The 57,671-nt window shown below is 70.2% G+C and carries 46 protein-coding genes and 3 pseudogenes (1 of these 49 cut by a window edge); 26 read left to right on the top strand and 23 right to left on the bottom strand.

The genetic code is table 11. The features are described from left to right. The 9 genes and pseudogenes from OG485_RS12860 to OG485_RS12820 form a co-directional block, all read right to left on the bottom strand. A protein-coding gene (locus OG485_RS12860; protein WP_328668470.1) for an amino acid ABC transporter ATP-binding protein crosses the window boundary here: on the bottom strand, positions 1-561 show its 5' portion. 207 nt of this gene lie to the left of the window's left edge; 561 of the gene's 768 nt are visible here — the first part of the coding sequence; it begins with the start codon at positions 559-561; its stop codon lies off the left edge, out of view. Further along, on the bottom strand, positions 558-1,484 hold the full coding sequence (locus OG485_RS12855; protein ID WP_328668469.1) for an amino acid ABC transporter permease: 927 nt from the start codon (positions 1,482-1,484) through the stop codon (positions 558-560). The genes OG485_RS12860 and OG485_RS12855 overlap by 4 nt, the downstream gene beginning before the upstream one ends. Then, on the bottom strand, positions 1,481-2,365 hold the full coding sequence (locus OG485_RS12850) for an ABC transporter substrate-binding protein (RefSeq protein ID WP_328668468.1): 885 nt from the start codon (positions 2,363-2,365) through the stop codon (positions 1,481-1,483). The genes OG485_RS12855 and OG485_RS12850 overlap by 4 nt, the downstream gene beginning before the upstream one ends. A 280-nt stretch (positions 2,366-2,645) precedes the next feature. Then, positions 2,646-2,825: pseudogene (locus OG485_RS12845) on the bottom strand (hypothetical protein); the annotation flags it as partial. Positions 2,826-2,850: 25 nt separating this feature from the next. Next, a pseudogene (locus tag OG485_RS12840) lies at positions 2,851-2,979 on the bottom strand (IS630 family transposase); the annotation flags it as partial. A 309-nt stretch (positions 2,980-3,288) separates the two neighbouring features. Then, positions 3,289-3,447: a PAS domain-containing protein gene (locus OG485_RS12835; protein WP_328668467.1), complete on the bottom strand. Its 159-nt coding sequence runs from the start codon at positions 3,445-3,447 to the stop codon at positions 3,289-3,291. Next, entirely contained in the window at positions 3,444-4,742 is a 1,299-nt protein-coding gene (locus OG485_RS12830) for a cation:proton antiporter (protein WP_328668466.1), read from the bottom strand. The genes OG485_RS12835 and OG485_RS12830 overlap by 4 nt, the downstream gene beginning before the upstream one ends. Positions 4,743-5,069: 327 nt before the next feature. Continuing rightward, positions 5,070-5,720, bottom strand: coding sequence for an MBL fold metallo-hydrolase (locus OG485_RS12825; protein WP_328668465.1), 651 nt, complete (start codon positions 5,718-5,720; stop codon positions 5,070-5,072). Between the two features lie 9 nt (positions 5,721-5,729). Next, positions 5,730-6,419: a maleylpyruvate isomerase family mycothiol-dependent enzyme gene (locus OG485_RS12820; RefSeq protein ID WP_328668464.1), complete on the bottom strand. Its 690-nt coding sequence runs from the start codon at positions 6,417-6,419 to the stop codon at positions 5,730-5,732. A 223-nt stretch (positions 6,420-6,642) separates the two neighbouring features. Here OG485_RS12820 and uvrA point away from each other — a divergent pair, with 223 nt between their 5' ends. Further along, positions 6,643-9,693 (top strand): excinuclease ABC subunit UvrA, encoded by a 3,051-nt coding sequence (gene uvrA / locus OG485_RS12815; RefSeq protein WP_328668463.1) that lies wholly within the window; start codon positions 6,643-6,645, stop codon positions 9,691-9,693. A 136-nt stretch (positions 9,694-9,829) separates the two neighbouring features. Here the strand turns inward: uvrA and OG485_RS12810 are convergent, their stop codons facing one another. Together OG485_RS12810 and OG485_RS12805 are read right to left on the bottom strand one after the other, a co-directional pair. Next, on the bottom strand, positions 9,830-10,741 hold the full coding sequence (locus tag OG485_RS12810) for a carbohydrate kinase family protein (protein ID WP_328668462.1): 912 nt from the start codon (positions 10,739-10,741) through the stop codon (positions 9,830-9,832). Next, positions 10,738-11,811, bottom strand: coding sequence for a LacI family DNA-binding transcriptional regulator (locus OG485_RS12805; protein WP_328668461.1), 1,074 nt, complete (start codon positions 11,809-11,811; stop codon positions 10,738-10,740). Before OG485_RS12805 ends, OG485_RS12810 begins: the two co-directional genes overlap by 4 nt. A gap of 319 nt (positions 11,812-12,130) precedes the next feature. Between OG485_RS12805 and OG485_RS12800 the strand changes: the two genes are divergently transcribed. Next, a complete protein-coding gene (locus tag OG485_RS12800; protein WP_328668460.1) occupies positions 12,131-12,559 on the top strand; it encodes a Rieske (2Fe-2S) protein in 429 nt (142 codons plus the stop codon). Positions 12,560-12,607: 48 nt separating this feature from the next. On the opposite strand, the gene OG485_RS12795 is transcribed toward OG485_RS12800, so the two are convergent. Further along, a complete protein-coding gene (locus OG485_RS12795; protein ID WP_328668459.1) occupies positions 12,608-13,555 on the bottom strand; it encodes a hypothetical protein in 948 nt (315 codons plus the stop codon). Positions 13,556-13,994: 439 nt separating this feature from the next. Here OG485_RS12795 and uvrC point away from each other — a divergent pair, with 439 nt between their 5' ends. From uvrC to OG485_RS12735, 12 genes are all read left to right on the top strand, one after another. Further along, positions 13,995-16,094, top strand: a complete 2,100-nt coding sequence (gene uvrC / locus OG485_RS12790; protein WP_328668458.1) for an excinuclease ABC subunit UvrC — start codon at positions 13,995-13,997, stop codon at positions 16,092-16,094. Further along, positions 16,091-17,110: an RNase adapter RapZ gene (gene rapZ / locus OG485_RS12785; protein ID WP_328668457.1), complete on the top strand. Its 1,020-nt coding sequence runs from the start codon at positions 16,091-16,093 to the stop codon at positions 17,108-17,110. The genes uvrC and rapZ overlap by 4 nt, the downstream gene beginning before the upstream one ends. Then, positions 17,107-18,177, top strand: coding sequence for a gluconeogenesis factor YvcK family protein (locus OG485_RS12780; protein ID WP_328668456.1), 1,071 nt, complete (start codon positions 17,107-17,109; stop codon positions 18,175-18,177). The genes rapZ and OG485_RS12780 overlap by 4 nt, the downstream gene beginning before the upstream one ends. Then, complete coding sequence (gene whiA / locus OG485_RS12775; protein ID WP_328453718.1) at positions 18,168-19,157, top strand: DNA-binding protein WhiA; 990 nt, start codon at positions 18,168-18,170, stop codon at positions 19,155-19,157. Before OG485_RS12780 ends, whiA begins: the two co-directional genes overlap by 10 nt. 412 nt (positions 19,158-19,569) lie before the next feature. Next, the gene (locus OG485_RS12770; RefSeq protein ID WP_328668455.1) at positions 19,570-22,527 is read left to right on the top strand and encodes a M14 family metallopeptidase; all 2,958 of its coding nucleotides are present in this window, start codon (positions 19,570-19,572) and stop codon (positions 22,525-22,527) included. A gap of 190 nt (positions 22,528-22,717) precedes the next feature. After that, complete coding sequence (gap, locus tag OG485_RS12765; protein WP_328668454.1) at positions 22,718-23,728, top strand: type I glyceraldehyde-3-phosphate dehydrogenase; 1,011 nt, start codon at positions 22,718-22,720, stop codon at positions 23,726-23,728. Between the two features lie 142 nt (positions 23,729-23,870). Further along, positions 23,871-25,082 carry a phosphoglycerate kinase gene (locus OG485_RS12760; RefSeq protein WP_328668453.1) on the top strand — a complete coding sequence of 404 codons (1,212 nt, stop codon included), beginning with the start codon at positions 23,871-23,873 and terminating at the stop codon, positions 25,080-25,082. 5 nt (positions 25,083-25,087) lie between these two features. Then, positions 25,088-25,864, top strand: coding sequence for a triose-phosphate isomerase (gene tpiA / locus OG485_RS12755; RefSeq protein WP_328668452.1), 777 nt, complete (start codon positions 25,088-25,090; stop codon positions 25,862-25,864). Positions 25,865-25,962: 98 nt separating this feature from the next. After that, on the top strand, positions 25,963-26,199 hold the full coding sequence (gene secG / locus OG485_RS12750) for a preprotein translocase subunit SecG (protein ID WP_261703385.1): 237 nt from the start codon (positions 25,963-25,965) through the stop codon (positions 26,197-26,199). A 283-nt stretch (positions 26,200-26,482) separates the two neighbouring features. Continuing rightward, a complete protein-coding gene (locus OG485_RS12745) occupies positions 26,483-26,770 on the top strand; it encodes an RNA polymerase-binding protein RbpA (RefSeq protein ID WP_004002138.1) in 288 nt (95 codons plus the stop codon). A 535-nt stretch (positions 26,771-27,305) separates the two neighbouring features. Then, a complete protein-coding gene (gene pgi / locus OG485_RS12740) occupies positions 27,306-28,958 on the top strand; it encodes a glucose-6-phosphate isomerase (protein ID WP_328668451.1) in 1,653 nt (550 codons plus the stop codon). Between the two features lie 251 nt (positions 28,959-29,209). Beyond that, positions 29,210-34,267: a DUF3320 domain-containing protein gene (locus OG485_RS12735; protein WP_328668450.1), complete on the top strand. Its 5,058-nt coding sequence runs from the start codon at positions 29,210-29,212 to the stop codon at positions 34,265-34,267. A 149-nt stretch (positions 34,268-34,416) separates the two neighbouring features. Here the strand turns inward: OG485_RS12735 and pgl are convergent, their stop codons facing one another. From pgl to tkt, 5 genes are read right to left on the bottom strand one after another with little or no spacing between them, the layout of a single operon-like run. Then, on the bottom strand, positions 34,417-35,199 hold the full coding sequence (gene pgl, locus OG485_RS12730; protein ID WP_328668449.1) for a 6-phosphogluconolactonase: 783 nt from the start codon (positions 35,197-35,199) through the stop codon (positions 34,417-34,419). Further along, the gene (gene opcA, locus OG485_RS12725) at positions 35,196-36,248 is read right to left on the bottom strand and encodes a glucose-6-phosphate dehydrogenase assembly protein OpcA (RefSeq protein WP_326788460.1); all 1,053 of its coding nucleotides are present in this window, start codon (positions 36,246-36,248) and stop codon (positions 35,196-35,198) included. Before opcA ends, pgl begins: the two co-directional genes overlap by 4 nt. Beyond that, the gene (gene zwf / locus OG485_RS12720) at positions 36,245-37,771 is read right to left on the bottom strand and encodes a glucose-6-phosphate dehydrogenase (RefSeq protein WP_328674352.1); all 1,527 of its coding nucleotides are present in this window, start codon (positions 37,769-37,771) and stop codon (positions 36,245-36,247) included. Before zwf ends, opcA begins: the two co-directional genes overlap by 4 nt. Position 37,772: 1 nt before the next feature. After that, a complete protein-coding gene (tal, locus tag OG485_RS12715; protein WP_328668448.1) occupies positions 37,773-38,891 on the bottom strand; it encodes a transaldolase in 1,119 nt (372 codons plus the stop codon). A gap of 34 nt (positions 38,892-38,925) precedes the next feature. After that, entirely contained in the window at positions 38,926-41,013 is a 2,088-nt protein-coding gene (tkt, locus tag OG485_RS12710; protein WP_328668447.1) for a transketolase, read from the bottom strand. Between the two features lie 353 nt (positions 41,014-41,366). On the opposite strand from tkt, the gene OG485_RS12705 reads away from it, so the two are divergent. The 3 genes from OG485_RS12705 to OG485_RS12695 all read left to right on the top strand — a co-directional run bounded on the left by OG485_RS12705 (position 41,367) and on the right by OG485_RS12695 (position 44,013). Then, positions 41,367-42,320 (top strand): heme o synthase, encoded by a 954-nt coding sequence (locus tag OG485_RS12705; RefSeq protein ID WP_328674350.1) that lies wholly within the window; start codon positions 41,367-41,369, stop codon positions 42,318-42,320. 103 nt (positions 42,321-42,423) lie between these two features. After that, positions 42,424-42,780, top strand: coding sequence for a hypothetical protein (locus OG485_RS12700; RefSeq protein ID WP_328668446.1), 357 nt, complete (start codon positions 42,424-42,426; stop codon positions 42,778-42,780). 126 nt (positions 42,781-42,906) lie between these two features. Further along, a complete protein-coding gene (locus tag OG485_RS12695; RefSeq protein ID WP_328668445.1) occupies positions 42,907-44,013 on the top strand; it encodes an amidohydrolase family protein in 1,107 nt (368 codons plus the stop codon). A 159-nt stretch (positions 44,014-44,172) separates the two neighbouring features. Here OG485_RS12695 and OG485_RS12690 read toward each other — a convergent pair whose 3' ends face one another. The 4 genes and pseudogenes from OG485_RS12690 to OG485_RS12675 all read right to left on the bottom strand — a co-directional run bounded on the left by OG485_RS12690 (position 44,173) and on the right by OG485_RS12675 (position 47,918). Continuing rightward, positions 44,173-45,180, bottom strand: coding sequence for a COX15/CtaA family protein (locus OG485_RS12690; RefSeq protein WP_328668444.1), 1,008 nt, complete (start codon positions 45,178-45,180; stop codon positions 44,173-44,175). A 123-nt stretch (positions 45,181-45,303) separates the two neighbouring features. Next, the gene (locus OG485_RS12685; RefSeq protein ID WP_328668443.1) at positions 45,304-46,119 is read right to left on the bottom strand and encodes an ABC transporter permease; all 816 of its coding nucleotides are present in this window, start codon (positions 46,117-46,119) and stop codon (positions 45,304-45,306) included. Beyond that, the gene (locus OG485_RS12680; protein ID WP_328453745.1) at positions 46,116-47,039 is read right to left on the bottom strand and encodes an ABC transporter ATP-binding protein; all 924 of its coding nucleotides are present in this window, start codon (positions 47,037-47,039) and stop codon (positions 46,116-46,118) included. Before OG485_RS12680 ends, OG485_RS12685 begins: the two co-directional genes overlap by 4 nt. An 11-nt stretch (positions 47,040-47,050) precedes the next feature. Then, positions 47,051-47,918, bottom strand: a pseudogene (locus OG485_RS12675) (aminoglycoside N(3)-acetyltransferase). Positions 47,919-48,079: 161 nt separating this feature from the next. Here OG485_RS12675 and OG485_RS12670 point away from each other — a divergent pair. Genes OG485_RS12670 through OG485_RS12635 form a run of 8 tightly spaced genes read left to right on the top strand, consistent with a single transcriptional unit; the run spans position 48,080 to position 54,735 of the window. Continuing rightward, positions 48,080-48,823 carry a helix-turn-helix transcriptional regulator gene (locus OG485_RS12670; RefSeq protein WP_328668442.1) on the top strand — a complete coding sequence of 248 codons (744 nt, stop codon included), beginning with the start codon at positions 48,080-48,082 and terminating at the stop codon, positions 48,821-48,823. Continuing rightward, complete coding sequence (gene sufB, locus OG485_RS12665; protein ID WP_328668441.1) at positions 48,820-50,244, top strand: Fe-S cluster assembly protein SufB; 1,425 nt, start codon at positions 48,820-48,822, stop codon at positions 50,242-50,244. Before OG485_RS12670 ends, sufB begins: the two co-directional genes overlap by 4 nt. Before the next feature lie 58 nt (positions 50,245-50,302). Next, on the top strand, positions 50,303-51,484 hold the full coding sequence (gene sufD / locus OG485_RS12660; protein WP_328668440.1) for a Fe-S cluster assembly protein SufD: 1,182 nt from the start codon (positions 50,303-50,305) through the stop codon (positions 51,482-51,484). Then, the gene (locus tag OG485_RS12655; protein WP_261703358.1) at positions 51,484-51,807 is read left to right on the top strand and encodes a bifunctional 3-phenylpropionate/cinnamic acid dioxygenase ferredoxin subunit; all 324 of its coding nucleotides are present in this window, start codon (positions 51,484-51,486) and stop codon (positions 51,805-51,807) included. Before sufD ends, OG485_RS12655 begins: the two co-directional genes overlap by 1 nt. Positions 51,808-51,814: 7 nt before the next feature. Next, positions 51,815-52,588: a Fe-S cluster assembly ATPase SufC gene (gene sufC, locus OG485_RS12650; protein WP_328668439.1), complete on the top strand. Its 774-nt coding sequence runs from the start codon at positions 51,815-51,817 to the stop codon at positions 52,586-52,588. Further along, entirely contained in the window at positions 52,585-53,841 is a 1,257-nt protein-coding gene (locus OG485_RS12645) for a cysteine desulfurase (protein ID WP_328668438.1), read from the top strand. Before sufC ends, OG485_RS12645 begins: the two co-directional genes overlap by 4 nt. Before the next feature lie 16 nt (positions 53,842-53,857). Then, positions 53,858-54,322 (top strand): Fe-S cluster assembly sulfur transfer protein SufU, encoded by a 465-nt coding sequence (gene sufU, locus OG485_RS12640; protein WP_151470345.1) that lies wholly within the window; start codon positions 53,858-53,860, stop codon positions 54,320-54,322. Between the two features lie 50 nt (positions 54,323-54,372). After that, positions 54,373-54,735 carry a metal-sulfur cluster assembly factor gene (locus OG485_RS12635; protein WP_328674348.1) on the top strand — a complete coding sequence of 121 codons (363 nt, stop codon included), beginning with the start codon at positions 54,373-54,375 and terminating at the stop codon, positions 54,733-54,735. 94 nt (positions 54,736-54,829) lie between these two features. Here OG485_RS12635 and OG485_RS12630 read toward each other — a convergent pair whose 3' ends face one another. Continuing rightward, the gene (locus OG485_RS12630; protein ID WP_328668437.1) at positions 54,830-55,783 is read right to left on the bottom strand and encodes an AbfB domain-containing protein; all 954 of its coding nucleotides are present in this window, start codon (positions 55,781-55,783) and stop codon (positions 54,830-54,832) included. A 350-nt stretch (positions 55,784-56,133) separates the two neighbouring features. Between OG485_RS12630 and OG485_RS12625 the strand changes: the two genes are divergently transcribed. After that, complete coding sequence (locus OG485_RS12625) at positions 56,134-56,499, top strand: VOC family protein (RefSeq protein ID WP_328668436.1); 366 nt, start codon at positions 56,134-56,136, stop codon at positions 56,497-56,499. Here the strand turns inward: OG485_RS12625 and OG485_RS12620 are convergent. Further along, positions 56,488-57,537 carry a DUF7847 domain-containing protein gene (locus tag OG485_RS12620; RefSeq protein ID WP_328668435.1) on the bottom strand — a complete coding sequence of 350 codons (1,050 nt, stop codon included), beginning with the start codon at positions 57,535-57,537 and terminating at the stop codon, positions 56,488-56,490. The two genes, OG485_RS12625 and OG485_RS12620, sit on opposite strands and share 12 nt — an antisense overlap. Between the last annotated feature and the right edge of the window lie 134 nt (positions 57,538-57,671).

Raw genomic sequence — 57,671 nt, 5'->3', positions numbered from 1 at the left:
GTTCAGCACCTCGCCCACGAGTTCGGGGTCCAGGGCGGCGGTGATCTCGTCCAGAAGGAGCAGTTTGGGGCGCACCGCCAAGGCGCGGACGATCGCGGCCCGTTGCTGCTGGCCACCGCTCAGCCTGTCCGGGTATTCGGCCGCCTTGGCGCCGAGTCCGAGCCGTTCGAGCAGTTCACGCGCGTGTGCCTCGGCGTCCGCGCGGCTCGCGCCGTGCACCCGGCGCGGGGCGAGCGTGATGTTCTCCAGGACGGTCATGTGCGGGAAGAGGTTGTACGCCTGGAAGACGACGCCGATCCGCCGGCGCACCGCGTCCTGGTCGGCCCGCGGGTCGGTGATCTCCTCGCCGTCCAGCCAGATCGCGCCGTCGTCGATCTCCTCCAGGAGGTTGGCGCAGCGCAGCAGCGTGGACTTGCCGGATCCGGAGGCGCCGATCAGCGTGGTCACGGTGTGCGGGGCGACCTCCAGGTCGACGTCCCGCAGGACGACCGACTCGCCGAAGGTCTTGCGGACGGACTCCATCCGCAGCATCGGGCCGTCGGGGACGGGGGCCTTGCTCATACGGTGCCTCCCTGGCTGCGGCGCCGGTCCATACGGGCGGTGACCCAGTCGGTGAAGCGCGTCATGGGGATGGTCAGGGCCACGAAGAGCAGCGCCGCGACGATGTACGCCGTGTAGTTGAGGCTGCGGCCCACGATGATGTCCGCGGAGCGCATCGCCTCCACCGCGCCGCCGATCGAGACGAGGCTGGTGTCCTTCTGCAGGGACACCATGTCGTTGAGGAGCGGCGGGACCTGGCGGCGGACGGCCTGGGGCAGCACCACATGGCGCAGGGTCTGGCGCGTGGTGAGGCCCAGTGAACGTGCCGCGGCCCGTTGCGAGGGGTGCACGGACTCGATGCCGGCGCGGACGACCTCGGCGACGTACGCCGAGTACGTCAGCACCAGTCCCGCACCGCCGAGCAGGACGGGGTCGTTGGTGACGCCCTGCAACTGGAGCGCCGGGACGCCGAACACGACGATCGACAGACAGATGATCAGCGGCAGACCGCGGAAGAAGTCGGTGTACGCGGTGGCGAGGGCGCGCACCGGCCAGTACATCGGTCCCCGCAGCGTTCGCGCCACGGCTATCAGCGTGCCGAGCACCAGCACCACGACGCCGCACACCACGAAGAGCCGGAGGTTCAGCCACAGGCCTTCGAGGACCTTCGGGAACGCCTCACGCGCGAACGACGCGTCGAAGAACGTCTCCTTCGTGCGCGGCCAGCCCGGCGCGTCGACGACGACGAGGTACAGCACCACGGCCGTGACGAGCGTGGAGAGCGCGGCCACCGCCGTCGACCGGCGGGCCCGGCGGCGGCGGTGGCGCTCGCGCTCGATCCTGCGCGGCGAGGGGACGTACGCCTCGTGCCCGTCGGTGGTGTCGCCGCCGGGCATCTCTCCGTCGGCGGCGTCCTCTCCCGACTCCTCCTTCGTCGCCGTCACTTGAGCACCGGGGCGTCGACGGCCTCGGACAGCCACTGCTTCTCGATCCTCGCGAGCGTGCCGTCCGCGCGCAGGGCGTCCACGGCCTTCGTCACGCAGGAGGTCAGGGCACTGCCCTTGTCGAGGACGAGGCCGAACTGCTCGGGCGTACCGCCCTGGTTCTCGAACTGTCCGACGATCCTGGCGTCGGTCACCTCGGCGGCCGTGATGTAGAAGGCGGTCGGCAGGTCGGTGACGATGGCGTCGACCTGGCCGTTCTTCAGCGCGGACTTGGCCTGGTCGTTCTTCGCGTAGGCGGCCGCCTTCCGGTCCGGCTTCACCACGTCGTCGATGTAGTTCAGGCTGGTGGTGCCGACCTGCGCGCCCAGCTTCAGGTCCTTGAGGTCCGCGAGGCTCGTCGCCTTGGCCGCCTTGGAGCTCTTCAGCGCGATGACGGCCTGGCGCACGTCGTAGTAGCCGGACGAGAAGTCCACGGCCTTCTTGCGCTCGGCGCTGATCGACACCTGGTTGATGTCGAAGTCGAAGCTCTTCGCACCGGGCGCGAAGGCCTTGTTGAACGGGACGCTCTGCCAGACGACATCGCCGTCGGCGTAGCCGAGCTGCTTGGCCACGGCGTACGCAACCGCCGACTCGAAGCCCTTGCCGTTGGCGGGCTTGTCGTCCTTGAACCACGGCTCGTACGCGGGCTCGTCGGTCGCGATGGTGAGCTTGCCCGCGGTCTGGGTGCTCAACGAGCCCTTGGCGCAGGTCTCGGCGGTGCTCCCGGAAGCCTTGCTGGATGCCTTGTCCTCGGGCTGCGGGGCACAGCCCACGGCGAGGGCGAGCAGGGCGACGGTTCCGGCGGACGCGGCACGGCGCAGGGCGCGTTGGGGTCGATGCATGGCGGGAGAGTGGCAGCGAACCAGGTCGTTTGTCCAGGTCACAGCGGTAATTGTCCGCATGGTGGGAACGTGTGTTGCAGTCCCGTGAACACTTGCGTCACAACCGCCCGACGCACCCGACGCGGTCGTCTGTTTCGCGCGGGCGTGCGCGGCACTCTGGTCACGCGCGGTGTGGTGCTCCGTTCACGCGGGGCGCGGTGAGGTGCCCCGCGTGTGGGCTGACCGGTTCACTCGGGGCGTGGCCGAGGTGCCGCGCCCCGAGTGCCGGTCGCTCTCACGTTCACCAGCCTCGCGCGTGCCACTCCGGCAGATGCGGGCGCTCGGCGCCCAGCGTCGTGTCGTCGCCGTGGCCGGGGTACACCCACGTCTCGTCCGGCAGTACGTCGAAGATCCTCGTCTCGACGTCGTGGAGGAGACGGGCGAAGGCCTCCGGGTCCTTGCGCGTGTTGCCCACGCCCCCCCCGGGAACCTGTGCGGTCAGAGCATTACTGACGTTGTTGGCGTGGTGTCGTCAACGTGAGGCCGGTTTCGGCGAGGCATCCGTCGATGAGGTTGCTGCGGTACTGGATCTGGCGGAGACCGTGCCGGAGCGTGCGCATGAGATGGTCGGGGTCGGTAGCAGCACGGGTACGAATCTGGCGCGCTCGCAGGCAGAGATGGGATTCCGACATCATCCGCGGCCTTGGGACGCCCGTCCCTCGGGCAGCTCAGGATCGGGCCCGCAACCTCGTTGAGCAGCGAGGACGGAACGAAGCGATCACCGAGATTCGCGAGGCGACGGAATACAGCCGACGCGACGCGAGATGCATCGCACTGGCCCTGATGTACGGCTGGAAGATACCGACTCCAATGCCGGGGAGACACTGGCGCCGTCAATCACGCGGCCCCGTCAACCCTGCAGATTGACCATCACGGAACTCCGGTCAGAGCCGGTAGCGGCCCATCACCTCCTCACGAGTGCGGCCGGACAGCGACAGGTAGGCCTTGTTGGCGTCGGCGGACACCAGGTCCGGGCTGAGCAGGGCGACGGCGCTCGGCAGGGCGTGAAAGACCGACTCGAAGTCGATGTCGGAAGTGCTCATACTCCACCTTCCCGGCGTGGGGCCCCGTGGTCCGCGAGTGCGTTCTCCCGCAGGTTTGGCGTGACGCGGAGGGTCCTGGTGAACCATGCGCCGTAGCGGTCGCCCAGGAAGGGAGCCGAGGCTCCGTGGAGCATGATGCTCAGGCCCACGGTCACGGCGATGACCTCGCTCAGCAAGGTCCCCCCGGGCAGGTGTTCTTCCAGGGCGAGCAGGCCGAACACCAGGGAAGCCAGCCCCCGCGGGCCGAACCAGCCGATGTACGCGACGGAGGCGGGGCGCAGGCCGGTGCCGACCAGGGCGAGTGCGACGGGCAGCATCCGGATGACAGTCAGGCTGAGCAGCGCGTAGACGACCACGCGCCACGTCAGGTGCTCAAGTGTCGGTCCCAGGATGACCGCGCCGAAGACGAGGAAACTGAGCGAGGCGAGCAGGAGGCCGAGGCGTTCGGTGAAGCTGGTGCTCTGCGCGGGATCCGCGTCCTCGGGACGGACGCCCAGACCGGCGGGGGTGCGGCGCAGGTGGATGCCGAAGGCCAGACCGGCGACCCAGGCACCGATGAAGCCACTGCCCTCGCTCACGGCGCACAGGACGTACGCGATGACCGGGACGACGAGTACCAGGAACTGTCGCCAGTCGGAGCTGCTCCATCCCCTCGTGAGCGACCAGCGCAACAGGCTCGCCCCGCCCCAGCCGGCCGCGACTCCGATCACGCTGCTCAGCAGCAACGCGCGCAGGAACGTGTCGGCGACGCCCGGATGGCCGTGGCCCTCGCCCGCCGCGGCGAGTGCCAGGACGAAGAACGGCAGGGCCAGGCCGTCGTTCAGACCGGATTCGATGGTCAGGCCGCCGCGGATCAGCGGGGGCACCCGCTTGTTGGAGAAGGCCTGCTGCCCGAGCGCGGCGTCCGTCGGCGCGAGGATGACGGCGGCCAGGGCCAGCTCCCACACGCCCAGGCCGGGCAGCAGGGGCCAGGCCGCCAGCCATCCCAGAGCGATCGTGGCCGGCAGGCCGACCGCGAGCAGCCGCAGCGGCAGGAACTCCTCCCGGCGCAGGTCCCGGGACCTGATCCCCGCCGCGTCCGCGAACAGCAGGAGTACCAGTGCGCTTTCGAGCAGTGTCCGCGTGACCTCGGGATCCTTCGCCCGGTCCAGCAGGTCCAGGCCCAGCGGGCCGATCGCCAGCCCGCACAGCATGAACACCAGCGGTCCCGAGAGCACCGTGGTTGACAAGCGCCGGGAGAGCGTCCCGTATCCGACGACCACAGCCCCGGCGACCATGACGGCCCAGCCGTTCATCCGTACTCCTCACACGAGGCACCTGTCGTCGCCGGGGCGACCGCGCCAGGGGGCGGGCGGCAGCGTGCCGGGTCTCCCAGGGATGCCGTCCTGCCTCGCGCAGGGATGCGGAGTCTGACCCTATGGCGCTGTCGGCCGGGCCCAGGGGAACCCCGCTCCGAACCCGTTCAGCTCGGCCCGGTCGGCTCAACGAGCGGTGGTCACACCGGGCCGGGCGAGGGACGCCGACACGTGCCGCAGGAGGAGCGCGTCGAGGCGCTACCAGCCTTCGTCATCGCTGACGCACGGGTGCGGCCCGGCCGTACAGAACCGGTCGACGTTGGACGGTTACCAGCCTCGTGCGTGCCACTCCGCGAGGTGGGGCCGCTCCGTGCCGAGGGTGGTGTCGTTGCCGTGGCCCGGGTAGATCCAGGTTTCGTCCGGGAGTACGAAGACCTTCGCCTCCAGGCCCGACATCAACGACTTGAAGTCTTCGGGGCGTGTTGTCCGTCCAGGACCCCCCGGGAAGAGGCAGTCGCCCGTGAACACGTGAGGGTGACCGTGCGGGTCGTCGTAGACGAGGGCGATCGAGCCCGGCGTGTGCCCGACCAGGTGGCGCGCGGTGAGTTCCACGTTGCCCACCTTGACCGTGTCGCCGTCCTGGAGGGGGACGTCCGTCGGTACCGGGATGCCGTCCGCGTCGTCCCTGCCCGCGTAGGTGCGCGCGCCCGTGGCGGCCGCGACCTCGGCCAGCGCCTGCCAGTGGTCACCGTGCTGATGGGTGGTCACGACGGACGCGATGCCGTCGTCGCCGATCAGGGTGAGCAGTGTCGAGGCGTCGTTCGCCGCGTCGATCAGGAGCTGCTCGTCGGTGGCCCGGCAGCGCAGCAGATACGCGTTGTTGTCCATGGGGCCGACCGCGACCTTGGAGATCATCAGGTCCTGCAGCTCGTGCACGTCGGCCGGGCCGCCGACCGTCACCGCTCCGCTGTACGTCATGAGGGAAGCCTATAGCGGAGGCAGCGCCGGAAGCGGGCCGCCGCGTACCGTCAGCCCGGAGCCGTCGCGGCGGCCGCAGAGCCAGCCGAGCAGATCGGCCGCCGGTCCGTGGACCTCGACCGGTCCGCCCTCGGCGCCGCCGCCCGTGGTCCACTCCTGGCCGTCCGCGGAGGCCAGCGCCGTGGAGGGCACGTCCTTGTGGCCGGCGAACCGCTCCGCGAGGAAATCGATCTCCCGCGTCACGAACTCCTCCGGCAGATCCTCCAGCTCGTACCCGATGCCCAGATCCACGTGGTGCAGGTCGACCTCGACCCAGCGCCGGAACGGCACCCGGGCCGCGGAGTCGGTGACCCCGTTGCGCAGCGCCACCGTGCGGGACCAGTCCGCGGGAGCGGCTCCCGTCCGAAGGAAGCGGGCCCCGCTCTCCCGCAGGTCCGCCAGCTGTGATTCCAGGGGGCGCGGCGCGTCCCGTTCGATGTCGGCGTCCCGGGTGCTCGCGGAGGCGTACATGGGACGCCCCTCCAGGACGTTCACCAGGGCGTCGGCGTTGCGGGACAGGTGGGCGAGCACATGCCCGCGGCTCCAGCCGGGAAGCCGTGACGGCTCGGCCACGGCGGCGTTGTCCAGTTTGGTGACCGCGGTGAGCAGTCGTTCCGTCGCGTCACGTACAGACGCCAGGTCGCGCACATGATCCATCATGAGGTCGACCCTAGCCCCGCCACACGATCGGGTGAAGCTGGTCGGCCACCCCCGTAAATCGAATGCGCGTGCTATACGCTCATCGGTGGCGTCGGGCATGCTGGATGGCCCGGGATTGTTGTGAACCAGCGAAAGCAACCGGCGCTGTCAGTGGCTCGCCCTAGTCTGAGAAGACGGGGGCCTGCGGCCCCTGTCACTTCTCTCAAGAAAGGTACGGACCGGCGTGGCCGACCGTCTCATCGTCCGTGGAGCGCGCGAGCACAACCTGAAGAATGTCTCGCTCGACCTCCCGCGCGACTCGCTCATCGTCTTCACGGGCCTGTCGGGGTCGGGCAAGTCCTCCCTCGCCTTCGACACGATCTTCGCCGAGGGCCAGCGGCGCTACGTGGAGTCCCTGTCCTCGTACGCCCGGCAGTTCCTCGGCCAGATGGACAAGCCGGACGTGGACTTCATCGAGGGTCTCTCCCCGGCCGTCTCCATCGACCAGAAGTCGACCTCGCGCAACCCGCGCTCGACGGTCGGCACCATCACCGAGGTCTACGACTACCTGCGGCTGCTGTTCGCGCGCATCGGCAAGCCGCACTGCCCCGAGTGCCGCCGTCCCATCACGCGCCAGTCGCCGCAGGCCATCGTCGACAAGGTGCTGGAGCTCCCGGAGGGGAGCCGCTTCCAGGTCCTGTCGCCGCTGGTGCGCGAGCGCAAGGGAGAGTTCGTCGACCTCTTCGCCGACCTCCAGACCAAGGGGTACAGCCGTGCCCGGGTCGACGGCGAGACGATCCAGCTCAGCGAGCCGCCGACGCTGAAGAAGCAGGAGAAGCACACCATCGAGGTGGTCATCGACCGTCTCACGGTGAAGGACTCAGCCAAGCGCCGGCTCACCGACTCCGTGGAGACCGCCCTCGGCCTGTCCGGCGGCATGGTCGTGCTCGACTTCGTCGACCTCCCCGAGGACGACCCCGAGCGCGAGCGCATGTACTCGGAGCACCTGTACTGCCCGTACGACGATCTGTCCTTCGAAGAGCTGGAGCCCCGCTCCTTCTCCTTCAACTCGCCCTTCGGCGCCTGCCCCGAGTGCACCGGCATCGGTACGCGCATGGAGGTCGACCCCGAGCTGATCGTCCCGGACGAGGACAAGTCCCTCGACGAGGGCGCCATCCACGCCTGGTCGCACGGACACACCAAGGACTACTTCGGCCGGCTGATCGGCGCCCTCGCGGACGCGCTGGGCTTCCGGACCGACATCCCCTTCGCCGGGCTGCCGCAGCGCGCCAGGAAGGCCCTGCTCTACGGCCACAAGACGCAGATCGAGGTCCGTTACCGCAACCGGTACGGACGCGAGCGCGTGTACACGACGCCCTTCGAAGGGGCCGTCCCCTTCGTCAAGCGGCGCCACAGCGAGTCCGAGAGCGACGCCAGCCGCGAGCGCTTCGAGGGCTACATGCGCGAGGTGCCCTGTCCGACCTGTCAGGGCACGCGGCTGAAGCCGCTGGTCCTCGCGGTCACGGTCATGGAGAAGTCCATCGCCGAGGTCGCCGCCATGTCCATCAGCGACTGCGCGGACTTCCTCGGGAAGCTGAAGCTCAACGCGCGCGACAAGAAGATCGCCGAACGCGTCCTGAAGGAGGTCAACGAACGGCTGCGCTTCCTGGTCGACGTGGGCCTCGACTATCTGTCGCTGAACCGCGCGGCCGGCACCCTGTCCGGCGGCGAGGCCCAGCGCATCCGTCTGGCCACCCAGATCGGTTCCGGACTCGTCGGCGTCCTGTACGTCCTCGACGAGCCCTCCATCGGTCTGCACCAGCGTGACAACCACCGGCTGATCGAGACCCTCGTCCGCCTCCGCGACATGGGCAACACGCTCATCGTCGTCGAGCACGACGAGGACACCATCAAGGTCGCCGACTGGGTCGTCGACATCGGCCCCGGCGCGGGCGAGCACGGCGGCAAGGTCGTGCACAGCGGTCCCTTGAAGGAGCTGCTCGCCAACCCCGAGTCGCTGACCGGCCAGTACCTGTCGCGCAAGAAGGAGATCCCGACCCCGGACGTCCGCCGCCCCGCCGACCCGGGCCGCAGGCTCACGGTGCACGGCGCCCGCGAGAACAACCTCCAGGACATCGACGTGTCCTTCCCGCTGGGCGTCCTCACCGCCGTCACCGGCGTTTCGGGTTCCGGCAAGTCGACACTGGTCAACGACATCCTGTACACGCACCTGGCCCGTGAGCTGAACGGCGCGAGGAACGTGCCGGGGCGCCACACGCGCGTGGACGGCGACGACCTCGTCGACAAGGTCGTGCACGTGGACCAGTCGCCCATCGGCCGCACGCCCCGCTCCAACCCGGCGACGTACACCGGTGTCTTCGACCATGTCCGCAAGCTGTTCGCCGAGACCACCGAGGCGAAGGTGCGGGGTTATCTGCCCGGCCGCTTCTCCTTCAACGTCAAGGGCGGCCGCTGCGAGAACTGCTCCGGCGACGGCACCATCAAGATCGAGATGAACTTCCTGCCGGACGTGTACGTCCCCTGCGAGGTCTGCCACGGGGCGCGCTACAACCGGGAGACCCTGGAGGTCCACTACAAGGGCAAGTCCATCTCCGAGGTCCTGGACATGCCGATCGAGGAGGCGCTCGGCTTCTTCGAGGCCGTGCCGGCGATCGCCCGTCACCTCAGGACGCTCAACGACGTCGGCCTCGGCTACGTCAGGCTCGGCCAGTCCGCGCCGACGCTCTCCGGCGGTGAGGCGCAGCGCGTCAAGCTCGCCAGCGAGCTCCAGAAGCGTTCCACCGGCCGCACCGTGTACGTCCTCGACGAGCCGACCACCGGACTGCACTTCGAGGACATCAGCAAGCTCATCACGGTGCTGTCCGGTCTGGTGGACAAGGGCAACACGGTCATCGTCATCGAGCACAACCTCGATGTCATCAAGACCGCGGACTGGGTCATCGACATGGGACCCGAGGGCGGCAACGGCGGCGGTCTCGTGATCGCCGAGGGCACCCCCGAGGAGGTCGCCGGCGTTCCGGCCAGTCACACCGGCAAGTTCCTGCGCGAGATCCTCGGTGCCGACAGGATCAGCGACGCCGCTCCCGTGAAGGCCCCGCGCAAGACGGCCGCCAGGAAGACGGTCGCCGCCGGGACGACGGCGAGGAAGACGGCCACCAAGACCGTCAACAACGCGGCCACCAAGAAGGCGGCCACTGCCAAGAAGACCGTCACGAAGGCGACCGCCAAGAAGGTGACCCCCGCGAAGAAGACCACGCGGGCCCGAAAGGCCTGAACCGACCGGTCCGTTCCACCGGACCGGTCGGCCGTGTCGCGACGGACGGCGCCCCGCGGGAACTCCCCGCGGGGCGCCGTCCGTCGCGAACACGACCGCACGCGGTTCGAGGGCCGAGGGAGGGCGGTCCGGTGTCCTACAGGTCGCCGAGTTCGCGGGCGTACGGCGGTTCGGCTCCGGCGCGGGAGCAGGTGACGGCCGCCGCGCGGGCCGCGAAGCGCAGAAGCCCGGTCCAGCCCCGGGGGCCCAGCTCCGCCAGCGCGGTCGGGGACAGGGCGTCCCGGACGGAAAGGCCGTGCAGCAGTGCCGCGTTCACGGTGTCACCGGCGCCGATGGTGTCCACCACGTCCACCGGTTCGCCGGGCACGGAATGCACCGCGCCGTCCCGGGTGAACGCGGTCAGACCGTCACCGCCCTGGGTGATCACCACCGCCGAGGGACCGGCGGCCAGCCACTCGCGCGGGGTGCCGCCGAGCCACCGGGCGTCCTCCTCGGACAGCTTGAGCAGCGACACCGACGGCAGCCAGGTCTTGAACCGGGCCCGGTAGGCGTCCGGGTCGGGGATCAGACCGGCGCGGATGTTCGGGTCGAGGGCCGTGAAGACGCCCTGCGCGGTGGCGGTCCGCATCAGCTCCTCGTACGCGCTCGCGCCCGGTTCCAGGACGAGTGAACAGGTCCCGAAGGACACCGCCCGTGCCCCGACGGGGAGTCGGTCCGGGGCGGTGAAGAGACGGTCCGCCGTGCCCTCGACGTAGAAGGAGTAGGCGGCCGAGCCGTCCGCCCCGATCGTGGCGACGGCCAGCGTCGTCGGTTCACCCCCGCGCTGTACGGACGACACGTCGACGCCGGCGTCCACGAGTCCGTCGAGGAGTGCCTCGCCGAACGCGTCGCGGGAGACGCGGGAGCAGAAGGCCGTGGCCGAGCCGAGACGGCCGAGCGCCACCGCCGTGTTGTAAGGGCCGCCACCCAGGCGAGGCAGTAGTTCTGCCAGGGCGCCGGAGTCCCGCGGCACCAGATCGATCAGAGCCTCACCGGCGACGACGATCACGACTCGGGTCCTTTCCTCGGTATCCCGGTCCCGGGACTCTCGGTGTGTGCGACGCCTTCGGGGCAGCCGCACGAGGTGCGGTGGACGAAGGCGGAGGGAAGCCGGACGGTGCGGCACTCCAGGTGCGGGGACGCCAGCCGTTCCAGGAGCAGCCGGACGGCCGTGGCTCCGATCTCCTTGCTCGGCTGGGCGATCACGGTGAGCCGTGGTGTGAACAGATCCGCCCAGGAGAAGTCGTCGAAGCAGCACAGTGCCAGGTCCCCGGGCACGGACAGACCCCGGTCGCGCAGGGCCCGGAGCGCACCGACGGTCATGGCGTTGTCGGCGGTGACGAGCGCGCCCGGCGGCGCCCCGAGCGACAACAGCCGGTGGGTGGCCTCCTCGGCCGCCTCCGTCCGGGAGTCGCCGTGCGCCACGAGCCGTTCGTCGTAGGGGAGCCCGGCCCGCGCGAGGCCGTGCCGGTAGCCGGTGATCCGTTCCGCCGTGGTACTGAGTCCGGGCAGGCCCGCGACCAGCCCGATACGCCGGTGCCCCCGCTCGGCGAGGTGGGTCACCAGGCTCGCCATGGGCGCGGTGTTCTCGGAGCAGACCTGGTCGTAGGGGAAGCCGCTTCCGGCGGGGGCATCCACGAGGCGGTCCAGGAAGACGGTGGGTACGTCGTGCTGCTCGAGGTAGCGCAGGAGCGCGTCGGGAGTCGCCGACGGCGCGATGATCATTCCGTCCACGCGCCGTTCGTGCAGCAGCCGGACGACTTTGCGCTCGTGCCCGGGGTCGTCGTGCGGATCGGCGATCAGCAGGCCGTAGCCGTGCTCCAGGGCCCCGGCCTCGACGCCCTGGAGGATCTCCGTGAAGTAGGGGTTGCTGATCGCCGACACCGCGAGGCCGATGGACCGCGTACGGGAGGTGACGAGTGAACGGGCGAGGGTGTTGGGCGTGTAGCCCAGCTCGTCGATCGCGTCGAGAACGGCCTGGCGTGTCACGGGCAGCACCGGGCGGGTGCGGTTGAGGACGTGCGAGACGGTCGCGATGGACACGCCCGCCCGCCGGGCCACATCGGCCATCGTCGCCATACCGCTCCTTCCCGGGTCCCGGTCGCCGACCGTGAGGAAGCCCCGGTGCCGGCCGGCGGACGGAACCGGGGCGCCGACGCCGCCCCGCCGCTCGCCGGACGGACCCGGTCGCTCGCGGGTGAACGTATCTCATCCGGCTCCCTCGCGTAAACGCTTACGCATACGTTTGCGCAAGCGTTTACGTCCGGGGTCGCACGAACCCACCCCACGACGAGCGGGACGATCCGTGCCGGTACGGTCGGTGCGCGGTTCCCTTGCCGTGTTCAGCCCCGTCGCCGTCGGCGGAGTGTCCGCCGGCACCCTGACCAGTGGAGATGCCATGTCCGGCCGTCCGTCCGCGAGCCGTCGTACCGTCCTGCGGGGAGCGGCGCTCACCCCGGTCGCCGGGCTCGGCCTCGCCGCGTGCTCCGGCGGTGGCGGTGGTGGCGGGACCCCCGCCACGCCGACCGCTCCCGTCGTCCTCGGCTCGGGGAGAGAGGTCTCCAAGGGGGGTGCTCAGCTCTACGAGGACCACAACGTCGTGGTCAGCCGCGCCGAGGACGGTTCGCTCAAGGCGTTCAGCTCGATCTGCACCCATGCGGGGTGCGCCATCAACAAGCTGCAGGGCACGACCCTCGTGTGCCCGTGTCACGGCAGCGAGTTCGACGCCGGGACCGGCAAGGTGCTGCGGGCACCGGCCACCGTGCCGCTCCACGAACTGTCCGTCGAGGAGAAGAACGGGAACGTCGTCGCGGGGCCGGGCGCCTGAGCCCGGGTGCGGTCACCGGCCCGGCCGGGTCCGCACCCGGGCGGGCGGTCACTCCCAGTCCCAGCCGATCCCGACGATCCCGGACCGCACGCGCGGCTCGACCAGGTGCACCGAGCGGTGGTGACCGCTCAGCGGCAGTTCCTGCCGGCCGCTGCGGGGCGCGGCGGCCGAGTGCTGGGTGAAGCGGTGACAGCGCACCGGCAGCGCGTTCTCGGTGAAGTGCACCTGGAGCGCGTACTGTCCGCCCGCGAAGCCGAAGCCCCGGACGTACTCGCTGGACGTCCCGGCCGTGCCGTCCTCGAAGGCGTAGCGGAAGAGGAACGTCTCGCCTGCCCGCAGCCGGGTGTCGAAGAGCAGTTCGGCGACGAGCACGCCGGTGTCGCGGTGCCAGCGCACCCGGCCCGTGCGGCAGTTCTCCAGGGCCCGGACCGTCGTCCGCTCCGGTGCGCATCCGGGGTCGCCGTGATGGGTGGCCACATAGCGGTCCACGCCGTCCTTGTGTGCGCGCACTATGTGGTGCGACTCGCGGCCCAGCAGTTCGCGACGGGCGCCTATGCGCACCCGCTCGTGATGGCCGAGCGTGTGCAGACCGCCGTCGAGCGGGGACTCCAGTTCGGCCAGCAGCCGTTCCAGGACACCGGAGGCCTCCACGAGGGAACGGTAGGAACGCCCCGTGGGACGTTCCGGAACCGAGCGCTCCTCGGCCTCGGCCAGCAGCCTGATCAGGGACTCGTCGGGAAGCTGGAGTATCTCCTCCAGGGCGCGGACCGCCCGCAGCGACTCGGGGCGCTGGGGGCGGCGGGCGCCCTGCTGCCAGTAACTCAGGCTCGTCACCCCGACTCTGACGCCGTATCGCGACAGATGGTGCTGCACGCGCTGCAGCGGCAGCCCGCGGGCGGTGATCGCTGCGCGCAGTGCGACGTGGAAGGGGCCGCCCCGCAGGGCCGTATCCAGTTCCGTCGTGGCGACGTCCGCGTGCTGTGTGCGGGTCCGCATGCAGGGGCCTTTCTGTGGATGTTCACCACGGCTGGTCAGACCGTGGGAGCGGTTCATCGGCGCCGCCCGGTGGGCGCGCGGGGGCTGTACACGCGCGGGATTCGCCGTTCACGCCCCGAGTTCCCCCGCATTGAAGCGTGTTGACCAAGTCCCGACAACACCTGATGCTCAACATGGCTCACCGCAGCCCCCCGGACGCGCTCCGTCCCTTCCCGACCCTCACCTGGGAGTCCGGCACGACGCGACCCCGGTGGCCGGAAACGACGCATCCCGGGCGCCGCGCAAAGATCGCGGGGGCGTTCGTCGCGGGAGCCCCCGCCGCGCTCGTCCTGAGCGTCCCGCAGCGCCCGCGCCGACGCCGCGGCCGGCTCCGCGAGGTTTTCCACAGGCGTACCGGGAGCCGGCCGCGCTGTCGGCCCGCGCCAGTAGGGTGTGTGACATGGCCGACCCCTCCAGCTACCGCCCCAAGCCGGGACAGATCCCGGACTCTCCCGGGGTGTACAGATTCCGCGACGAGCACCGCCGGGTGATCTACGTCGGAAAGGCGAAGAGCCTGCGTCAGCGCCTGGCGAGCTACTTCCAGGACCTGGCGAATCTCCACCCGCGCACCCGCACGATGGTCACCACGGCGGCGTCGGTGGAGTGGACGGTCGTGTCCACGGAGGTCGAGGCCCTTCAGCTGGAGTACTCCTGGATCAAGGAGTACGACCCCCGGTTCAACGTCAAGTACCGCGACGACAAGAGCTACCCCTACCTCGCCGTGACGATGAACGAGGAGTTCCCGCGCGTGCAGGTGATGCGCGGCCACAAGAAGAAGGGCGTGCGCTACTTCGGTCCCTACGGGCACGCGTGGGCCATCCGCGACACCGTCGACCTGCTGCTGCGCGTCTTCCCGGTCCGCACCTGCTCCGCCGGTGTCTTCAAGAACGCCTCCCGCACCGGCCGGCCCTGCCTCCTCGGGTACATCGGCAAGTGCTCCGCCCCCTGTGTCGGCCGGGTCTCGCCCGAGGAGCACCGCGGGCTGGCCGAGGAGTTCTGCGACTTCATGGCGGGCCGTACGGGGACGTACATCCGCCGGCAGGAACAGCAGATGATGCAGGCCGCCGAGGAGATGGAGTACGAGCGTGCGGCCCGGCTGCGCGACGACATCGACGCCCTGAAGAAGGCCATGGAGAAGAGCGCGGTCGTCCTCGCGGACGCGACCGACGCCGACCTCATGGCCGTCGCCGAGGACGAGCTGGAAGCCGCGGTCCAGATCTTCCATGTGCGCGGCGGACGCGTGCGCGGACAGCGCGGCTGGGTCACGGACAAGGTGGAGGCCGTCACCACGGGTGACCTCGTCGAGCACGCGCTCCAGCAGCTCTACGGCGAGGAGACGGGCGACTCCGTTCCCAAGGAAGTACTCGTCCCGGCGCTGCCCGAACCGGTGGAACCCGTTCAGGAATGGCTCACCGCCCGCCGCGGATCGAACGTGTCGCTCCGCATACCGCAGCGCGGCGACAAGAAGGCGCTCATGGAGACCGTGCAGCGCAACGCGCTCCAGTCGCTCGCCCTGCACAAGACCCGGCGTGCCTCCGACCTGACCACGCGCTCGCGTGCCCTGGAGGAGATCGCCGAGGCGCTCGGCCTGGACAGCGCGCCGCTGCGGATCGAGTGCTACGACATCTCGCACCTCCAGGGCGACGACGTGGTGGCCTCGATGGTCGTCTTCGAGGACGGACTCCAGCGCAAGAGCGAGTACCGGCGCTTCCAGATCAAGGGCTTCGCCGGCCAGGACGACGTCCGCTCCATGCACGAGGTGATCACCCGCCGCTTCAAGCGCTACCTCGTCGAGAAGGAGAAGACGGGGGAGTGGACGGACGGCGAGGACGCCGCGTCGGGGGCCCCGGAGCCGTCGGCCGACGCGAACCCCCTCTCCGGGAGCACGTTCCCGGAGGACGACGGCCGGCCCAAGCGCTTCGCCTACCCCCCGCAGCTCGTCGTCGTCGACGGTGGCCGGCCGCAGGTCGCCGCCGCCCAGCGGGCCCTCGACGAACTCGGCATCGACGACATCGCCGTCTGCGGGCTCGCCAAGCGCCTGGAGGAGGTGTGGCTGCCCGGCGAGGACGACCCCGTGGTCCTGCCGCGCAGCAGTGAGGGCCTGTATCTGCTCCAGCGGGTCCGGGACGAGGCCCACCGCTTCGCGATCACCTACCAGCGCGCCAAGCGGGCCAAACGCTTCAGGTCGGGCCCTCTGGACGACGTGCCGGGCCTGGGCGAGTCCCGCAAGCAGGCACTGATCAAGCACTTCGGCTCCGTGAAGAGGCTCCGGTCCGCGACGATCGACCAGATCTGCGAGGTCCCCGGCGTGGGCCGCAAGACGGCGGAGACCATCGCCGTGGCCCTCGCCCAGGCCGCTCCCGCGGCACCGGCCGTGAACACGGCCACCGGAGAGATCATGGAAGACGACGAAGACGCGGCGCCCGGGACGACGGCGGGCCCCGCGGAGGAGCCCGTGACCGCGGGCGCCTCGGACGAGCGACGGGGGCAGGAGACATGACCGAGAACGACGCGCGCGAAGAGGAACGTCCGGCGCAGGGCCGGGAAACACACAGCGAAACAGGCGAGGATCACGCGGAGCGTGAAGCGCCACAGGAAGACGGAGCACAGGTGGGTACGGGCATCGAGACAGCCGGGGCGGGAGTCCCGGACGCCGTCATTCCCGAGCTGGTGATCATCTCCGGCATGTCCGGAGCAGGCCGGTCCACGGCCGCCAAGTGTCTGGAGGACCTCGGCTGGTTCGTCGTCGACAACCTGCCGCCCGCCCTGATCCCCACCATGGTGGAGCTCGGTGCCCGCTCCCAGGGCAACGTGGCACGGATCGCCGTCGTCGTCGACGTACGCGGCCGGCGGTTCTTCGACAACCTCCGCGAATCCCTCGCCGACCTGGAGTCCCGCAACGTCACCCGGCGGATCGTCTTCCTGGAGTCCTCCGACGAGGCCCTGGTGCGCCGCTTCGAGTCGGTGCGCCGGCCGCACCCCCTCCAGGGCGACGGCCGGATCGTGGACGGGATCGACGCCGAGCGCGAGCTGCTGCGCGAGCTGCGCGGTGACGCCGACCTGGTCATCGACACCTCCAGCCTGAACGTGCACGAGCTGCGCGCCAAGATGGACGCCCAGTTCGCGGGCGACGAGGAGCCCGAGCTGCGGGCCACCGTCATGTCCTTCGGCTTCAAGTACGGCCTGCCGGTCGACGCCGACCTGGTCGTGGACATGCGCTTCCTGCCCAACCCGCACTGGGTCCCCGAGCTGCGCCCCTTCACCGGCCTGAACGAAGAGGTCTCGGCGTACGTCTTCAACCAGCCCGGCGCCAAGGAGTTCCTCGACCGCTACTCCGAGCTGCTCCAGCTCATCGCCGCCGGTTACCGGCGCGAGGGCAAGAGGTATGTGACCATCGCGGTCGGCTGCACCGGCGGCAAGCACCGCTCGGTGGCGACCGCGGAGAAGCTCGCCGCCCGCCTCGCCTCCCAGGGCGTGGAGACCGTGCTCGTGCACCGGGACATGGGGCGCGAGTGACCGGACGTACTTCCCTGCGGCTGAGCCGGCTGCGCCGGGAGACTCCCGGGAACCGAGCCGGCCAGCCGGCCGCGGCGCGCGGTGCCAAGCCGCGCCGCCGCGGTACGCAGCCCAAGGTCGTCGCCCTCGGCGGCGGCATGGGGCTGTCCGCCTCGCTCGCCGCGCTGCGCCGGATCACCGGCGACCTCACCGCCGTCGTCACCGTGGCCGACGACGGCGGCTCCAGCGGGCGGCTGCGCGACGAGCTGGGCGTCCTGCCGCCCGGCGACCTGCGCAAGGCGCTGGCGGCGCTGTGCGGCGACGACGACTGGGGCCAGACCTGGGCCCGCGTCATCCAGCACCGCTTCCAGTCCAAGGGCGAACTGCACGAACACGCGGTCGGCAATCTGCTGATCGTCGCGCTGTGGGAGCAGCTCGGCGACCATGTCCAGGCACTCGACCTGGTCGGCAAGCTGCTCGGCGCGCACGGCCGGGTGCTGCCCATGTCCGCCGTGCCCCTGGAGCTCCAGGCCCTGGTCAAGGGACACGACCCCGACCGGCCCGACGAGATCGGCACCATCCGGGGCCAGGCGAACGTGGCGCTCACCCCCGGCGAGGTCCAGTCCGTGCACGTCGTACCGCACGATCCGCCGGCCGTGCCCGAGGCCGTGGCCGCGGTCCTCGACGCGGACTGGGTGGTTCTCGGCCCCGGCTCCTGGTTCTCGTCGGTCATTCCGCATCTTCTGGTGCCCGAGCTTCTGGACGCACTGAGCCAGACCCGGGCGCGCCGGGTACTCTCCCTGAACCTCGCACCGCAGCCCGGAGAAACCGAAGGCTTCTCCCCGCAGCGTCATTTGGAGGTTTTGGGGCGACACGCCCCTAAACTCGCCCTGGACGTGGTGCTGGCCGACGAGGCCGCCGTGCCCGACCGTGAATCTCTCGCCGACGCCGCCCAGCGGTTCGGTGCCGCGGTCGAGCTGGCGCCGGTGGCCAGGACCGACGGATCTCCGCGGCACGATCCGGAGCTGTTGGCCGCCGCGTACGACCGTATTTTTCGGATGCATGGAAGGATCGGCCCATGGCGATGACGGCAGCGGTGAAGGATGAGATCTCCCGGCTTCCCGTCACCCGGACCTGCTGCAGGAAGGCGGAGGTCTCCGCCGTCCTGCGGTTCGCCGGCGGCCTTCACCTGGTGAGCGGCCGGATCGTGATCGAGGCGGAGCTGGACACCGCGATGGCGGCGCGCCGGCTGAAGCGGGACATTCTGGAGATCTTCGGCCACAGTTCCGAACTGATCGTGATGGCGCCCGGCGGACTGCGCCGCGGGTCGCGCTACGTGGTGCGTGTCGTCGCGGGCGGTGACCAGCTGGCCCGTCAGACAGGGCTCGTGGACGGGCGTGGACGCCCGATCCGCGGACTGCCGCCGCAGGTGGTCTCGGGGGCCACCTGCGATGCCGAGGCGGCCTGGCGCGGGGCCTTCCTGGCCCACGGCTCGCTCACCGAGCCCGGCCGTTCCTCGTCCCTCGAGGTGACCTGCCCGGGGCCGGAGGCCGCGCTCGCGCTGGTCGGCGCCGCCCGCAGGCTGTCGATCGCGGCGAAGGCCCGCGAGGTGCGCGGCGTGGACCGGGTGGTCGTCCGCGACGGCGACGCGATCGGCGCGCTGCTGACCCGCCTCGGCGCGCACGAGTCGGTGCTGGCCTGGGAGGAGCGGCGGATGCGCCGTGAGGTCCGCGCCACGGCGAACCGGCTCGCCAACTTCGACGACGCCAACCTGCGCCGCTCGGCGCGTGCCGCCGTCGCCGCCGGTGCCCGCGTCCAGCGCGCCCTGGAGATCCTCGCGGACGAGGTGCCGGAGCATCTCGCCGCCGCCGGACGGCTGCGGATGGAGCACAAGCAGGCTTCGCTGGAGGAGCTGGGCGCGCTCGCCGACCCGCCGCTGACCAAGGACGCCGTCGCGGGCCGTATCCGCCGGCTGCTGGCGATGGCCGACAAGCGGGCGCAGGACCTCGGGATCCCCGGGACGGAGTCGAGTCTGTCCGAGGAGATGGCGGACAACCTCGCGGGCTGACCCGGATCCGCGGGGCGGCGTGAGAGACGTGAGCGAGTCCCAACACGCGCGGGTGGCGCGAAACCGCGCGATTTCCGGGTCCGGGGGCGTGACGGACGTGCGGGACCCTCGGAGCAGCGGGGGTGGCGCGAAAGAGGCATGCGATTCCCGGACCCGCGGGGGCTGCGCGAGAAGCGCGCGGTTCCTGGACCCGCGGGGTCCGTGTGAAAGGTGCACGCGATTTCCGGACCCGCGAGGGCCCTGTGAAAGAACGGCCGGATTGTCTGACGGAAGCTCACTGTGCCGGTGCCGACGCCCACTTGGGGGATCGGCACCGGCTTCGTCGTCCCGCGAGGCACCCTTGACTTGACCATGAAGTGTCATGAGCCTGGCATCCGTTCGCTGCTGTGGCGGACCAGTGCAAGGGGGACTCATGAGACGAAGAGCGAGCGCGATCCTCGCTACCGGCGCGCTCCTGCTGGGCGGTGCGGCCGTGGCGCCGGTCGCCCGGGCGCAGGACGGCAGTTCACCCGAGCCCGACGCGAACGCCGTGAAGGTGTTCCGCGCGGAGGTCACGAAGCAGCAGGTACCCCTGCTGCTCGCGGCCGGCCAGGACAGTCACGAGCTCGGCGACACGACCTGGAAGAACGGCAGGAGCACGGTCGAGGTCTACGTCACCGACCGGCAGGCCAGGAAGCTGGAGAAGCAGGGCGTCGACCTCACCGAGCACACGCTCTCCGCCAAGGCGGAGAACCGGGTCGCGGACGCCGCCCAGGGGGTGTTCCGCCCGTACAGCGGGAAGGGCAACCTCCAGGAGGAGATCATCCGGACGGGTCAGGCCAACCCCGGCCTGACCAAGGTCGTCTCCATCGGAAAGACCCTGAACGGCCAGGACATCCTCGCGGTCAAACTGACCAAGGGCGCGCGGAAGACCAAGGACGGCTCCAAGCCGTCGGTGCTCTACATGTCCAACCAGCACGCGCGCGAGTGGATCACGCCCGAGATGACGCGGCGGCTGATGCACTACTACCTGGACAACTACTCCACGGACAAGCGCGTCAAGAAGATCGTCGACTCCACCGAACTGTGGTTCGTCCTGTCGGCCAACCCCGACGGCTACGACTACACCTTCAAGGACGCCGACACCCGCCAGTGGCGCAAGAACCTGCGGGACGTGAACGGAGACGGCGTCATCGCCACGGGTGACGGTGTCGACCTCAACCGCAACTTCGCCTACAAGTGGGGCTACGACGACGAGGGTTCGTCACCCAACCCCACCAGCGAGACCTACCGCGGCGCGAGTCCCGCGTCCGAGCCCGAGACCAAGGCGCTCGACACCTTCGAGAAGCGCGTCGGCTTCACGTACGGGATCAACTACCACTCCGCAGCCGAACTGCTGCTCTACGGAGTGGGCTGGCAGGTGGCGACGCCGACGCCGGACGACGTGCTCTACAAGTCGCTCGCCGGAACCCCCGAGAACTCCGCGATCCCGGGCTACCACCCGCAGGTCTCCTCGGAGCTCTACACCACCAACGGTGAGGCCGACGGCCACGCGGGCAACGTCAACGGCACGGCGATGTTCACCCCCGAGATGTCGACCTGCCAGACCGTCTCGGACCTCGACCCGGACGACGCCTGGAACGCGGCCGACTGCGCCTCGGTCTTCACCTTCCCGGACGACGAGAAGTTGATCGAGCAGGAGTTCGAGAAGAACGTCCCGTTCGCGCTCTCCGTCGCCGAGACCGCGGCCCACCCCGACCGGCCGTCCTCCTCGGTGGGCCTCGACGCGCCCGACTTCACCCCGGCCGCCTTCACGACGTCGTACTCCCGCGGCGCCGACCAGGAGGTCTCCGTCGTCGTCCGCAAGTCCGTACGCGACAAGAAGCTCAAGTACCGCGTCGACGGCGGCCGTACCCACGAGGCGGCGCTCAGGCCCTGGCGGGGCGGGGAGAGCTACGGCGGCAGGGACAACCTCTACTTCGACGAGTACCGCGCCAGGATCGAGGACGGCGCCCCCGGCGACAAGGTCGAGGTCTGGTTCACCGGCGAGACCCGGAGCGGGAAGCCGACCTCCAGCACCCGCTTCACCTACACCGTGGCCGAGCGGCCAAGGGCCGACGTGCTCGTGGTCGCCGAGGAGGGCGCGGCCGCCACGCAGGCCCAGACCTACGTCGACGCGCTGAAGGCCGCCGGAAAGAAGGCCCTGGTCTGGGACGTCGCCACCCAGGGCGCCCCGGACGCGCTCGGCGTCCTCGACCACTTCGGGACCGTCGTCCACTACACCGGCGCCCTGCGGCCCGGCAACGCCACCCAGCTCCAGCTGCGGGCCTACCTCAACGAGGGCGGCAAGCTGGTCGAGGCGGGCGAGCTGGCCGGCGGCAGCGTCGACCTCGGCGGCGGCACCCTCTCGAACGACTTCAGCCAGTACTACCTGGGCGCCTACTCGCGCACGTCCACGCCCGGAGCCAAGGGCTTCAGCGGCTCCGGCGAGCTCGACGGCGCCACCGGAACGCTGGGCGACGCGCCCGGCAACCCGCTGAACGCGGCGGGCACCTACGGCGTCACCTCGGACTCGCTCTCCGCGGCGCAGTACCCGCAGTTCGCCTCCGCCGCGGGAGCGGGCCTCTTCAGCGGGACCGTCAACCCGTACGGGCCGTACGAGGGCTCCTACATGGCCGCCGCGGTGCACACCGACGACGCCTACAAGCGTCTGACCCGCACCATCGACCTCACCGGGGTCGCCGCCGCCGACAAGCCGACGCTGCGCTCCCAGATGCTCTGGGACACCGAGCCCGGCTATGACCACGCGGTCGTCGAGGTCCACACGACCGGGGCCGACGACTGGACCACGCTCCCCGAGGCGGGCGGTGCCACCTCGGCCGCCGTCCCGACCGAGTGCGAGGCCGGCTTCTTCGCCCGGGAACACCCCTGGATCAAGCACTACCTGACCGTGAGCGCGGCGGGCTGCACCGCCACGGGGTCCAGCGGACAGTGGAACAGCCTCACCGGGGCGTCCAGCGGCTGGCAGCCGGTCGCCTTCGACCTGAGCGCGTACGCGGGAAGGTCGATCGAGGTGTCGGTCAGCTACATCACCGACCCGAGCACGGGCGGCCACGGCCTCCTCGTCGACAACACCTCCCTCGTGGCCGGCGGCAACGCCGTGGACACGGAGGGCTTCGAGGCGTCCCTCGGTCCCTGGAGCGTCGCGGGTCCGCCCGCGGGCAGCCCCGCCGTCCTGCGGGACTGGGCACGTACCGGTGAACTCTTCAGGACGTACGGAGCGGTCACCACGGACGGCACGGTGCTGCTGGGCTTCGGCCTGGAGCACGTCGCCGCCGCGGCCGACCGCGCGGCCCTCATCGGCAAGGCGCTCTCGGCACTGGAGAACTGACAGTCCGTGACAATCGCATGATCGACATGGGTGATCCGTACCCTACTGACGGGTACGGATCACCCTGCCGTGTATGGCCGTGCTCGATGTCACTCCGGGGCCTTCAGGGAGGTAGGGTCGGAGGCGGTCGGGGACATCCCATACAACTCGCCGACACTTGAGTCGGCGTACCTAACGAGGAGATCGGTTCGTGACGATCCGCGTAGGCATCAACGGCTTTGGCCGCATCGGTCGTAACTACTTCCGCGCGCTGCTGGAGCAGGGTGCTGACATCGAGATCGTGGCTGTCAACGACCTGGGTGACACCGCGACCACCGCCCACCTGCTCAAGTACGACACCATCCTGGGCCGCCTCAAGGCCGAGGTGTCGCACACCGCCGACACGATCACCGTCGACGGTCACACGATCAAGGTCCTGTCCGAGCGCAACCCCGCGGACATCCCGTGGGGCGAGCTGGGCGTCGACATCGTCATCGAGTCGACCGGCATCTTCACGAAGAAGGCCGACGCCGAGAAGCACATCGCCGGCGGCGCCAAGAAGGTCCTCATCTCGGCTCCGGCCAAGGACGAGGACATCACCATCGTGATGGGTGTCAACCAGGACCAGTACGACCCGGCGAACCACAACATCATCTCCAACGCCTCCTGCACCACCAACTGTGTGGCGCCGATGGCCAAGGTTCTCGACGAGAACTTCGGCATCGTCAAGGGCCTGATGACGACGGTTCACGCGTACACGAACGACCAGCGCATCCTGGACTTCCCGCACTCGGACCTGCGCCGCGCCCGCGCCGCCGCCGAGAACATCATCCCGACCACGACCGGTGCCGCGAAGGCCACCGCCCTGGTCCTCCCGCAGCTCAAGGGCAAGCTGGACGGCATCGCCATGCGCGTCCCGGTCCCGACCGGCTCGGCCACCGACCTGGTCGTGACGCTCCAGCGCGAGGTCACCAAGGACGAGGTCAACGCCGCGTTCAAGAAGGCCTCCGAGGACGGCGACCTCAAGGGCTTCCTGGCGTACACCGAGGACCCGATCGTCTCCTCGGACATCGTCAGCGACCCGGCCTCCTGCACCTTCGACTCCTCCCTGACCATGGTCCAGGAGGGCAACACGGTGAAGATCCTCGGCTGGTACGACAACGAGTGGGGCTACTCCAACCGCCTCGTCGACCTCACGGTCTTCGTCGGCGGCCAGCTCTAATTCCCGGAGCAGGCACCTCGATGTGAGCCAGGGCTCGGGCAGCGCGACGCCGCGCTGTCCGGGCCCTGCGCCACGTAGTGATCGATCAGCGCAGATCGGTCAGCCCTCGCGGATCTGAAGAGCCTTCCCTAGGAGTCCCTTTATGAAGACGATCGACGAGCTTCTCGCCGAAGGAGTGGCCGGCAAGCGGGTTTTCGTCCGCGCCGACCTCAACGTGCCGCTGGCGAGCGGCCTCATCACCGACGACGGCCGCATCCGCGCCGTCCTGCCCACCGTCAAGGCGCTGGCCGACGCGGGCGCCAAGGTCATCGTCGCCTCGCACCTGGGCCGCCCCAAGGGCGCCCCGGACCCGGCGTTCTCCCTGCTCCAGCCCGCCGAGCGACTCGGTGAACTGCTGGGCGCGCCGGTCGCGTTCGCGCAGGACACCGTCGGCCCCGCCGCTCACGACGCGGTCAACGGCCTGCAGCCCGGCCAGGTCGCGGTCATCGAGAACCTCCGCTTCAACGCCGGCGAGACGTCCAAGGACGACGCCGAGCGCGGCGAGTTCGCCGACCGGCTCGCCGCCCTGGCCGACGTCTACGTGGGCGACGGCTTCGGCGCCGTGCACCGGGGGCACGCCTCGGTGTACGACCTCCCGGCCCGTCTTCCGTACTACGCCGGCTACCTCATCGCCACCGAGGTCGGCGTCCTGAAGAAGCTCACCGAGGACGTCAAGCGGCCCTACGTCGTCGCGCTCGGCGGCTCCAAGGTCTCCGACAAGCTCGCCGTCATCGACCAGCTGCTCGGCAAGGCCGACCGCATCCTGATCGGCGGCGGCATGGCCTTCACCTTCCTCAAGGCCAAGGGCTACGAGGTCGGCACCTCCCTGCTGCAGGAGGACCAGCTCCCGGCCGTCACCGAGTACATGGAGCGCGCCGAGAAGCTGGGCGTCGAGCTGGTGCTCCCGGTCGACGTCGTGGTCTCCCCCGGATTCCCGGACCTGAAGGCCAAGGCGCCCACCGAGCACACCGCCGTCGACGCGGACAAGATGCCCGCGGGGCAGCTCGGCCTGGACATCGGCCCGAAGACCGGCGCCCTGTACGCAGCCAAGCTCGCCGACGCCGAGACCGTGTTCTGGAACGGTCCCATGGGCGTCTTCGAGCACCCCGACTACGCCGAGGGCACCAAGGCGGTCGCCCAGGCTCTGGTCGAGTCCAAGGGCTTCACCGTCGTCGGCGGCGGAGACTCCGCCGCCGCGGTGCGCACCCTCGGTTTCGACGAGAACGCATTCGGCCACATCTCGACCGGTGGCGGCGCCTCCCTCGAATACCTCGAGGGCAAGACGCTCCCCGGCCTCGCCGCACTGGAGGACTGACCTAGATGAGCACGCGCACGCCGCTGATGGCGGGCAACTGGAAGATGAACCTCAACCACCTCGAGGCCATCGCGCACGTCCAGAAGCTCGCCTTCGCCCTGGCCGACAAGGACTACGAGGCCTGCGAGGTCGCCGTCCTGCCGCCCTTCACCGACCTGCGCTCCGTGCAGACCCTGGTCGACGGCGACAAGCTCAAGATCAAGTACGGGGCCCAGGACCTGTCCGCGCAGGACTCCGGCGCCTACACCGGCGAGATCTCCGGTTCGATGCTGGCCAAGCTCAAGTGCACGTACGTGGCCGTCGGCCACTCCGAGCGCCGCCAGTACCACAACGAGACCGACGAGATCGTGGGCGCCAAGGTCAAGGCCGCCTACAAGCACGGCCTGACCCCGATCCTGTGCGTCGGCGAGGAGCTGGACGTCCGCGAGGCGGGCAACCACGTCTCCCACACCCTCGCCCAGGTCGAGGGCGGTCTGAAGGACCTCCCGGCCGAGCAGGCCGAGTCCGTCGTGATCGCGTACGAGCCCGTCTGGGCCATCGGCACCGGCAAGGTCTGCGGCGCCGACGACGCGCAGGAGGTCTGCGCCGCGATCCGTACCAAGCTCGCCGAGCTGTACTCCCAGGAGCTGGCCGACAAGGTCCGCATCCAGTACGGCGGCTCGGTGAAGTCCGGCAACGTCGCCGAGATCATGGCGAAGCCCGACATCGACGGCGCTCTGGTCGGCGGCGCGTCGCTGGACGCCGACGAGTTCGTCAAGATCGTCCGGTTCCGCGACCAGTAAGTATGCGGTAGCGGCGATTCGTCGTACCCTTGCGGGGGTCTGGTGCCGTTGCACCGGGCCCCCGTCGTCCATCCAGTTCCGAGGAAGTTGGTCCAGCCGTGGTTTTGGGGTTCTCGATCGCCCTGATCGTCTTCAGCCTGCTGCTGATGCTGCTGGTGCTGATGCACAAGGGAAAGGGCGGCGGCCTGTCCGACATGTTCGGTGGCGGCATGCAGTCGTCCGTCGGCGGCTCCTCGGTCGCCGAGCGCAACCTCGACCGCATCACCCTGATGATCGGTCTGCTCTGGTTCGCGTGCATCGTCGTGCTCGGTGTCCTGATGAAGATCAACAACTGATCGACGACCGGCATCGGCAGGACAGCACAACTGCACATCACGCAAGCACATTCCGTACGTAAGGCCCCATGTCCGGTACGCGCCTCCAAGCGCGGCCTATCATGGGGCTTGCGTCTAGGGGTGGGGATGTAACTCCAATCACTGGACGTGCGTTGGGCCTTACGTAGACTGAGGCGCTCGCAACGAAGCGAAACGCCGACTCGCTTCGCGGCACCATCACGCAGGGAGTTACACCGTGGCAAGTGGCAACGCGATCCGAGGAAGCCGGGTCGGGGCGGGGCCGATGGGCGAGGCCGAGCGCGGCGAGTCCGCGCCGCGGCTGCGCATCTCCTTCTGGTGCTCCAACGGGCACGAGACGCAGCCCAGCTTCGCCAGCGACGCGCAGGTTCCCGACACCTGGGACTGCCCGCGCTGCGGCTTCCCCGCCGGACAGGACCGGGACAACCCGCCGGACCCGCCGCGCACCGAGCCCTACAAGACGCATCTCGCGTACGTGCGGGAGCGGCGCAGCGACGCGGACGGCGAGGCGATCCTCGCCGAGGCGCTCGCCAAACTGCGGGGCGAGATCTAAGAGTTGAGAGCCGGCCGGGCGTCCCATGGATGTCTGGCCGGAACCGTTTCACGGCGACTTCGCGGCCGCGTTCCGGCCCGCCGCCGGATCCGCCGTGCCCGGATGCCCGCACCACGGCCCTGTCGCATCATCAGGACGCCCGCCGCGAGGGGCCGACTCATCCGCCGCGCGCCACGTCCTCGTACCGCGCCCGCATCCTCGTACCGTGGTGAGCCGCCGTGTCCCGGTGCGGTGCTCTGCGTGCCGTGCCGTGCCCTGCCGTGACGGGCGGAGCGGTGGCCGGGTCACGCCGATGCAGCAGTGCGGGCCGGAAATCAAGCCGGGTGTGTCGGCCCGGCATTCCCTGCGGTCCCGGCCCCCCCGGCATCCCTCTCGCCGTCATCCCGCTGACACCTGCGGGCCGACGGGACGTATCTGTTGTTGAGCCGGTGGACGCACTACGACAGCTCGTGTCCAGCCCTGATCAATTAGGTTGGGACCGGCAGCGGGGCAAGGTACGCAGCAGCACAGGCAGGAAAGAAGGCGGAAGTCCGAGATGAACGCAGAAAGCCGTACCAGGCTCAACCAGACACCCGAGTGGACCGCTCTGGCCAAGCACCGCGAGGAGCTCGCCGGCACCCATCTGCGCGACCTGTTCGCGGCCGACCCCGGACGCGGCTCCGGTTACTCGCTCCAGGTCGGCGATCTGCACGTCGACTACTCCAAGCAGCTGGTCACCGACGAGACGCTCCGACTGCTGCGCGAGCTGGCCGTCGCCACGGACGTGTTCGGGCTGCGGGACGCGATGTTCCGGGGCGAGAAGATCAACGTGACCGAGGACCGGGCGGTGCTGCACACGGCGCTGCGGGCGCCGCGGGACGCGGTGGTCGAGGTCGACGGGGAGAACGTCGTGCCGGCCGTGCACGCGGTCCTGGACAAGATGGCGGACTTCGCCGGGCGGGTCCGCTCGGGCGAGTGGACCGGACACACCGGCAGGCGCATCAGGAACGTCGTCAACATCGGCATCGGCGGCTCCGACCTCGGTCCGGCGATGGCCTACGAGGTGCTGCGCTCCTTCACCGACCGCTCGCTGAGCGTGCGGTTCGTGTCCAACGTGGACGGCGCGGACCTGCACGAGGCCGTGCGGGACCTGGACCCGGCCGAGACGCTGTTCGTGATCGCCTCGAAGACGTTCACCACGATCGAGACGATCACCAACGCCACCTCGGCGCGTGACTGGCTCCTGACCGGCCTGAAGGCCGGTCAGGAGGCGGTGGCGAAGCACTTCGTGGCGCTGTCCACGAACGCGGAGAAGGTGTCGGACTTCGGCATCGACACGGCGAACATGTTCGAGTTCTGGGACTGGGTCGGCGGGCGGTACTCCTACGACTCGGCGATCGGCCTGTCGCTGATGATCGCGATCGGTCCGGACCGCTTCCGCGAGATGCTCGACGGGTTCCACCTGGTCGACGAGCACTTCCGCACCGCCCCCGCGGAGGCCAACGCCCCGCTGCTGCTGGGCCTGCTGGGCATCTGGTACGGCAACTTCCACGACGCGCAGTCGCACGCCGTACTGCCGTACTCGCACTACCTGTCGAAGTTCACGGCCTACCTCCAGCAGCTCGACATGGAGTCCAACGGCAAGTCCGTGGACCGCGACGGCAACCCGGTGGAGTGGCAGACCGGACCGGTGGTGTGGGGCACGCCCGGCACCAACGGCCAGCACGCCTACTACCAGTTGATCCACCAGGGCACGAAGCTGATCCCCGCCGACTTCATCGGCTTCGCCGAGCCCGTGGCCGACCTGCTGCCGGGCCTGGTCGCGCAGCACGACCTGCTGATGGCGAACTTCTTCGCGCAGACGCAGGCGCTGGCGTTCGGCAAGACCCCGGACGAGGTCCGCGCCGAGGGCGTGCCCGAGGAACTGGTGCCGCACAAGACGTTCGAGGGCAACCACCCCACCACCACGATCCTCGCCGCCGAGCTGACCCCCTCGGTCCTGGGCCAGCTCATCGCCCTCTACGAGCACAAGGTGTTCGTCCAGGGCGCGATCTGGAACATCGACTCCTTCGACCAGTGGGGCGTCGAGCTCGGCAAGGTGCTCGCCAAGCGCGTCGAGCCGGCCCTCACCGAAGGCGCCGACGTGCCGGGACTGGACGAGTCGACCAAGGCCCTGGTCGCCAAGTACCGGACGCTGCGCGGTCGTTGAGCATGACTGAGGGGAAGCGGGCGGCAAGGGTCCGCCCGCCTCCCGGGACCTTCCCGCGAGCGCACTCTGTCAAGTGAACTGGGCGAATGCGCGTACACCCTCACATCATCTGTTCGATTTCTTCACAACGATCACATATCTTGTCGACGATCTTCAGCGTGCCGGAACGAGCGGGCTGATAGGGAGATACCTCCAGGGGGGCCTGTGAGGGTGGCGACCCCTGCGCATGGCGCTCAGGAGGTATTCCCCGTATGCCCGATCAGTCCCGGACCGTGTCCGCCACTGTCGACGATCCCGGCCTCGACCGGCTGAAGGCCGTTCTGGACGGCTGGCGCAACTCCCTGCTGGACATGGGCGGGCGCAACCGGCTGCTGAACTTCCGGCACACCCGGACGGCGACTCTGGAGATCGTCACGCCGTCCGCCGGCGTTCTGCTCTCCGGTCTCGCCAAGGGCTGGGAGTTCGCCTCCGTCGTCGAGACCGCGGACACTCAGGGGGAAGGCGCCGACGGGACGGGCGTCGAGACGGCGGACGTCGAGTGGACGGGCGACGAAGGGGCCGAAGCTGCCGGCCCGGGGTTCCGGACGGGGCTGGTCACACAGAAGACCACCCAGGCCTCGCTGGACAGCTCGCTGTACCAGCTTCGGCAGAAGTCCGGCCAGATGTACAACGACTACGGCCTGTGGGTCCTGTGGCTCGGCGTCGGCATGCTCGACTGGTGTGAGGCCGACGCCGATCAGGGCAGCGCCGCTCCGCTGCTCCTCGTCCCGGTCGAACTCCGCAGGGAGGGCAACCGCCGCTGTCGCCTCCACCTGGCCGACGACCAGGACCGCATCCACAATCCCGCGCTCGCCGTGAAGCTGCAGCGGCTCGGTGTCGACTGGAGCGAGGTCACCGCCACGGATGTCACGGACGTGCCCGCCGTGATCTCCGCCGCCCGGTCGGCCGCGGCCGGCCTGAAGGGCTGGTCGGTCGACGAGCGGGTGGTGCTCGGGCTGTTCGCCTCGCACCGGGAGGCCATGTACCAGGACCTCCAGCAGAACGAGGAGCAGGTGCTCGGCCATCCGCTGGTCCGGGCCGTCGCCCTCGGCCCCGACGCGGGCCTGCCCGATGACCTGATCGCGTTCGAACCGGCGGACCTGGACCGTATCGACGATGTCCAGCTGCCCGAGCGGACCCCGTTGGTCCTCGACGCCGACGCCTCGCAGCGGCAGTGCATCGCCGCCGCCCTCGATCAGCGGTCGTTCGTGATGAGCGGTCCGCCCGGCACCGGCAAGAGCCAGACCATCACCAACATGATCGCCGCGCTGATGCACGCCGGGCGCAGCGTGCTGTTCGTCAGTGAGAAGGCCGCGGCGCTCGACGTCGTACGCAACCGGCTGCGCGGTGTGGGTCTCGGCGACTTCGTGATGGCACTGCACAGCGGCGACACGAGCAAGAAGGCGGTGGCCGCCGAGCTCGCGCGGGTGCTGACCACCCAGGTCCGCGTCACCGGCGCCGCCGAGCACGAACTGGAGCGGGCCCGCTCACTGCGCGAGGAGCTGTCCGCGTACGCCGCCGCCATGAACGAGACCCGTGAGCCCCTGCAGCGCAGCCTGCACGACGTGCTCGGGCGTCTGGTCCTGCTGGAGCAGTCCGGCACCCCGAAGCTGACGCCGGCCGCGGAGAACGCCCAGGTCGTGCGTGGCCTGACCGCCGGTGCCCTGCAGGAACTCGCCACCGCTTCCCGGACGATCGGCCGCTCCTGGCGCCCGGCCCTCGAAGGGGAGGCCTTCCCCTGGCGCGGACTGACGGGTACCTCCCCGCACCAGGTGGTCTCCGAGGCCGCGGACGCTCTGGACGCCCTGGTGACGGCGACGGGCCGTCGTCCCTTCGCTGCGACGCAGGACGAACCCCGGTCGGTGCGCGAAGTCCGTACGGTGGTGCGCTCCTTGAGGGAGGGGCTCCCGGACCCTGCGAGCCGGCCGGAGGAGGTGGCGCCGGCGGACGGAGCTCTTCCGGACGACGTGTCGACCCAAGTGGCCCAGCTTGCCGACCTGTTCGGGCTGCCGAAGGCGGACCGCGCCGAGACGGCGTTCGCCCTCTGCGAGCTCGCCGATCTGACGGGCGACGGCCACCGGCCGCCGCGTGGATGGTTCGACGCCGAGGTCCTGCGCCAGGCGCACGCGGCGGCGGGGGAGCTGCGCCGGGCCCTGGACGCCGAGGCCGCGGCTCGGGGCGCTGCCTCGGACGTCTTCGGTGAGCAGGTGCTCACCTGTGCCGAGCTGCCGGAACTGGTCGCCCGGTTCGCCGATCGGCACGGTGGCCTGATGGGACGGTTCTCGGCCCGGTACAGGGACGATCGCGCGGCCGTGGCCGCGCTCACGCGCGGTGGCGTCTGGGACAAGTCGCTGCTGGGCCGGCTGGAGCAGGCGCTGGCCTGGCGCGACGCCGCGGCCGAGGTGACCCGGCTGACCGAACAACACGGCGCTGTCCTCGACCGGTATGTCCCGCGCACCCGGGAAGCTCTCGCGGACCTCGACCGGGCGCTGGCCACGGCCGACCGTATCGCCGTACTGAGCCAGGGCGCCGACCGCCGCGACCTGCTCGCCGAACGGCTCGCCTGCGACGCCGAAAGGGACCGGCTGCCGGAGCTGCTCGCCGAGAACGTCCGGCACTCGCTCGGCGCCTGGTGCGCCGTGGTCGGCGCGCGGGCCGATCGCTGGACACGGTCCGTCGACGCCTTGCTCGACCTGTTCGACACCGCCCGCCGGACCCAGCTCTCGCCCAGCCTGCTGGGCCTCTTCGACCAGGCCCACCGGTCGATCGCGGTCCTGCGCGCCGACGGACAGGGACCACAGGTCTGGCACGCCTATGCCGACGGCCTCGCCGTGCTTGCCCGGCACGGTGCGGACGACGTCGTGAGGAGCGCGGCCGAGCGAGGGGTCGAACCCGGCCGGTTGGCCGATGTCGTCGAGCAGGCGCTGCTGCGTGCCTGGGCCGACGGCATCCTCGCCGACGACATACGCCTGCGCCGGTCGCGCTCCGACGACCTCGACGCCCGGGTGACCGACTTCCAGGAGGCCGACCGCCGGCTGATCGCCGCCGCGGGCGGAGCCGTCATCGAGGCCTGCAACAAGCGGCGCCCGCGCCGTTTCGCCGGGGGGTCGGGTGCCGTGATCGTCCGCGAGGCGGAGAAGAAGACCCGCCACATGCCGGTACGGGAACTGCTCGGCAGAACGCGTGACGTCGTTCAGTCGATCAAGCCGTGCTTCATGATGAGTCCCTTGACAGTCAGTCAATTCCTGCCGCCTGACTTCCACTTCGACGTCGTGGTCTTCGACGAGGCCTCCCAGGTGCGGCCCAGCGACGCGGTCAACTGCGTCTACCGGGGACGCACGCTGATCGTGGCCGGTGACGACAAGCAGCTGCCGCCGACCTCGTTCTTCGACTCCTCGGTCGACGACGACTCGGACGAGTACGCGCAGGACGTGCCGGACTCCTTCGAGTCGCTGCTGCACGCCTGCAAGGCAGGCGCCATGCGGGAACTGCCGCTGACCTGGCACTACCGCAGCCGTCACGAGAACCTGATCACATTCAGCAACCGCGAGTTCTACGGCAACTCGATGGTGACCTTCCCCGGGGCGCTGGACGAGGGCAACGACGTCGGCGTCGCCTTCCTCCAGGCCGACGGCGTGTACGACAGGGGCGGGCGGCGCGACAACCGGCTCGAAGCGGACTTCGTCGCCCGGCGGGTCCTCCACCACTTCGACACCCGCTCCGGCAGGACCCTCGGTGTCGTCGCGCTCTCCCAGGCCCAGGCGTCGGCGATCGACCAGGCAGTGCAGCAGGCGAGGCTCACCCGCCCCGACCTCGACCACTGCTTCACCGAGGACCGTCTCGACGGCTTCTTCATCAAGAACCTGGAGTCCGTCCAGGGCGACGAGCGCGACGTGATGATCATGTCCGTGGGCTACGGTCCCGACGAACACGGCAAGCTGGGGCTGAACTTCGGCCCCATCAACAAGGGCGGTGGCTGGCGCCGCCTCAACGTGGCGGTGACCCGGGCCCGTTACCGCATGGAGGTCGTCTCCTCCTTCCGCGGCACGAGCCTGTCCGACAGCCCCAACGAGAGCGTGCAGCACCTGAAGCGCTATCTCGAGTACGCCGAGAGCGGGCCGTCCGTGCTCGCCCGTGACCTCGTCCAGGCGGACGCCGAGCCGGACAGCCCGTTCGAGGAGTCCGTCCTCGCCGTTCTGCGGGACTGGGGCTACCAGGTCCAGCCGCAGGTGGGCGTCGCCGGCTACCGCATCGACCTCGGTCTGCGCCACCCGGAACTGCCGGGCGCCTACGCGCTCGGCATCGAGTGCGACGGTGCCATGTACCACTCGTCCAGGGCGGCCCGGGACCGGGACCGGCTGCGTGAGCAGGTCCTGAACGGGCTCGGCTGGAGTCTGTACCGCATCTGGGGCACCGACTGGTACCGCGGTCGCGCGGCCGCGGAACTGCGGCTGCGGGAGGCGGTCGAGCAGGCGATCGCCCAGGGGCCGCTCACCCCGTCCCGGACAGTGCCGGACCGGCCGTCGGCACCCTCCGGAGAGCGGGCGCCGTCCGGGGACGGGGCTGCCGCCGGGGAACGGCCCGAACTGCCCGGGCCCCGTGTCTCCGCGGAAGGCACCCGAGCGCGGCCGGCTGCGGCGGACCTCCCGTCGGCGCCGGAACCGGCGGGGCCGGCGGAGCCGGTCTACGAACGCGTGCCGGTCGACACCGGGGCGGAACGCGAGTGGAGCACCCCGTACCGGACCGCCGCGGTCGTGGTGCGGCCGGGCCACGAACTGCACACGACGGAGGCCCGGCCCGCGCTGCGCAAGCTGCTGGCACAGGTCATCGAGGTCGAAGGGCCCATCCACGAGGAGCTGTTGGTGCAGCGGGCCCGCGAGGCCTGGGGCGTTGCCAGGGCGGGCAGCCGCATCCGGGACAACGTCCGGGAGGTGGCGCGCACGCTGGTCCGCTCGGGGCTCATCGCCATGGACGGAGCGTTCTTCGACACGGAGGGCCACGTCGTCGTCAGCGCCCGGCGTCCGGCGGACGGTGACGCGGTCCGCAAGGTCCTGCACATCGCCCCGGCCGAGCGCCACGTGGTGCTGTGCGAGCTGGCCGCCGAGTGCCCCGGAATGTCCGAGGACGAACTGATCAAGCAGGCCTGCGAGTTCTTCGGCTGGCGCCGTACGGGCAAGGACATCCGCGACTGCCTGGCGGCCGACATCTCGGAACTGCGCCGACAGGGCCGTCTGGAGGGCGGCCCGGATCGCATCAGCTCGGTCCGCTGAGGGGGCGGCCTCCCGGCCGGGTCCGGCGCGAGACCCCAAGGCGCCGGGACGGCGGACGGCCGGCAGTTGACGGGACCCCGTGGACGGGGCGGCAAGGTCGGTGACCCTGCCGCCCCTTGGGTGGTTCAGCCGTTCCGTGTGGCGGTCGCTCAGGCGGACGCCGGCGGGTACAGCGAGCGTGGCAGCTGGGACGCGGCAGGCGCGTCCAGGAGCCACAGGGTGCGGGAGCGGCCGTACGCGCCGGCCGCCGGGGCCTGGATCTCGCCCGCGCCGGACAGGGCGATGGCGGCCGCCTGCGCCTTGTCCTCGCCGGCCGCGAGCAGCCACACCTCGCGGGCGGAGCGGATCGCGGGCAGGGTCAGCGAGATCCGGGTCGGCGGCGGCTTGGGCGCGCCGTGCACGCCGACCACCGTCCGCTCCGTCTCCCGCACCGCGGGCAGCTCCGGGAAGAGCGAGGCCACGTGGGTGTCCGGGCCGACGCCCAGCATCAGGACGTCGAAGGCCGGGACCTGACCGTGGTTCTCCGGGCCGGCGGCCTTCGCGAGCTCCGCCGCGTACGACTCGGCCGCCGCCTCCACGTCGGCGCCGAACGGACCGTCGGACGCGGGCATCGCGTGCACCCGAGCCGGGTCCAGCGGCACCGCGTCGAGCAGGGCCGCGCGGGCCTGTGTGTCATTGCGGTCGGGGTCGCCCTCGGGGAGGTACCGCTCGTCGCCCCACCACAGGTCCAGGCGCGCCCAGTCGACCGCGTCCCGGGCGGGCGCCGCGGCGAGCGCCGCGAGGAGCCCGTTGCCGTTGCGCCCGCCGGTCAGCACGATCGAGGCGGAGCCGCGCGAGGCCTGCGCGTCCACGATCTTCGTGATCAGCCGCGCCGCCGCGGCCTGGGCCATCAGTTCCTTGTCGCGGTGGACGACGAGCTGCGGGGTGTTCACTCGGCGGCCGCCTTGTCCGCCGCCTTCTTGGCGAGCGTCTCGGCCACCCCGGCGGGTGAGTCCTTGGCGACCGGGGCCGCCTTCGTGGCGGTCGCGGTCCCGCCCGGGGAACCGGCGGTGTCCGCCGAGTTCAGCCGGTTCACCCCGTAGCGCAGCGCCGAGGCGTAGGTGTCGTCCGGGTCGAGGCGGCGCAGCTCCTCCGCCATCAGCTCGGCCGTGTCGCGGCGCTTGAGCGCCACCGCACGGTCGGGCTGCCCCTGGATGGACAGCGTCGCGAGAGTGCCGTCGGCGCGATCCAGGACGATCGGGCCGCAGCTCGTCTCCAGCCGGACCGCGGTCAGGCCGGGGCCCGAGGACAGCGACCGCTTGACGGGGACCTCCAGCCGCTCCGCGAGCCACATCGCGAGCAGCTCGCAGCTCGGGTTGAACTCCTCGCCCTCCACCTCGACCGCGTCCACGTCGCAGGTGACCTGGTCCAGGGCCGCGGCCAGCATCGAACGCCAGGGCGTGATGCGGGTCCACGACAGGTCCGTGTCGCCCGGGGTGTACGCCTCGGCGCGGGCGTTGAGCTCCCGTACCGGGGCCTCGGCGGCGTAGGTGTCGGTCACCCGGCGCTGGGCGAGCGAGCCGAGCGGGTCCTTCGCCGGGTCGAGCGGCGCGTTCACCGGCCACCAGACGACGACGGGCGCGTCCGGCAGCAGCAGCGGCAGGACGACCGACTGGGCGTGGTTGATCACTTCGCCGTACAGGCGCAGCACCACCGTCTCGCCGGTGCCCGCCTCCGCCCCGAGCCGCACCTCGGCGTCGAGCCGCGACGTCGTGCGGTCGCGGGGGGAGCGGGAGACACGCTTGATGACCACGAGGGTGCGTGAGGGGTGCTCGCGCGAGGCCTCGTTGGCGGCCTTCAGGGCGTCGTACGCGTTCTCCTCGTCGGTGACGATGACGAGGGTGAGCACCATGCCGACGGCGGGCGTGCCGATGGCGCGGCGGCCCTGGACGAGCGCCTTGTTGACCTTGCTGGCCGTGGTGTCCGTGAGATCGGTCTTCATGGGCGACGCCAGCTCCGTCCGTCTCGTTCGAGCATTTCGTCGGCCTCGACGGGGCCCCAGGTGCCCGAGGGGTACTGTGCGGGCTTGCCGTGCTTGTCCCAGTACTGCTCGATCGGGTCGAGGATCTTCCAGGACAGCTCGACCTCCTCGGTGCGCGGGAAGAGGTTCGAGTCACCGAGCAGCACGTCGAGGATCAGACGCTCGTACGCCTCCGGGCTCGACTCCGTGAAGGACTCGCCGTACGCGAAGTCCATCGAGACGTCCCGGATCTCCATGGAGGTGCCGGGCACCTTGGAACCGAAGCGGACCGTGACGCCCTCGTCGGGCTGGACGCGGAAGACGATCGCGTTCTGGCCCAGCTCCTCCGTCGCCGTGTGGTCGAAGGGGGAGTGCGGGGCGCGCTGGAAGACGACCGCGATCTCGGTGACGCGGCGGCCCAGACGCTTGCCGGTGCGCAGGTAGAAGGGGACTCCCGCCCAGCGGCGGTTGTCCACCTCGACCTTGATCGCGGCGAAGGTGTCGGTCTTCGACTTGGGGTCGATACCGTCCTCCTGGAGGTAGCCGACGACCTTCTCGCCGCCCTGCCACCCGGCCGCGTACTGGCCGCGGACCGTGCTCCTGCCCAGGTCCTTCGGCAGCCTGGTCGCGCCGAGCACCTTGGTCTTCTCCGCGGCGAGCGCGTCCGCGTCGAAGGAGGAGGGCTCCTCCATCGCGGTCAGCGCCATGAGCTGGAGCAGGTGGTTCTGGATGACGTCACGGGCGGCGCCGATGCCGTCGTAGTAGCCGGCCCGGCCGCCGATGCCGATGTCCTCGGCCATGGTGATCTGCACGTGGTCGACGAACGACCGGTTCCAGATCGGCTCGAACATCGTGTTGGCGAAGCGGAGCGCCAGGATGTTCTGGACGGTCTCCTTGCCCAGGTAGTGGTCGATGCGGAAGACCTGGTCCGGGGCGAAGACCTCGTGCACGATCGCGTTGAGCTCCTCGGCCGACCTGAGGTCGTGGCCGAAGGGCTTCTCGATGACCGCGCGGCGCCACTGGCCGTTCGACTGGTCGGCCAGCTTGTGCTTCTTCAGCTGCTGGATCACCACCGGGAACGCGGACGGCGGCACGGACAGGTAGAAGGCGAAGTTGCCGCCCGTGCCCTGCGCCTTGTCCAGCTCCTCGATGGTCGAGCGCAGCCGCTCGAAGGAGTCGTCGTCGTCGAAGGTGCCCTGGACGAAGCGCATGCCCTGGACGAGCTGCTGCCAGACCTCCTCGCGGAAGGGCGTGCGGGCATGCTCCTTGACCGCGTCGTGGACCTCCTGGGCGAAGTCCTCGTGGGCCCACTCGCGGCGGGCGAACCCGACGAGCGAGAAGCCCGGCGGAAGAAGGCCCCGGTTGGCGAGGTCGTACACCGCGGGCATCAGCTTTTTACGTGACAAATCGCCCGTGACGCCGAAGATGACCAGGCCCGACGGCCCCGCGATACGCGGGAGCCGTCGGTCTGCGGGGTCACGCAGCGGGTTGCTGCTCGACAAGATTTCAGCCCTCCGAAGGGGCGAGGCGCTGGAGCTCCGCCTCGGTCGACTTGAGCAGGTCGTTCCAGGCGGACTCGAACTTCTCGACGCCCTCGTCCTCAAGGAGCTGGACCACGTCGTCGTACGAGATCCCGAGCTTCTCGACGGCGTCGAGTTCGGTGCGGGACTGCTCGTACGTACCGGCGATCGTGTTGCCGGTGATCCGGCCGTGGTCCTCGGCGGCCCCCAGGGTGGCCTCCGGCATCGTGTTCACGGTGTTGGGCGCGACCAGCTCGTCGACGTACAGGGTGTCCTTGTACGCCGGGTCCTTGACGCCGGTCGAGGCCCACAGCGGGCGCTGCTTGTTGGCCTGCGCCCGGTCGAGGGCGGCCCAGCGGTCGGTGGAGAAGACCTCCTCGTACGCCTCGTAGGCGAGCCGGGCGTTGGCGAGGCCCGCCTTGCCGCGGGCGGCCTTGGCCTCGGGGGTGCCCAGGGCGTCGAGCCGCTTGTCGATCTCGGTGTCCACGCGGGACACGAAGAACGACGCCACGGAGTGGATCTTCGAGAGGTCCAGGCCGCGCTCCTTGGCCTTCTCCAGGCCGGCGAGGAACGCCTCCATGACCCCGCGGTAGCGCTCCAGCGAGAAGATCAGCGTGACGTTGACGCTGATGCCGAGGCCGATGACCTCGGTGATCGCCGGCAGACCCGCCTTGGTGGCCGGGATCTTGATGAGGGTGTTGGGGCGGTCCACCAGCCAGGCGAGCTGCTTGGCCTCGGCGATGGTCGCCGCGGTGTTGTGCGCCAGACGCGGGTCGACCTCGATCGACACGCGGCCGTCCTGGCCCTCGGTGGCGTCGAAGACGGGGCGCAGGATGTCGGCGGCGTCGCGCACGTCCGCCGTGGTGATCATGCGCAGGGCCTCTTCGACGGTGACCTTGCGGGCGGCGAGCTCGGAAACCTGCTGCTCGTAGCCGTCTCCGCTGCTGATCGCCTTCTGGAAGATCGACGGGTTGGTGGTGACGCCGACGACGTGCTGCTGGTCGATCAGCTCGGCAAGGTTGCCGGACGTGATCCGCTTGCGCGACAGGTCGTCCAGCCAGATCGCGACGCCTTCCTCGGAGAGGCGCTTGAGTGCGTCTGTCATGGAAATTGCATCTCCTACGTGTCGTATGTCGGCGTCAGCGCTGGGCTGAGGCGATCGATTCCCGGGCGGCTTCCGCGACGTTCTCGGCAGTGAAACCGAACTCGCGGAAGAGCACCTTGCCGTCGGCCGAAGCACCGAAGTGCTCCAGCGAAACAATGCGTCCGGCGTCCCCGACGAATCGGTGCCAGGTGAGACCGATTCCGGCCTCGACGGAGACACGGGCCTTCACCGAAGGCGGCAGGACGCTGTCCCGGTACCCCTGGTCCTGCTCGTCGAACCACTCCACACACGGCATGGAGACCACCCGCGTGGGGATGCCCGCGGCCTGGAGCTGCTCACGCGCCTCGACGGCCACGTGCACCTCGGAGCCGGTGCCGATCAGGATGACCTCGGGCGAGCCGCCCTCGGCCTCGAACAGCACGTAACCGCCCTTGGCGGCGTCCTCGTTCGCCTCGTACGTCGGCACACCCTGACGGGTCAGGGCGAGACCGTGCGGGGCGCCCTTGCCGAAGACCTTGGTGTAGCGCTTGAGGATCTCGCGCCAGGCGATGGCCGTCTCGTTGGCGTCCGCGGGACGGACGACGTTGAGGCCGGGGATGGCGCGCAGCGAGGCGAGGTGCTCGACCGGCTGGTGGGTGGGGCCGTCCTCGCCGAGGCCGATCGAGTCGTGCGTCCACACGTACGTCACCGGCAGGTGCATCAGGGCCGACAGGCGGACCGAGTTGCGCATGTAGTCGGAGAACACCAGGAAGGTGCCGCCGTAGATGCGCGTGTTGCCGTGCAGCGCGATGCCGTTCATCTCCGCGGCCATGGAGTGCTCGCGGATGCCGAAGTGGATCGTGCGGCCGTAGGGGTCCGCCTCCGGCAGCGGGTTGTCCGCCGGGAGGAACGAGCTGCTCTTGTCGATCGTGGTGTTGTTCGAACCGGCCAGGTCGGCGGAGCCGCCCCACAGCTCGGGGATGACCGCGCCGAGGGCCTGGAGCACCTTGCCGGACGCGGCGCGGGTGGCGACACCCGTGCCCGCCTCGAAGACGGGGAGCTTCTCCTCCCAGCCGCTCGGCAGCTCGGTCGCGGCGATACGGTCGTACTCCGCCGCGCGCTCCGGGTTGGCGGTACGCCAGGCGGCGTAGCCCTTCTCCCACTCGGCCTTGGCCTGGGCACCCCGGTCCAGGGCCTGACGGGTGTGGGCCAGCACCTCGGCGGCGACGTCGAAGGACTTCTCCGGGTCGAAGCCGAGGACGCGCTTGGTGGCCGCGACCTCGTCGTCGCCGAGCGCCGAGCCGTGCGCGGCCTCGGTGTTCTGCGCGTTGGGGGCGGGCCAGGCGATGATCGAGCGCATCGCGATGAAGGACGGCTTGTCCGTCACCTTCTTCGCGGCCTCGATCGCGTCGTAGATGGCGTGCGGGTCCAGGTCGCCGTCCGGCTTCGGGGCGACGCGCTGCACGTGCCAGCCGTACGCCTCGTAGCGCTTGACGGTGTCCTCGGAGACCGCGGTCTCGGTGTCGCCCTCGATCGAGATGTGGTTGTCGTCCCACAGCAGGACCAGGTTGCCGAGCTTCTGGTGCCCGGCCATGGAGGAGGCCTCCGCGGAGATGCCCTCCTGGAGGCAGCCGTCACCGGCGATCGCGTAGATGAAGTGGTCGAACGGGGATTCGCCCTGCGGTGCCTGGGGGTCGAACAGACCACGCTCGTAGCGGGCGGCCATCGCCATGCCCACCGCGTTGGCGACACCCTGGCCGAGCGGACCGGTCGTGGTCTCCACGCCCGGCGTGTGACCGTACTCGGGGTGTCCGGGGGTCCTGCTGCCCCAGGTCCGGAAGGACTCCAGGTCGTCCAGCTCCAGGCCGAAACCGGCCAGGTAGAGCTGGGTGTAGAGGGTCAGGGACGAATGGCCGGCGGACAGCACGAAGCGGTCCCGTCCAACCCAGTCGGTGTCCGCCGGGTCGTGCCGCATCACCTTCTGGAAGAGGGTGTAGGCGGCGGGCGCCAGGCTCATGGCCGTACCGGGATGGCCGTTGCCGACCTTCTGTACGGCATCGGCGGCCAGGACGCGGGCGGTGTCCACGGCCCGCTGGTCCAGCTCGGTCCACTCGAGGTCTGTGGTGGTCGGCTTGGTGCTCACCCTGGGTCAGGGCTCCTCTCCACATGTCACGCATGTCGAAATGCCGGTGCACTGGGCGCCCCGGCCGTTGTCGAGCCTACCCCCGTGAGTACGCGCGTTTTTTCGAGTCATTCCAGACTGCCGGGACTCGTCGGGATCCGCCTCCCGACTGGGTCGTTCCGTGTTCGACACGTGAATACGGAGCCGCTCGTCCGAGTGCTCAATCGAGTCTCGAGCAGCTCTTCCGGCCGCACTCCTCAACACGGGCCCACCCCCGCGAATGCCGGGGTCTGGGCAACGTCTACAGTGGCGTGGTACGCGCGGGCCTTTGCGGGGAATTCATCCCGAGGCCCGCTGGGATGTCTCTGTCAGGGGTGTGCGTGACGGCCGTCGAATCCCGTCCAGCGGGTGTGCTCGGGACGAGCAGCAGCCGGGGCCAGCGGCCGTTCGGGGCCCGTGTCAAGGCGTTCGTGGCGCTGACCAAGCCGCGGATCATCGAGCTGTTGCTGATCACCACCGTTCCGGTGATGTTCCTGGCCCAGCAAGGTGTGCCGGATCTGAAGCTGGTGCTCCTCACCTGCCTCGGCGGTTATCTGTCCGCGGGCGGCGCCAACGCGCTCAACATGTACATCGACCGCGACATCGACGCCCTCATGGAGCGCACCTCGCAGCGTCCGCTCGTCACCGGCATGGTCAGCCCCCGTGAGTGCCTCGCCTTCGGCATCACGCTGGCGGTCGTGTCGACCCTGCTGTTCGGTCTCGCCGTCAACTGGCTGTCCGCCTGGCTGTCGCTCGGGGCGCTCCTCTTCTACGTCGTCGTCTACACGATGATCCTCAAACGGCGTACCTCGCAGAACATCGTGTGGGGCGGCATCGCCGGCTGTCTGCCCGTGCTCATCGGCTGGTCGTCCGTCACGAACTCCATGTCGTGGGCGCCCGTCATCCTCTTCCTCGTCATGTTCTTCTGGACGCCGCCCCACTACTGGCCGCTGTCCATGAAGGTGCGCGAGGACTACGCGCGCGTGGGCGTGCCGATGCTGCCGGTCGTCGCGAGCAACAAGGTGGTCGCCCGCCAGATCGTCCTCTACAGCTGGGTGATGGTCGCGGTCTCGCTGCTGCTCACCCCGCTCGGGTACACGGGCTGGTTCTACACCGCGGTCGCGCTCGGCGCGGGCGGGTTCTGGCTGTGGGAGGCGCACGGCCTGCAGAACCGCGCCAAGGCCGAGGCCACGGGCACCAAGCTCAAGGAGATGCGGCTGTTCCACTGGTCGATCACCTACGTGTCGATCCTCTTCGTGGCCGTTGCGGTGGACCCCTTCCTCCGCTAGACCCTCCGCTGGACCCGGTGAACGCCCGACGGGAGGGGTGCGTGGTCAAGGCCACGCACCCCTCCCGTCGCCGTTCGATCTACCCGTCGGTAGCATCCTGGCCATGGCAGACACCCAGCAGATCGACGAGACCCCCGGCGCCGTCCAGGACCCCAAGGCCGAACGCGCCGCCGCCAAGCTCGCGCAGCGGATCACCGCCTTCTCCAAGGCGCACGGCGGGGCCGAGGCGCAGGTCGCGTACATCGGACAGCGCGGCGCCCGCATCGTCCTCGTCGGCGAGGACGGCGGCTGGGGCGACCTCGTGGCGACGAGCTACGAGATCGCCGAGAGCGCCGTCAAGAAGGCCGGGATCACCGTCCACGAGGCGTTCGACGGCGAGTTCGCGGCCAAGGTGAAGACCGGCCCGTACGAGTGGAAGCGCATGGCCGGCATCCAGGTCGGCGGTCCCTCCAACGACTGACACGTCACCCCTCGCACGGACGGCCGACAATCGTCGGCTGTTCGCACGGGGTGTGCGCGACCAACACCTGACACCCGGCTCAGCCGTTAGGACCTGAAAAGCAACGGTCCATTCGCGGGAGTCCGGATGATCGAAACGCCGTCCCTGGTGGACCAGTACTGCCACGGCGTACTGCGGACGGAGCTGGGCCTCGGCACGTTCGAGGCCCAGCTGGTCAGGACCGAGGGGCCGCCGGCCGCGGGCACCACCTTCTTCGACACCCAGACCGGCTTCGCCGTACGACGCTGGTGCCCGCCCCTGCTCGGACTCGAACCGCACTGCACGCCCGCCCGCTATCTGGCCCGGCGCCGCGAACTCGGCGTCCTGGAGTCGGGCCGCAGACTGCTGCGCGGCAGCGGCATCACCACGTATCTCGTCGACACCGGTCTGCCCGGAGATCTGACCGGGCCGGGCGAGATGGCCTCCACGGGAGACGCGCGGGCGCACGAGATCGTCCGTCTGGAGCTGCTCGCCGAACAGGTCGCCGACACCTCGGGAACGGTCGAGGCCTTTCTCGCCAATCTCGCCGAGTCCGTCCACGGAGCCGCCGTGAACGCGGTGGCCTTCACCTCCGTCGCGGGCGTGCGGCACGGTCTGGCCCTCGCGCCCGAACCACCGGGACCGGGGGAGGTACGGGGGGCGGCGGGCCGCTGGCTCGCGGGCCGCCGGGTCGGCGGCCCGCTCACCGACCCCGTCCTGCTCCGCCATCTGCTGTGGATCGCCGTCGCCTCGGGCCTGCCCCTCCAGCTCCACGCGGGCCTCGGCGAACCGGGCCAGCGCATCGACCGCACGGACCCGGTGCTGCTGACGGACTTCGTCCGGGCCACGGCGGGCCTCGGCACCGACCTGGTCCTGCTGCACGGCTACCCGTACCACCGGCACGCCGCCCACCTCGCCGGTGTCTTCTCGCACGTCTACGCCGACTCGGGCGCCGCCCTGGTGCGCACCGGGGCCCGGGCCGCGACCGTCCTCGCCGAGATCCTGGAACTGGCGCCGTTCGGCAAGATCCTCTTCTCCAGCGGGGCGCACGGCCTGCCCGAGCTGCACGTGGTGGGCGCCCGCCTGTTCCGGGAGGCGCTCGGCCGGGTGTTCGGCGGCTGGGTCGCGGAAGGGGCGTGGTCCCTGGAGGACGCCCAGCGCGTGGCCACGATGGTCGCGGCGGGCAACGCGCGGCGGGTGTACGGGGTGGGGTGAGCGCACCGGCGCCCGCCGAGGACTCACGCGCGTGAAGGCCCTCCCCGGCGGGCCGTGTGCGTGCTTCCCCCGGACGGCCTACGCGTGCGAAGGCGCTCTCTGGACGGGCCACGCGCGGGTGAACGGTGTCCCCGGACGGGCCTGGGCGGCCCGGACAAGCTACGCGCGGGTGAGGGCCGACGTGGTCGCGGGACCCGGCAGATCCGCCACGGTCTCCGGGCGCTCGCGCAGGGCCAGCAGCACCCGCAGCACCCCGATCCACACCAGGCAGGAGCCGAGCATGTGGAGGGCGACCAGGGCCTCGGGCAGGTCGGTGAAGTACTGGACGTAGCCGATGACGCCCTGGGCCAGGAGGATCAGGAACAGGTCGCGGGTGCGCCGCAGGGGACCCTGGGGGGCGTCCACCGCCTTCAGGACGAACCAGAGGGCGAAGGTCAGCGTGACGACGATCCAGGCCAGCACGGCGTGCAGCTTGGCGACGTTCTCCCAGCCGACGGGGATGCGGGCGACCTCGCTCGAGTCACCCGCGTGCGGTCCGGCACCGGTGACGACCGTGCCGACGGCGATCAGCAGGACCGAGGCGACGACCATGAACCACACGAGCTGCTGCACGGACTTGCCGACCAGCGGACGCGGCGCCGCGTCGCCCTCGCGGGTGCGCTGCCACATGAGCGCGGCGACCGTGATGAGCGCGGTGGAGAGCAGGAAGTGGGCGGCGACCGTGTACGGGTTGAGGCCGACCAGGACGACGATCCCGCCGAGGACCGCGTTGCTCATGACGATCCAGAACTGGGCCCAGCCGAGCCGGGTGAGGCCGCGCCGCCACGGCTTCCGCGAGCGCGCAGCGATGATCGCCCACCCGACGGCGGCGCACAGCACGTACGTCAGCATGCGGTTGCCGAACTCGATGGCGCCGTGGAAGCCCATCGCGCTCGTCGCCGTGAGCGAGTCGTCGGTGCACTTGGGCCAGGTCGGGCAGCCGAGGCCGGAGCCGGTGAGCCGCACGGCACCGCCGGTGACCACGATGACGACCGCCATGACGAGCGCGGCGAGGGCCGCGCGCTGCACCGTCCGGGAGGCCGGGGTCCAGCGTTCGGCGATGAAGGCGAGCGGGTTGCGCACCGCGCTGAGGGCGTCGGCTCGGGTCAGGTTCTGCACGCGCACCATCGTAGGGGCCCGCTTGTGCACGCTTTCACGAGGGTCCGCCCGGGAGCGGCGGGCCGGCCGCCCTCCAGGGCGGGGCCACTCACTCCCCGTGAAAGGTCCACCACTTCCGGTGGGGTGAGCCGGTCATTCCCAGCGGAAGAACCGGCCGGCCGCGCCGAGGCCCAGGACCGCCCAGACCGCCAGGATTCCCAGGTCGCCCCAGGGCATCTGGGCACCGTGCTGGAGCACCGCCCGCAGTCCGTCCGAGAGCGCCGAGACGGGCAGCAGACCGAGCACGTCCTGGGCGCCCGCGGGGAACTTGTCCATCGGCACGATCACCCCGCCGCCGACCAGGAACAGCAGGAAGACGAGGTTCGCCGCGGCCAGTGTCGCCTCGGCCTTGAGCGTGCCCGCCATGAGCAGGCCGAGCCCGGAGAAGGCGGCCGTGCCGAGGACCAGCAGGAGCAGGACGGCGAACGGATTGCCGTGCGGCGACCAGCCCAGCGCGAACGCGATCGCGGTGAGCAGGATCACCTGAAGGATTTCGGTGACGAGGACCGACACCGTCTTCGCGGTCATCAGCCCCCAGCGGGGGAGCGGAGAGGCCGCCAGCCGCTTCAGGACGCCGTACCGGCGCTCGAAGCCCGTGGCGATGGCCTGGCCGGTGAACGCCGTCGACATCACGGCCAGCGCCAGGATGCCCGGCGCCAGGAAGTCGACGGCCTCGCCCGCGCCGGTGTCGATGATGTCCACCGAGCTGAACAGCACCAGGAGCAGGGTCGGGATGACGACCGTCAGGAGGAGCTGCTCGCCGTTGCGGAGCAGCATCCTCGCCTCCAGCGCGGCCTGCGCGCCGATCATGCGGGTCAGCGGGGCGGCGCCCGGCTTCGGGGTGTACGTACCGGCGGTGGTCACGGAAGCGGCTCCCTGCCGGTCGGCTCCAAGCTGTGCCTGGCTCATGAACGCAGCTCCTTGCCGGTCAGTTCCAGAAAGACGTCTTCGAGGGTGTGGCGTTCGACCGAGATCTTCTCCGGCATCACACCGTGCTGGGCGCACCAGGACGTCACGGTCGCCAGCAGCTGCGGGTCGACCTTGCCGCCGACGCGGTAGGCCCCCGGTGTCAGCTCGGCCGCCGTGCAGTCCGCCGGGAGGGCCTTGAGCAGGGAGTTCACGTCGAGTCCGGGGCGGCCGCCGAAGCGCAGGGTGTTCTCCGCGCCGCCGCGGCACAGCTCCTCGGGGGAGCCCTGGGCGACGACGCGGCCCGCGTCGATGATCGCGACGTCGTCGGCGAGCTGCTCGGCCTCGTCCATGTGGTGCGTGGTGAGGATCACCGAGACACCGTCGGAACGCAGGTCGCGCACCAGGTCCCAGGTCGCGCGGCGGGCCTGCGGGTCGAGGCCCGCGGTCGGCTCGTCCAGGAAGACCAGCTCGGGACGGCCGACGACCGCCATGGCGAGCGCGAGGCGCTGCTGCTGGCCGCCCGAAAGCCGCCGGTAGGTCGTGCGGCCGCAGCCCTCCAGGCCGAGCCGCTCGATGAGCGCGTCCACGTCCAGCGGGTGGGCGTGCAGTTTCGCCACATGGCGGAGCATCTCGTCGGCGCGGGCGCCCGAGTAGACCCCGCCGGACTGGAGCATCACGCCGATCCGGGTGTGCAGCTCGCCGGACTGTCTCGCCGGGTCGAGGCCCAGGACGCGCACCGTGCCGGAGTCCGGCGTGCGGTAACCCTCGCAGGTCTCGACCGTGGTGGTCTTGCCCGCTCCGTTGGGTCCGAGTACGGCGGTCACGCCCGCCGTGGCCACCAGGTCGAGGCCGTCCACCGCGGTCTTCGTTCCGTACCGCTTCACCAGGGCCTGGACCTGGACGACGGGCTCGCTTCGCATGAGGAGCAAGTCTAGGGACGTCGGCGCGTCCCGGAACCGCCGGGGGCCGCATCCACGTACAGGTCCCGCGGCCGGTGCATCGACAGCCACCGCTCCGCGTACGCCACCGCGTCGGCCACCGGGAAGAGCCGCGCCCGGGCCGCGCCCACGGTCCCCCGTACGACGGGACGGTCCCGCTCGAAGTCGGCGCCGAGCTCCTCGAACAGCTCGGAGGTGATCGACACCTCCCGCACCGTCCGCCAGCCCGTGGGGGAGGGCCGGCCGACCTCCACGACGGGTGAGGGGATGCGGTACTCGGCCAGGTGGAAGCTGGTGCAGCTGTCGTAGCCGGCGCCGAGCAGCAGGACGCGGGCACCGCCGGCCTCCAGGCGGGCCAGCGGGCTCCTCCCCCACTGCCTAAAGGGCGTGGGGGGACCCCCAGCCGAGCCGGCAGTCGGGCGCGTGTCCGTCCACGATGGCCGCCGCGCGCGGGCCGAGCGCCGCGAACGAGGTCTCCGGGTGCGCGCTGCGCAGGGCGCCGGGCCAGGTGCGGACGGTCTCGGGTATCACGCCGACGCCGCGCGAGGGCGTCACGCGCGGGTCGTAGTCGGGCATGGTCGCCCGGATGGTCGGCCACCACTCCTCGGGAACCGGAGGGCGGCTCCACAGCGCCGGGTCGGAGAGGTCGCCGGACTGTGTCGGGACCACCAGCGTGCCGTCCGGACCGAGTACGTCGAGCAGTCCTTTTACGACGGTCACGGGGCCGCCGTTGACCCAGCCGAGGGAGCTGAGCGAGGAGTGGACAAGAAGCGTTTCTCCCGGCCGTACGCCCAGGGTGCGCAGGTCCCCGGCGAGGGTGTCCCGGGTGACGAGTGGGCCGGTCGGAGGGGGTGTCGGCATGGTTCCGGAGTCTTCCCGAGAGGGCGTCCGGACGCCAGCGAATTGATCGATCAAAGATCGTTTGCCCAGGTCACATTAGGTATACCTAAGTGATGCAGCGCACCGCCCGCTCCGGAGGGCGCGGCTTGTCAGGCCCTGAGGAATTACGCAACAATGGTGTTGTGAAAAACGTTGGCGAGGCTCGGGAGACCCCCACGGGGCCCCCGCAGGAGGAACTCGCGACCGGTGAGCGTTCGACGCGCAACCGGGTCGCGCGGTCCATCCTGGACCACGGCCCGTCGACCGTCGCCGACCTGGCGGGCCGACTGGGCCTGACCCATGCCGCCGTACGCCGTCATCTGGACGCGCTGGTCGCCGACGACGTCGTGGAGGCGCGCGAGCAGCGGGTCTACGGAGCGCGGACACGCGGCCGTCCCGCCAAGGTGTTCGCCCTGACCGACTGCGGCCGGGACGCCTTCGACCAGTCCTACGACAAGCTCGCCGAGGACGCCCTGCGCTGGATCGCCGAGCGCGAGGGCGGGGACGAGGCGATCCTCTCCTTCGCCCGCGCCCGGATCGCCGCGCAGGCCGGGGCGTACCGCGAGGCCATCGAGGCCGCGACGCCCGAGGAACGCACGGAAGCCCTGGCCAAGGCCCTCAGCGCGGACGGGTACGCTGCCACGGCGCGCAGCGCACCGGTCGGCGAGCAGCTCTGCCAGCACCACTGCCCGGTGGCGCACGTCGCCGAGCGGTTCCCGCAGCTGTGCGAGGCGGAGACGGAGTTCTTCTCCCAGCTGCTCGGCACGCACGTCCAGCGACTGGCCACCATCGCCCACGGCGACGGGGTGTGCACGACGTTCATCCCCAAGATTTCGCACGACACCCACAACGCATCTGCAAGCACCGCCGGGAGGAACCCCGCATGACGCTCCCCATCGAGGAGACTGCCCACCCCGAGCTCGAGGGTCTGGGCACGTACGAATACGGCTGGGCCGACTCCGACGTGGCCGGTGCCTCCGCCAAGCGTGGCATCAACGAGGACGTCGTCCGCGACATCTCCGCGAAGAAGAACGAGCCGGAGTGGATGACCAAGCTCCGTCTCAAGGGTCTGCGCCTCTTCGGCAAGAAGCCCATGCCCAACTGGGGTTCCGACCTGTCGGGCATCGACTTCGACAACATCAAGTACTTCGTGCGCTCCACGGAGAAGCAGGCGGAGTCCTGGGAGGACCTGCCCGAGGACATCAAGAACACGTACGACAAGCTCGGCATCCCCGAGGCGGAGAAGCAGCGCCTCGTCGCCGGTGTCGCGGCCCAGTACGAGTCCGAGGTCGTCTACCACCAGATCAACGAAGAGCTCGAGGCGCAGGGTGTCATCTTCATGGACACCGACACCGCGCTCAAGGAGCACCCGGAGCTCTTCAAGGAGTACTTCGGCACGGTCATCCCGGTCGGTGACAACAAGTTCGCGTCGCTGAACACCGCGGTGTGGTCCGGCGGCTCGTTCATCTACGTGCCGAAGGGTGTGCACGTCGAGATTCCGCTCCAGGCCTACTTCCGTATCAACACGGAGAACATGGGCCAGTTCGAGCGGACGCTGATCATCGTCGACGAGGACGCCTACGTCCACTACGTCGAGGGTTGTACGGCGCCGATCTACTCCTCGGACTCCCTGCACTCCGCGGTGGTCGAGATCATCGTGAAGAAGGGCGGCCGCTGCCGCTACACGACGATCCAGAACTGGTCGAACAACGTCTACAACCTGGTCACCAAGCGCGCCGTGGCGTACGAGGGCGCGACCATGGAGTGGATCGACGGCAACATCGGCTCCAAGGTCACCATGAAGTACCCGGCCGTCTACCTGATGGGCGAGCACGCCAAGGGCGAGACCCTGTCCATCGCCTTCGCGGGCGAGGGCCAGCACCAGGACGCCGGCTCCAAGATGGTCCACATGGCGCCGAACACCTCCTCGAACATCGTCTCGAAGTCCGTGGCGCGTGGCGGCGGCCGTACGTCCTACCGCGGTCTCGTCGAGATCGGCGAGGGCGCCCACGGCTCCAAGTCGAACGTCCTGTGCGACGCGCTGCTCGTCGACACCATCTCCCGCTCGGACACGTACCCGTACGTGGACGTCCGCGAGGACGACGTGTCCATGGGCCACGAGGCGACCGTCTCCAAGGTCTCCGATGACCAGCTCTTCTACCTGATGAGCCGCGGTCTGACGGAGTTCGAGGCGATGGCGATGATCGTGCGCGGCTTCGTCGAGCCGATCGCCAAGGAACTGCCCATGGAGTACGCCCTCGAGCTCAACCGGCTGATCGAGCTCCAGATGGAAGGCTCGGTCGGCTAAGCGCCGGCCGCCGTATCCATCAAGCCACTCACGTAAGAAAGCGAGCAGACCGACAGCCATGGCTGAGGCTCAGAATATTCCGGTGGGCAGCACGACCGCCGGCCAGATCGCGGTGGCCGCCGAGTCGACCGTCGCCACGCGCATGAGCGCTCCCCCTTCCTTCGACGTGGCGGACTTCCCCGTCCCCCACGGCCGCGAGGAGGAGTGGCGGTTCACCCCGCTGGAGCGCCTGCGCGGGCTGCACGACGGCACCGCCGTCGCGACCGGCGAAGGCGTGCGGATCGACGTGACGGCCCCCGAGGGCGTCACCGTCGAGACGGTCGCCCGGGACGACGCGCGGATCGGCAAGGCCGGCACCCCCGTGGACCGCGTCGCCGCCCAGGCGTTCTCGGCCTTCGAGAAGGCCGGCGTCGTCACCGTCCCCAAGGAGACGGTGCTGACCGAGCCCATCCGGATCGCCGTGCACGGCGAGGGCGGGGTCGCCTACGGCCACCAGGTCATCGAGCTGGGAGCCTTCGCCGAGGCCGTCGTCGTCATCGACCACACCGGTGACGCGGTGCTCGCCGCCAACGTCGACTACGTCCTCGGCGACGGCGCCAAGCTGACCGTCGTCTCCGTCCAGGACTGGGACGACACGGCCGTCCACGTCGGCCAGCACAACGCGCTGATCGGCCGCGACGCCACCTTCAAGTCCTTCGTGGTCACCTTCGGCGGCGACCTCGTACGCCTCCACCCGCGCATCGCCTACGCGGGCACCGGCGGCGAGGCCGAGCTGTTCGGCCTGTACTTCACGGACGCCGGTCAGCACCAGGAGCACCGCCTCCTGGTCGACCACAACACCCCGCACTGCAAGTCGAACGTCGCCTACAAGGGCGCGCTCCAGGGCGAGGGCGCGCACGCGGTGTGGATCGGCGACGTCCTCATCGAGGCCAAGGCCGAGGGCACGGACACCTACGAGATGAACCGCAACCTGGTTCTGACCGACGGTGCCCGCGTCGACTCCGTGCCGAACCTGGAGATCGAGACCGGCGAGATCGTCGGCGCCGGCCACGCCTCCGCCACCGGCCGTTTCGACGACGAGCAGCTCTTCTACCTGATGGCCCGCGGCATCCCCGCCGACGAGGCCCGCCGTCTGGTGGTCCGCGGCTTCTTCGCCGAACTGGTCCAGCAGATCGGTGTCGACGACATCGAAGAGCGCCTTCTCGTGAAGATCGACGAGGAGCTGGAGGCGTCGCTCTGATGCCCGGCACCTTCGTGCGCGTCTGTGGGCTGAGCGAGCTGGAGGAGAACACCCCGAAGCGGGTGGAACTCGACGGCACGCCGGTCTCGGTCGTGAAGACCGAGGGGGAGGTGTTCGCGATCAACGACATCTGCTCGCACGCGAACGTCTCGCTCTCCGAGGGCGAGGTGGAGGACTGCCAGATCGAATGCTGGCTGCACGGCTCCGCGTTCGACCTCCGCACCGGCAAGCCGTCCGGTCTTCCCGCGACGCGCCCCGTCCCCGTATACCCCGTTCAGATCGAAGGGGACGACGTGCTCGTCTCCCTCAACCAGGAGTCCTGAGGAACCCATGGCAACGCTTGAAATCCACGACCTGCACGTCACCGTCGAGGCCGACAACGCCACGAAGGAGATCCTCAAGGGCGTCGACCTGACCGTGAAGCAGGGCGAGACGCACGCCATCATGGGCCCCAACGGCTCCGGCAAGTCGACCCTCGCCTACTCGCTCGCCGGCCACCCCAAGTACACGATCACCGGCGGCACCGTCACCCTCGACGGCGAGGACGTCCTGGAGATGTCCGTCGACGAGCGTGCCCGCGCGGGCCTGTTCCTCGCGATGCAGTACCCGGTCGAGATCCCCGGTGTCTCGGTCTCCAACTTCCTGCGCACCTCCGCCACCGCCGTCCGCGGCGAGGCCCCCAAGCTGCGTACGTGGGTGAAGGAGGTCAGGGAGACCATGGAGCGCCTCTCCATGGACCCGGCCTTCGCCGAGCGCAACGTCAACGAGGGCTTCTCCGGCGGTGAGAAGAAGCGCCACGAGATCCTTCAGCTGGAGCTGCTCAAGCCGAAGATCGCTATCCTCGACGAGACCGACTCCGGCCTGGACGTCGACGCCCTGCGCGTCGTCTCCGAGGGCGTCAACCGCGTCCGCGAGACCGGTGAGGTGGGCACCCTGCTCATCACCCACTACACGCGCATCCTGCGCTACATCAAGCCCGACTTCGTGCACGTGTTCTCCGGCGGCCGCATCGTCGAGTCCGGCGGCGCCGAGCTCGCCGACAAGCTGGAGAACGAGGGCTACGAGTCGTACGCACTCGACGCGAAGGGTGGCGTATCCGCGTGACACAGCTGCCGGGCCTCCTCGACACCGAGGCGATCCGCAAGGACTTCCCCATCCTGGACCGTCAGGTCCACGACGGTAAGAAGATCGTGTACCTGGACAACGCGGCGACCTCGCAGAAGCCGCGTCAGGTGCTGGACGCCCTGAACGAGTACTACGAGCGCTACAACGCCAACGTCCACCGCGGTGTGCATGTGCTCGCCGAGGAGGCCACGGCGCTGTACGAGGGCGCGCGCGACAAGGTCGCCGCGTTCATCAACGCGCCGAGCCGCGACGAGGTGATCTTCACCAAGAACGCCTCCGAGTCGCTCAACCTCGTGGCCAACATGCTGGGCTGGGCCGACGAGCCCTACCGCGTGGACCACGAGACCGAGATCGTCATCACGGAGATGGAGCACCACTCCAACATCGTTCCGTGGCAGCTGCTCTCGCAGCGCACCGGTGCGAAGCTGAAGTGGTTCGGTCTCACCGACGACGGCCGTCTCGACCTGTCGAACATCGACGAGATCATCACGGAGAAGACGAAGATCGTCTCCTTCGTGCTGGTGTCGAACATCCTGGGCACCGTGAACCCGGTCGAGGCGATAGTGCGCCGCGCCCAGGAGGTCGGCGCCCTGGTCCTGATCGACGCGTCGCAGGCCGCGCCGCACATGCCGCTCGACGTCCAGGCCCTCCAGGCCGACTTCGTGGCCTTCACCGGTCACAAGATGTGCGGTCCGACGGGCATCGGCGTCCTGTGGGGCCGCCAGGAACTCCTGGAGGACCTCCCGCCGTTCCTCGGCGGCGGCGAGATGATCGAGACCGTGTCGATGCACTCGTCGACGTACGCGCCGGCGCCGCACAAGTTCGAGGCGGGCACCCCGCCGATCGCGCAGGCGGTCGGTCTGGGCGCGGCGATCGACTATCTCTCGGCGATCGGCATGGACAAGATCCTCGCCCACGAGCACGCGCTCACCGAGTACGCGGTGAAGCGGCTCGCGGAGGTCCCCGACCTGAGGATCATCGGCCCCACCACGGCCGAGGACCGCGGCGCGGCGATCTCGTTCACGCTGGGCGACATCCACCCGCACGACGTGGGCCAGGTTCTCGACGAGCAGGGCATCGCGGTCCGGGTCGGTCACCACTGCGCCCGTCCGGTCTGCCTGCGGTACGGAATTCCTGCGACGACGCGAGCGTCGTTCTATCTGTACTCCACGCCGTCCGAGATCGACGCTCTGGTCGACGGCCTGGAGCACGTACGGAACTTCTTCGGCTGAGGGGCTGGCTGGGAACGTGAAGCTGGATTCGATGTACCAGGAAGTCATCCTGGACCACTACAAGCACCCGCACGGGCGCGGTCTCCGGGATGGCGACGCCGAGGTGCACCACGTCAATCCCACGTGCGGTGACGAGATCACCCTGCGTGTGAAGTACGACGGCGAGCGGATCGAGGACATCTCGTACGAGGGCCAGGGCTGCTCGATCAGCCAGGCCTCGGCCTCCGTACTGAACGACCTCCTGGTCGGCAAGGACGTGTCCGACGCGCAGAAGATCCAGGAGACCTTCCTGGAACTGATGCAGTCCAAGGGCCGGATCGAGCCCGACGACGCGATGGAGGAGGTGCTGGAGGACGCGGTCGCGTTCGCCGGTGTCTCCAAGTACCCGGCCCGGGTCAAGTGCGCCCTCCTCAGCTGGATGGCGTGGAAGGACGCGACGGCCCAGGCTCTGGGCGAGAGCGCCGAGAGGAAGACGGCATGAGCGAGAACACTGTGACATCGGACGAGACCGTCGTGACGCCGGACGAGTTTGTGGCCGCGTCCGGCGAGACCGCCGCGGCGTCGGGCGGGAGCCTGACGACGAAGCCCGCCTCGGAGGAAGAGGTCCGCGAGGCGCTCTACGACGTCGTCGACCCCGAGCTGGGTATCGACGTCGTCAACCTCGGCCTCATCTACGGCATTCACATCGACGACGCGAACATCGCGACGATCGACATGACCCTGACGTCCGCGGCCTGCCCGCTCACCGACGTCATCGAGGACCAGGCCAAGTCCGCCACGGACGGTCTCGTCAACGAGCTGCGCATCAACTGGGTCTGGATGCCGCCGTGGGGCCCGGACAAGATCACGGACGACGGCCGCGAGCAGCTTCGCGCGCTCGGGTTCAACGTCTGAGTCCTCGGTCCGGGGCTTCGGCCCTCGAGTACCTCGCACGGGGCGGCACCTTCGGGTGCCGCCCCGTCGCGTTTCCCTGGCGGGCGCCCTGGGTTCAGGCCAGGCCCCGCACCAGGCGGAACGCGGAGTCCTCCCCGTAGAGCCGGTCGCGCTCGTAACGCCCGAGGACGAGCTGGAAGTTGCGGTGGCGCAGGAAACGGCCCGGGTAGTTGACCGCCTCCAGCATCACGGCGCCCGAGTGGGAGGACGCCCGGGGGCAGAAGGTGGCGTCCTTCCGGAAGATCGCGGAGCCGTCGTCGCGGTCGGCGCGCAGGACGAAGTCGCGGTGGCGCAGGTAGGAGCCGTCGGTGGTGGCGAAGGAGTAGCAGGAGGACTTCGCCAGTCCTGGAAGCACCTTGAAGCTGGCGGCCCGCCGGGTCGCGGCCGGGCTGCCGGAGCCGACCGGGTCGAGCCGCACCTGACCGTCGCTCAGGTGCCAGTAGCGGTCGGGGTAGTTGACCGCCTGGACGGACTTCAGCCGCGAGGCCTGCCGGGGCGCGGAAGCGCTGCCGGAGGCGGCGGGCGTCGACTTCCCGGGGGCGGTCCCGCTGTCGGAGCCCTGGTCCGACGGATCCGGCGACACGGCGCCCCGCGACGCGGAGTCCGCCGAGGCCGAGCGTGAGGTCCCCGGCGAGGACAAGGCGTCCTTGCCCGCCGGGGCGGTGGCCGCTCCCGCGGGCGCGCCGAAGAGGAAGGGGTTCGCCGTGTCGGCCACGGTCCTGTTGCCCGCCTGACGTGACGAGTCGCCAGAAGAGTTCGCCTGTACGGAGATCGCGGCGATGACGGCGACCGTGACCACCGCCGCGAGCCCACAGGCCAGCCAGAGCCGGCGTGTCCCCGGCAGCCTGCCCTCGTCGTCCGCCCCGAGTGCCTGCCAGGGTGTGGGGGACACGGGTACGAGGTCGGTCGACACCGGGTAGGGCGCGCCGCGCGGGGTGGGGTGCCAGGGCGCGATCTCCCTGGAGGGGGTGGACCCGTCGGGACCGGATCCGGGCGTCACTTCTGGCATACGCGTTCCTAAGCGGGGGGAGGGCGAGCGCGTGAGGGGTGAAGCGAGAGGGTGAGGACGCGGCACACGGAGCGGGCGGTCATGGAGACCCGGTGTGCGGCTGGTGAAACAGTAGTGGAACCGGTGACTACTGAGCAGTCGTTTACCGCACCGATACCGAGAACCTCCCGCGGCTTTTCTCGGGCAATCACCCACAGAGCCACGGGAGTTGGGCGGGGGAGAGGTCTCTTCCGGGTGAGGGGCCGCCGGCGGTTGCGCCAGAGCTGTCCCCGAGCGCCCGCTCTTGTGTGCCCGCAGGTGTGGCCCGGTGGCGGTGGCGGAGCCTCTGCCCCCGGGGGAGACTGCCGTTCATGGCTGTCTCTTTCTACCAACTGGTCATCGACGCCCACGACCTGCCGGCGCTCGCCCGCTTCTGGTGTCAGGTCCTCGACTGGCAGGTGCTGTTCGAGGACGAGGACGAGATCGTCATCGGCGCCGACGCGAACGCGCTCCCCGGAATCTGCTTCGTACCCGTCGGCGAGCGCAAGACCGTCAAGAACCGGCTCCACATCGATCTCACGCCGGACGACCGGGCCGCCGAGGTCGAGCGGATCCTCGCCCTCGGGGCAAGCCGGGCCGACGTGGGGCAGGGCGAGGACGTGACGTGGACCGTCCTCGCCGATCCCGAGGGCAACGAGTTCTGTGTGCTGCGCCCGAAGAAGTCGCTAATGGACTGAGCCGGGCGCCTGCGGCCCGCCGGGTGCGGCAGGTCCCCCGGGGGTTTCGGGTCCACCGGGCGTCCCCGTGCCGGCAGCGCGCATCAGTACGTCCGCCAGCCCCTCCCTGCGGATGCGCTGGTCGATGTACAGCAGGCCGCTCAGCAGCGGCATGAACACCATGAAGAACAGCTGGACGAAGACACCGGCGATCGCCGAGAGCACCAGGGCCGGTCCCAGGTCGGGCAGCATCTGGACATAGACCTCGCTCATGCTCACGGACGTCTGCGTCGAGGCGGTGTACGGCTGCGGGGTCGGCATCGCGAACCTGAGCGGCACGTTGACCACGATGGCGACGATGAACGCGATCAGACCGCCCAGCAGGGTGATGCCGAACGTGCGCCACCACGCGCCGCGTACCAGCCGCGCCGATCGACGCAGCGCGGTCAAGGGGGAGGCCCCCTCCAGTACGGCGGCGGCCGGGGCGAAGCTGAACCGGACGAGCAGCCAGAGCGTCAGCGGCACCGAGAGCAGCAGGAGCAGGAAGGCGAGACCGGCCGGGACGAACGGCTCGCCGTTCGAGGCGGCCATCATCAGCCCGAAGAACATCAAGGCGAACAGCGCCATCGGAATCGCGATGAACACGCCCATCAGCAGGGTCACCCCGAGAACGGACGGGGTGCGCGACCAGGCGCGCTTCCACACGGCGCCGAGGGGGACCCGGCGCCCGAGAACGGCGTCGTGCAGGGTGGCCGCGGACGAGGCCTGGATGAAGGAGCTCGCCACCAGCGAGACCAGCATGCCCACGGCCCACACGAAGCCGAACGTGATCAGGACGGCGCGCAGATCGGACGGGTCGATGGACCGGGGCGCCGCGGACATGCGGTCCATCTGATCCTTCGTCGAGTGGTAGACGAGGACTTGCAGGCCCAGTGTCAGGGCCGCCAGGACCACGACGCCGGCGAGGGCGAGCCCGAACAGCGGCTTCGCGTAGCGGCGCATCGTGACGAAGGCGCCACCGAGGATGTGGTCCACGCCGAGCGGAGCCAGGGGGATCACGCCCGGCTTGGGCGGTGGCGGCGGCGGTGGCATCCAGCCCCAGCCGCCCGGAGTCCCCCAGTAAGGTCCCGACGGCCCTGAAGGCCCCCACCCAGAACTGTCCGACATGCCCCTCGCGCTCCATATGGTGTTGG

The sequence above is a fragment of the Streptomyces sp. NBC_00328 genome (genome assembly GCF_036139655.1).
Lineage (GTDB): Bacteria > Actinomycetota > Actinomycetes > Streptomycetales > Streptomycetaceae > Streptomyces.
Note: the sequence above shows the minus strand (reverse complement) of the source record. Positions and strands in the feature narration are given on the sequence as shown.

Coding starts and splice junctions, on each gene's coding strand:
- OG485_RS12850 (WP_328668468.1), bottom strand. CDS start 2,365: ATGCATCGACCCCAACGCGCCCTGCGCCGTGCCGCGTCCGCCGGAACC.
- OG485_RS12835 (WP_328668467.1), bottom strand. CDS start 3,447: ATGAGCACTTCCGACATCGACTTCGAGTCGGTCTTTCACGCCCTGCCG.
- OG485_RS12830 (WP_328668466.1), bottom strand. CDS start 4,742: ATGAACGGCTGGGCCGTCATGGTCGCCGGGGCTGTGGTCGTCGGATAC.
- OG485_RS12825 (WP_328668465.1), bottom strand. CDS start 5,720: ATGACGTACAGCGGAGCGGTGACGGTCGGCGGCCCGGCCGACGTGCAC.
- OG485_RS12820 (WP_328668464.1), bottom strand. CDS start 6,419: ATGATGGATCATGTGCGCGACCTGGCGTCTGTACGTGACGCGACGGAA.
- OG485_RS12805 (WP_328668461.1), bottom strand. CDS start 11,811: ATGGCGACGATGGCCGATGTGGCCCGGCGGGCGGGCGTGTCCATCGCG.
- OG485_RS12800 (WP_328668460.1), top strand. CDS start 12,131: ATGTCCGGCCGTCCGTCCGCGAGCCGTCGTACCGTCCTGCGGGGAGCG.
- OG485_RS12795 (WP_328668459.1), bottom strand. CDS start 13,555: ATGCGGACCCGCACACAGCACGCGGACGTCGCCACGACGGAACTGGAT.
- uvrC (WP_328668458.1), top strand. CDS start 13,995: ATGGCCGACCCCTCCAGCTACCGCCCCAAGCCGGGACAGATCCCGGAC.
- rapZ (WP_328668457.1), top strand. CDS start 16,091: ATGACCGAGAACGACGCGCGCGAAGAGGAACGTCCGGCGCAGGGCCGG.
- whiA (WP_328453718.1), top strand. CDS start 18,168: ATGGCGATGACGGCAGCGGTGAAGGATGAGATCTCCCGGCTTCCCGTC.
- OG485_RS12770 (WP_328668455.1), top strand. CDS start 19,570: ATGAGACGAAGAGCGAGCGCGATCCTCGCTACCGGCGCGCTCCTGCTG.
- OG485_RS12760 (WP_328668453.1), top strand. CDS start 23,871: ATGAAGACGATCGACGAGCTTCTCGCCGAAGGAGTGGCCGGCAAGCGG.
- tpiA (WP_328668452.1), top strand. CDS start 25,088: ATGAGCACGCGCACGCCGCTGATGGCGGGCAACTGGAAGATGAACCTC.
- OG485_RS12745 (WP_004002138.1), top strand. CDS start 26,483: ATGGGCGAGGCCGAGCGCGGCGAGTCCGCGCCGCGGCTGCGCATCTCC.
- pgi (WP_328668451.1), top strand. CDS start 27,306: ATGAACGCAGAAAGCCGTACCAGGCTCAACCAGACACCCGAGTGGACC.
- OG485_RS12735 (WP_328668450.1), top strand. CDS start 29,210: ATGCCCGATCAGTCCCGGACCGTGTCCGCCACTGTCGACGATCCCGGC.
- opcA (WP_326788460.1), bottom strand. CDS start 36,248: ATGAAGACCGATCTCACGGACACCACGGCCAGCAAGGTCAACAAGGCG.
- tal (WP_328668448.1), bottom strand. CDS start 38,891: ATGACAGACGCACTCAAGCGCCTCTCCGAGGAAGGCGTCGCGATCTGG.
- OG485_RS12700 (WP_328668446.1), top strand. CDS start 42,424: ATGGCAGACACCCAGCAGATCGACGAGACCCCCGGCGCCGTCCAGGAC.
- OG485_RS12695 (WP_328668445.1), top strand. CDS start 42,907: ATGATCGAAACGCCGTCCCTGGTGGACCAGTACTGCCACGGCGTACTG.
- OG485_RS12690 (WP_328668444.1), bottom strand. CDS start 45,180: ATGGTGCGCGTGCAGAACCTGACCCGAGCCGACGCCCTCAGCGCGGTG.
- OG485_RS12685 (WP_328668443.1), bottom strand. CDS start 46,119: ATGAGCCAGGCACAGCTTGGAGCCGACCGGCAGGGAGCCGCTTCCGTG.
- OG485_RS12680 (WP_328453745.1), bottom strand. CDS start 47,039: ATGCGAAGCGAGCCCGTCGTCCAGGTCCAGGCCCTGGTGAAGCGGTAC.
- sufB (WP_328668441.1), top strand. CDS start 48,820: ATGACGCTCCCCATCGAGGAGACTGCCCACCCCGAGCTCGAGGGTCTG.
- sufD (WP_328668440.1), top strand. CDS start 50,303: ATGGCTGAGGCTCAGAATATTCCGGTGGGCAGCACGACCGCCGGCCAG.
- OG485_RS12655 (WP_261703358.1), top strand. CDS start 51,484: ATGCCCGGCACCTTCGTGCGCGTCTGTGGGCTGAGCGAGCTGGAGGAG.
- sufC (WP_328668439.1), top strand. CDS start 51,815: ATGGCAACGCTTGAAATCCACGACCTGCACGTCACCGTCGAGGCCGAC.
- OG485_RS12630 (WP_328668437.1), bottom strand. CDS start 55,783: ATGCCAGAAGTGACGCCCGGATCCGGTCCCGACGGGTCCACCCCCTCC.
- OG485_RS12625 (WP_328668436.1), top strand. CDS start 56,134: ATGGCTGTCTCTTTCTACCAACTGGTCATCGACGCCCACGACCTGCCG.